This is a genomic window from Roseovarius sp., from assembly GCF_048262375.1.
GTDB lineage: Bacteria > Pseudomonadota > Alphaproteobacteria > Rhodobacterales > Rhodobacteraceae > Roseovarius.
Window position 1 is genome coordinate 1 of sequence record NZ_JBLXFE010000002.1, and the last position, 54,523, is coordinate 54,523.

The following is a 54,523-nucleotide window of genomic DNA, read 5'->3' on the forward strand; positions in this document are numbered from 1 at the left end:
TCTATGCACAGCGCGACGTGCTCGATATGGTCGCGTGAAATGAAGCTATAGGTCTCCGGTAAACCCGGGGCGATTCACATACCATTCGTGAAAAGTTTCTGGCCCAGCAAACCAGAAGCGCGCACCCCGGAAACGTTCCGGTACTTCGCGCAGATGGCAGCAGTATCTCGAAACGGGTTTGAAGAGGCGTTCGCCTGTTTCAGAAATCACCTAGGACAGACAACTAATTTTAGCTATCTGCTCAACCTTTTGAACGACGGTGTACTCGCCGCTGACCATCCTAGCGAAATACTGGCGGTATTGAACGCCTCAATCCCTCAAGATGTTCCTTTTTTGTATGGCGGCTTGGGTCCTTTGTTGGCCACTATCCAAGACGCCGATCCTGCCCTGTTAAATCACCCACAGTTCATTCGGCTCAACGTCCTGTCGCAGCAACACGAAAACTAGGACGTAGGAAAGCAGCCATTAGGAGCGATAGCAGCGAATGACCGATTTTCGCCGAACGTGGCGAACACTAAGCACGCGTAGCGCATGTCTGTGTCCGGTAAGTGTGGGCCATTCGTTCCAATACACTGACGCATAGAGGGCAAACTGGCATCTAACGCTCAGGCGCATTGATTGCCGATCAGGTCCCAAGCGGCGGGCAAATGATACCCATATGATACCCAAGCAATTCTGGCCAAGTAACCGGCTGCCAAAATACTGTTCGTAACTATTTGTTATTTATATGTAAAAATGGTGCCCGGGGGCGGAATCGAACCACCGACACGAGGATTTTCAATCCACTGCTCTACCCCTGAGCTACCCGGGCATGGGAGAAGGCTAGGCCTTCGGGTGGATGCCTTCTAGGCGAGCGCGGGCGGGGTGTCCAGAGGGTATCAGCAAAAATCAATGGGGTTTTTGCAGCTCTTGTTCCAGCGCATCAAGCGCCTCGTCCAGATCGGCGGGATCGGTCGAAGGCACAGCATACTCGCCCGCGAACCATTTGCCCAGATCAACATCCGCGCAGCGCCGCGAACAGAAGGGACGATAGCTGGGGTCGGTCTTTTTCTGGCAGATCGGGCAGGTCATCTGAGCAGGTCCGCCAGTGGCAGGCGGTCGCGTTTGCGCTGCAATTCGTAGTGCCCCAAGGGGGTCCAGCCAGCGAGGGCGGTTTCGGTCGCATCTTGCCGGAAGGCGGCGCGCAGGGCGGCTTCAAAGGTGCGGCGATCCTTCTTGGGCATCGGCGCGAGATCAAGGGTGATCTGCCCTCCGAGTCCCCGCAGACGCAACTGACGCGGCAAGTCACGGGCCATCGCGATATTGGCCTTGATCCCTGCCGCGAGGCTGGCATCGCCACCGGTGTTCACATCCACCGCGACAAGCGCGCGGGTGGGTTCTATGTAAAACGACCCGCCCCCGGTCAGCGGCACCAACGGATCATGCAACGCGTCGATTTGATCGAGCACGCCGGTTGCCGCAAAGGAACCGGGGTCGGTGACGACATCGGCAGGCGCCGCCCAATCGCGCCACGCGAGGCTGTGGGGACCGTCGCCTTCGGTCAGGGTCTCGGGCTCTGCGCCGGCCGCATCGGCCAGAACGGCCTCGGCCAGATCACGCATGGCGCGAATATCCTCTGCGATATCAGCGGCTTCGGCACTTTCACACGAGGAGCGCAAGATCAGGCCCATCGCAGTTTCTTCCATCTCTGCATGGGCGATTTCCAGAAGAGAATCACGCAAATCCTCATCCTTGATCGAGCGGGAGACATTGAGCCCCGGCGCGTCAGGCGTGATGATGGCGTAGCGGCTCTTGAAGAGAAGTTTGGTCGTCACGGGCAGGGCCTTGCCCGGCTCGGCATAGCCCGTGACCTGCACGAGCAGCGGCTGACCTGGGGCCAAGCCTTTGATCTGACGCAGGAAAGCGGAGCCATCGGGCGTGCGCAGGAACATGCCCCCCTGGCCTTTGACGGGCCGGTCGGCGATGGCGCGATAAATGGCGCCGGGGCGAGGCTGATCCGAGTCAATCAGGAGGTCATCCAGCCGCCCGCCCACCAGCAGGGCTGCGGCCTCGGCACCGTTCAGATGATCGAGCGCGATGGTGCGGGGGGTCATTGGATGTCCTTCCAGAGAGGGTAGCCAGCGGCGCGCAAGAGGCCCGCAGTTTCGGTCAGGGGCAGGCCGACGACGGCGGTGAAAGATCCCTGAATCCAAGGAATTAGCGCACCTGCGGGGCCCTGAATACCATACCCGCCCGCCTTGCCCTGCCAGTCGTTGGTGGCGAGATAGGCGTTGAGCTCCTCATCCGAGAGGCGCTTCATCTGCACGTTGGTCACGACGTCACGCTCCCATATCCGCGCCCCGCGCCGAACCGCCACAGCGGTGATCACGCGGTGCCGCCGCCCGGACAGGGCGAGCAGAAATTGTGCAGCCTCTCCAACGTCTTGTGGTTTACCAAGGATGCGACGGCCAAGCGCCACGGTGGTATCGGCGCAGAGCACGATTTCGCCCTCCTCCGCCGCAACAGCCCATGCCTTTTGCTGCGCCATGCGGGCACAATAGGGGCGGGGCAATTCGCCCTTGGCTGGGGTTTCGTCAATTTCCGGCGGACGGATCTCATCCGCCACAACGCCAATCTGCGCCAACAGATCGCGACGGCGCGGGCTGCCGGATCCGAGGATCAGTTTCATTCCAGCTTTGCCTCATCTTGCATCGCGGCCGCGCGCTCTCGCAGGCGCACACCCAAAGAAAATGCCGCAACATTCCACACCGCCCTTGCATGCGGATCATTCATTTCCTGAGCTAATTCATGCACATAAGAGACCGCCTCTTTGGAGGCTGCCCGAAATGCCTGAACATACTCGGGGCTGCGCGCCAAGCTTACTTGAAGCGATAGTTGATCCGACCCTTGGTCAGATCGTAAGGTGTCATTTCCACCTGAACTTTGTCGCCCGCGAGAACGCGGATGCGGTTCTTGCGCATTTTTCCTGCCGTATGTGCGATGATCTCATGGCCGTTTTCAAGCTCGACCCTGAATGTCGCGTTGGGCAGGAGTTCCTTGACGACACCGGGAAATTCGAGCGTGTCTTCCTTGGCCATGGTCTCTCCTTGCTGTAGCATTCCACCAAATTGCGGAACGCGCTAGTAAATGCGCCTGTTTTGCGCGGTTTTCAAGGGTCTATTCATCGCAGGCGTTCAGATGTGACCGTTTCATCGCGTCCCAGTTGGTCGTCCCAGTGACGGCGGTTGAGCACAACGCCGTCCGCGCGGACATGCGCGACACGCTCCAGATCGACCTCTGCATAGGTCCAGCCGGGGCGGTTGAGGGTGCCTTCGGCGAGGACGCCCGTGGCGGGAAATCCTGTATCTGGGGGGCCAAAGACACCCCCCATACCACAATTGGTATCCACTGCCGGGGACCACTCTGCACTGCCGACAATTGAGGCCATCACGGTCACGCATTGCATCTCAAGCGCGCGGGCCATAGCGCCGATGCGAACGCGCGAGTAGCCGGTCAAAGCCTCTGTGCAGGAGGGCACGAGGATCAGGTCGGCATCAGCCAAAGCCTTGCCCAGCAAAGGAAATTCGCTGTCGTAACAGATCAGGACACCGATTTTGCCAAGGCTTGTATCAAAAAGGCGCAGCGGTCCACCGGCGGCGACGTGCCATTCCTCACGCTCAAACCGGGTCATGATCTGCTTGTCCTGCGCGGCCCGTGCCCCGGTGGGGGTAAAGAGCATGGCGCGGTTGACCGGACGCGCCCCAAGATCCGGGTCGAACACCGGGGCGGATGCGCCCAGAATGTGCAAACCATGCTTGGTCGCAAGCTCGGCGTGAAGGTCGTAAGCATCTGACATTACGCTAGAAACCGCGTGCAAAGAGCGCTCGAGATCCCCCGCTGCGTCAGACCCTGCGAGCATCGCCAGTTCCATCGCGCCGTATTCGGGAAAGACCGCAAGATCAGCCCCCTGCCCCGCCGCATCAGCCACCCAATCAGTGAGTTTGCGACGGTAGTCGTCCCACGAACCAAGGGCATCGAGCGGATAGGCGGCGGTGGCAATTTTCATGGGCGGCGCTCCGGGTTGAGGTCTGTGTAAGGTTTGTAAGGTCATTGCGGTGATTTTGTAAGGTCCGGGATCAGGCCGCGCGCCCGGTGCAACGATTTATTAATCCCCGCCTGACAGGGTGCCTCATCGGTCAGGATATGAGGCGGGCGATGTATGACGAGATGGCGATTCACCGGGTTCGGATCGAACTGCGCCATGTGGTGGATCATCTGGCAACGGGCGGGTCGCGGGTAATGGTACTGCGCAACGGGGTGCCGGTAGCCGGGATCGTGGCGGTGAGCGATCTGCTGGGTCTGGAAAAGGCGGACCAAGGGCGAATGGAGTATCACGAACATATGTCACAGGCAAAGCTGCGGGAGATGCAATGGCTGAAGTCAGGATTGGATGCCGCGCGACAGGAGGTCAAGGCGCGGATTGACCGGCACGGTACCAGGCGATGAGGCTGGCGCGCTCGGCCGGTTCCATCCATGTAAGATTTGCGGGAGGCATCGCATGCGTAAGCCCAGCCTGCAGGTAGAGCGCGCGGGCCTGACGGGCAAGGTCTGCCGGGGTCTCGAGAATCACGCCCTTGGGGGCATGCGACAGGCCCGGCCAGACCGGTGTAGCGGCGTGGCACATGGAACAGCGCAGGGCGACGATCTCTTGCACAATGTGAAAACCGGGAACCTCTGTCAGCCGGGTCTGAGCCACCGACAGGCCGGGCGCCGGGGTTTTGGCGGCGGCACCGGAACTGTCCTCGACGGCAGGGGACAAGGCACCAAGCGAAGAGAGCCAGATGATGGTGGCAAAGATCAGGGCGGTGGCCCCCCAAGTCCACCATGGTGGCCCGCGACGCGCATGCAGCGTGTTAAAGAAATGCCGGATGGTAACGCCCATCAGAAACACCAGCGCTGCGATGATCCAGTTGTAGGTCGTGGCAAAGGCCAGAGGGTAATGGGTCGACAGCATCAGGAAGACGACCGGCAAGGTGAGGTAATTGTTGTGGGTCGAACGCAGCTTGGCGATCTGGCCATATCTCGCCTCGGGGGTGCGCCCGGCGCGCAGATCCGCCACCACGATGCGTTGATTGGGCATGATGATGAGAAACACATTGGCCGTCATGATCGTGGCAGTGAAGGCCCCCAGATGCAGCATCATCGCGCGCCCGGTAAAGACCTGCGTATAGGCCCAGCCCATGGCGATCAGCATCCCCCACAGCAGCAGCATGAGCAAGGTCGGGCGCGCCGCAAGTCCGGATTTGCAGAGCCGGTCGTAAACCAGCCAGCCGATGGCCAGCGAGCCCGCAGATACAGCGATCCCCTGGATCAGGCTGAGGGGGCTGTCAGGGGCGAGCAGGTAAAGCTCGGCGGAGACCCAGTAAACCAGCATGAGCAGGGCAGCCCCGGACAGCCATGTGGCGTAACTCTCCCATTTGAACCAGGTGAGATGTGCAGGCATTTGCGCAGGCGCCACAAGATATTTGCGGATATGGTAAAAGCCACCGCCATGTACCTGCCATTCCTCGCCATGCGCGCCCTCGGGCAGGTCTGGCGCGCGGCGCAGGCCAAGATCAAGCGCGATGAAATAGAAGGACGTGCCGATCCACGCCATGGCGGTGATGACATGCAGCCAGCGGGCGGCAAAGCCTGCCCATTCGAGAAGGATCGCCGGGTCCGGCATCTGCGCGCGCTCCTTGAGATCAAAGGGGATCCGCGGACCAGTCTAGCGAATGCACCGGCCCTGTCCATGGGCGGACGCGTTCTGGGGGCTTGCCCGCCAGTTTTTGCAAATGTAGTCTCCAAGGAATGCGACTTTGCAAAATGGGTGGGCTCGAACCATGGCGACGCAAAAACTCTATGCCGGGGCCAAGCTGCGCGAGACGCGACAAAGGCTGGGTCTGACGCAAAAGGATTTCGCGGGCAAGCTGGGCGTGTCGCTGCCCTATCTCAACCAGATGGAGAACAACAACCGCCCCTTGAGCACGACGGTGGTTCTGGCGCTGGCGCAGGAATTCGGGTTCGATGTCACGGAACTGAGCACGGGCGATGCCGAACGGATGGTCAGCGACATGCGCGAGGCGCTGGCCGATCCAGTCTTTGGCGACGATCCGCCGCCGCTCGCCGATTTGCGGCTAACGGCATCGAATGCGCCAGCGCTGGCGCGGGCCTTTCTGGAGTTGCACAGCGCCTATCGTCAGACCCACGAACGGCTGGCCTCGCTGGACGAGGCTCTGGGGCGCGCGGATGCGCGCAGCCAGTCGAGCCCCTGGGATGAGGTCCGCGATTTCTTTCATTATTGCGACAATTATATAGATGCGGTGGATCACGCCGCCGAAAGCTTTGCCGAAGCCGGGGGCCGGCAGGGAATTTCCGAGGTGGCGGCCGCGCGGCTTGTGGCCTTGGGAATAAAGGTGGTCGAGGCGGATACGGCCAAGTTGCGCCATTACGACCGCGACGCCGGGGTATTGACGCTCTCGTCGCGTGCCGCCCCCGAATCCCGGCGCTTCCAACTCTTGCTGCAACTGGCCCTGATGACACAGGATCAACTGTTGGAGGCGACGCTGGATTTTGCCCGGTTTCAGTCCGAGGCGGCACGTTCCATCGCCAAGATCGGATTGGCAAATTATTTCGCCGGAGCAGCCTTGATGCCTTATGGCCGGTTTCTGGCCGCGGCACAGGAGGTGCGGCATGATCTGGAGATTCTGGCCAACCGGTTTGGCGCGTCGATCGAGCAGGTCTGTCACCGCCTCTCGACGCTGCAACGGCCCGGGGCCAAAGGCATACCGTTCTTTTTCGTGCGGGTCGATCAGGCGGGCACGATCACCAAGCGTCATTCGGCGACACGATTGCAATTCGCGCGGTTCGGTGGGGCCTGCCCGCTGTGGAATGTGCATCGCGCCTTTGAGACGCCGGGGCGGTTTTTGCGGCAATTGGCCGAGACCCCCGACGGCGTGCGTTACATCAGTCTGGCGCGCGACGTGAGCAAGCCAGGCGGTAGTTTCGGTGCGCCGGTGCGGCGGTTCGCGATAAGCCTTGGCTGCGAGGTGAAACATGCGGGTGATCTGGTCTATGCGGATGATCTGGATGTGAGCCATGCGCGGGCGTTCGAGCCGATCGGGATTTCCTGCCGGATTTGCGAACGCGCGGATTGTCATCAACGCTCGGTCCCGCCACTGGAACGGCGTTTGCAGGTGACACCGGACGAGCGTGGCGTGCTGCCCTATCGGGTGGGGTAGAGGCAACGCACAAGGCGATGGGCCAGACGGGGAGATTGGTCCGGCGCGGCGGTGCGTTCGTAGCATTCCGAAAGTCAGACACCGGTCATTCGCGCAATTTAGCCCGGAGCCTGCGCCTCAGCCGACGGAAGCCTGAAGGTCGAAGATCGGCAAGAGGACCGCCAGCACGATCACCAGCACAAGCGCACCGACGATCATCATCAAGAGCGGGTCGATCAGCGCCGAGACCCGCTTGCGTTCATTGGTGAGCCAGGTTTCCACCAGCACCGCCGCGCGTTCGGTCATGCGGCCAAGGCGGGCGGATTTTTCGCCTGCGTCAATGAGTTGGCGGCAGACGGGGGGAATGAGGCTCATCCGGGTGAGCCCCTGACTGAGGCTCTCGCCGGACCGCACGGCATCGGCCAGATCGAGCGCTTCGGCGCGAAAACGGCGGATCACCAGCACGTCGCTGGCAGAGGTAACCGCATCGACAACCGTCTGGCGGCTGGAAATCACCAGCGCCAGCGTGCGCAGATATTGTGCCGCCGCCGAGAGGCGCAGGAGGCGGCCGATAACCGGCAGCGAGAGGGCAATGCCATGCCAGCGGTCGCGCACGGACGGCACGCGCAGAGCAAAGACAAGGCCGGTGATGCTGGCGGCGATGCCGATGGCGAGGGCAATCCAATGCGCCTGAATCCAGTCGCTGATCGCCATGACGACCTGCGTGAGGGGTGGCAGTTCGCGGCCCGAGACCGCAAACATCGCGGCAATCTCGGGGGCGACGTTGACCATCAGGATGCCGCAGACCAAGAGCGACACGGCGGCGACAAAAGCCGGGTAAATCAAGGCAGTGGCCAGTTGCGCCCGGTCGGCGCCGACGGTTTCGAGATATTCGGCCAACCCTTCGAACACCGCCGCCACATCACCCGAAGTTTCACCCGCGCGCACCGCCGCGATATAGAAACGGGGAAACCCCGCATTGGCCTTGTCGAGCGAGACCGAAAGAGGCTGGCCGTCCAGCAGCGCCGCTTTGGCCTCGGCGGCGGCGGCCTCGATCACGGGCGAGGTGCCAGAGGCGCGGATGGTTTCGAGCGCCATTTCGGCGGAGAGGTCCGAGGACAAGAGCACCGCCATTTGGCGGGTAAAGACCGCGCGCATATCGGCATTGAGCCGGGTGCGGCGCCCGCGCGCAAGGGTGAGACCGCCCCCCTGACGCTTGGCGGTGATATCCTCGGCAAAGAGCCCCTGCCCGCGCAGGATGTCGGCGGCCTGTGCCTCGCTCTCGGCCACGAGGGTACCGCGCTTGCGCTGACCCTCGGCGTTGAACGCGGTATAGGCAAAGGCCCTCACAGCGCGTCGCCCACCACGCGCAGCGCCTCGGCGAGGCTGGTTTTTGCGGCGGTCACCTGATGCAAGGATTGGCCAAAGAGGGTTTGATCGGGGGCGAGCGCCACGCGCTTCATCTCCATCTCGGACTGGCCTTTGTCGATGGCTGCGCGCAGGGTCTCGGACACTTCGAGGATTTCGAACACGCCGACGCGGCCCGCATAACCGGTGCCGTTGCAGGTGGGACAGCCGACGGGATGGTGGATCACATCGGGGATCGTCATGCCGGCGGCGCGGAAATGCGCGGCCTCGTCCGGCGTAGGCGGTGCGGCGCGACGGCAGGTGGTGCAAAGCTGGCGAAGCAGGCGTTGCGCGATGACACCGCGCAGCGTGGCGGCGATGAGAAAATCGTCAAGCCCCAGATCGCGCAGGCGCACCACCGCACCGACAGAGCCATTGGCATGCAGCGAGGAAAACACCAGATGCCCGGTGAGTGACGCCTGAGCGGCGACGCTGGCGGTTTCCTGATCGCGGATCTCGCCCACGAGGATGATGTCGGGGTCCTGACGCAGCGCCGCGCGCAGACCGGCGGCAAAGGTCATACCGATTTCAGCGTTGATCTGGCTCTGGCTGATGCCGGGGAGGTCGTATTCAATGGGGTCTTCGGCGGTCAGGATATTGCGGATCTCGTCATTGGCGAGTTGCAGCAGTGAATAGAGCGTGGTGGTCTTGCCCGAGCCTGTGGGCCCGGTGGCGAGGATGATGCCATTGGGCCGCGCCGCCATGCGTTCCAGCACCTCGATCTGATCGGCGCGCAGGCCAAGCTGGTCAAGCGGCATGAGACCGGCGGAGCGATCAAGCACCCGCATCACCACCCGTTCGCCGTAATTTCCCGGCAGGGTCGAAACCCGCACATCAATGGCGCGACCGCCCAAGCGCAGCGAGATATGCCCATCCTGCGGCAGCCGGGTTTCGGAAATATCCAATCCTGCCATGACCTTGAGGCGCGACACCACGCGCCGCACCGGCAGATCCTGACGGTCGAGCACCGATTGCAACATGCCGTCCACCCGCATGCGGGCGCGCAACCCGGTTTCATGCGGCTCGACATGCAGGTCAGAGGCCCCGGCACGCACGGCGCGGCGCAAAAGCTGGTTGACGAGCTGGATTACCGGCGCTTCTTCGCCGTCTTCGAGCAGGTCGCGCGGGCCGCGCCCGCCGCCCGCCCCCTCTTCAAGATCGAAGGCAAGATCGTCTGTTCCCGCCTCGGAACTGCTGCCATCCTGATAGAGCACCGCCAGCCGGGCCTGAAACGCCTCTGCCGAGAGCGGCTCTGTCAAAAGCGGCTGGCCTGCGCGGCGGCGCGCCTCGCGCAGACCGAGCGCGGTGGCACCGGGACCGATCAGGAGCCGGTCCCCCTCGACCAGGATCTGTTGATCACGGGCAAGGGTGAAGGGCAGCAGCGGCGCAGTCATGATCTATCTGTCCGCGAATGTGAGGGCCGAAGGAAGGGGCGGAAAGCGCCGGGTCTGGGCCGCGCTGTCGATGAAATCAGCATCGAACGGCTGGTTAAGATTTGCCCCGTCGAAGGGGAAGCTGGAATCCGGCACACGCGGATAGGTGCCATCATCGACCGGGGCGATATAATCGGCCGCGCGCTTGGCCTCGCGCGCCAGACGCCGGGACAATTCGCGCGCCTCTTCGTCGCTGGACAGGATGCGCGGGCGCAGCATGACAAGCAGGATACGTTGATTTTCATTGGTGGAGCGCCCCTTGAACAACCGCCCGAAAAGCGGCAGTTCGCTCAGGCCCGGCACACGCTGATTGACCGAGCCGGAGCCATTTTCCAAAAGCCCGCCCAACATGATCACATGGCCGTCGCGCACCAGCACATTGGTTGACAATTCACGCTTGGACGTGATCTCGCCACCCGCCGCAGAGGCGGCTTGGGTGAGGTTGGACACCTCTTGGCTGATTTCCAGTCGCACCGTCTTGTCGCGGGTGATCTGTGGTGTGACGGTCAGCGTCAGGCCGACATCCTGACGCTGGATGGTCTGAAAGGGTTGGTTCGGCACGGCGCTATCACCCACGGTTGAAAAGCTGCCGGTCACGAAGGGCACGTTCTGTGCGACGATGATTTCAGCCTCACGGTTGTTGAGGGTGAGGATCGACGGGGTCGAGAGCAGTTTGGTCGAGCTTTTGGAGGCGAGCGCCGCGAGAAACCCGCCGATGCCGTTTTTGTCGAAGGCCGCAATAGAGCCGCCGGTGCCGCCGCCGGTGGGCGCATTGCCCGCCAAAACCGTGCTGACAAGGCTGGTGAGGGTGGGACGCCCCTGAAGCGCGAATTCGACACCGCCCACGGTCGCCCCGTCAATCACGCCACCAAACTGAAAGGAGAGATCGGAAAAACTCTCGACCGACAGCTCAAAGATCACCGCCTCGATCAAAACCTGATCGGGACGTTGATCAAGGCCCCGCACAGCGCCGGTGATGGAGTCGATCCGGTCTGTGGGGGCGGTGATGATAAGCGCGTTCTGTTGCTCTTCGGCGACGATTGTGATGCCACCGGGGACGGCGGTGGGCGCAGCCCCCTCAGCCGGGGCAGCGGGAGCGCCAAAGCTCTGACGGATAACATCGGCGAGATCGCCAGCATTGGCGTAATTGAGATGCACGACCTCTGTCGAGATGCTGCGCTGTGGTTTGTCGAGTTCGGCCACCACATCGCGCACACGATCACGGAATTCCGGAGTGCCTGAAACGATCAGCGCATTCGAGCGCGGGTCCGCAGAGAGGCTGGAGCCTTGCGGGGTGATGGCGAGCGCGGTGATCACGCTGAGCATCTCGGCGGCCTTGCCATTGCGCAGGGGGATGGTCTCGATGGAGTTGCGGCTGGGCGTGTCGAGCCGGTCAACCAGCTGAACGATGCGCTGAAAATTCTCGCGCCGGTCCGACAGGATCATCAGGCCGGATTCAGGCACGGTCGAAAGCACCGCCTCAGCCGGCAAAAGCGGGCGAATGACCTCTGCGATTTCGTCGACCGAGCTGTTGCGGACCGGAAAGACGCGGGTTTCATAATTGCCACCCAGCCGCGCGCGGGCGTCACCGGGCGCCAATTCGCGCGCAATATCTATGGGTACGATCCGATCGGTTTCCTCACCCTCTACAATGGTCAGGCGGTTGAGTTCGAGCACGTTGAGAAAAATCTCGTAAATGGCGGAGGGCGTGACCTGATTGGGGGCGACCACCGTCACACTGCCCTGAACCCGCTCATCCAGGATAAAGTTGCGCCCGGTCGATTGCGCGACGATCTGAACGAAATCGCGCAGGCTGGCGTCGCGCAGATCAAGCGAAACCTGGGCAAAAGACAGGCTAGGCAGGGCCAGCCACAACAGCACCAGAAGAGCAAAACGTTTAAAAAATTTCATGTTTATAATTCAGGACCATCATTGGGTGATATCTCCTGCCTCTTCATGACTGCCTCGGGCCATGCGCCGCTCTGACTGCCGGCTTGGGCCTATCTGGAAAGCCTACCCGATTTGATGCACCGTTTCCATTGGAAAGACAGGTTGACGCAGGAATGTCCCAAAGCGTGTTTTTTTAGGCCGAATGTGGATTTTTCATGGCTCGGGCGCGGGCGGGCATGATAGGTTTCCCTCAAAAGGGCAGGAGCATACAAAAACATGCCGATTTCAAATAAGCCATTGCTTTGTCTGATAGTTCTCATGGCGCTTGCCGCTTGTGAACCGGGCACGATCAGCAAGGGCGCGGATTTTCAACGCAATTACAGCGTGGCGCGCAAGGCATTGGAGCAGGGAAATTACGACAGTGCCATTCGCAGCTATGCCGTTCTGATCCAGAATGCCGGGCCGCTGGAGCCACGGTTGCGGCTGGAATACGCGCATGCGCTGTTGCGGGCGGGGCGCTATGATGAGGCCGCACAGATCGCAAACGGTTTGGCCGCAGGCACAACAGGCAGCGGCCGGGCGGCGGCGCTTGCGGTGAGTGGCACGGCGCAGCATGAAAGCGCGCTGGCAGATCTCAGCGCGGGGCGCACCGGGGCCAGCACCTTGGCCAAACTGCGCGCGGCCGATGCCGCGCTCAAGGAGATGCTGTCGATTGATGCAGGCCTCGATCCGCTGGGCGCGATGGCGAGCCGTCGTGCCGATATCGCGCGCGATCTCAAGCGCTTGGGCGCCGGTGGTTAGAACAGCGGCCAGCCTGCGGCAAGGTCAAGTTCGCGGGTGATCTGCCAGCCCTTGTCTATGGCCGTGCCGGACTGATCCAGGGCGCGCAGCCAATCCTCTGGCAGCGCCCCCACGGGATCAATACGCAGGTCAAGTTGCGCCATGGCATCGCCAAACCGCCCCGAAAGCGTGCCGCTGGCGCGGATTACATCGCCGTTGAGCGAAAACGGCGCACGCCAATTGCCTGCGTCAGAGGTCAAAACCACCTCGGCGTGGCCGATCTCGACACCGGCCAGCCGCGCCCCGGACCAGTCAAGCACGGCATTGAGGCGTTGCAACCTGCCCTGTGGCAGGGTCAGATCGGCGCTAATCCCCTTGGCCAGAACCAAACCGCCCAGTGGCCAGCCGTCGATCAGAACGGGCCAGTCCGCCAGCAGTATTTCCAGACCGGCGGCGCGCAGTTCAGCATGGTCAAGGGCCAGCGGCAGGCCAAGTTCCCCCTGCCCCGTCAGTCCCGGACCAGACAGCCCGATGGACCAGAGCGCGCCGGGCGACGCCAGCCTGTCAAAGCGCCATGTCAGATCAGCCGCGACCGGCCAAGGCACGGGTTGCAGCCCGCGCGTCTGACCGCGCCAGAGCGAGGATTGATCCTCGGCCCCGGCGAGGGCGGCGGGCACAAATCCCGGTGCAAGTGCACGCAAATGAGCCAGACGCCCCTCGCTCAGCATCGCGAAGACGAGGCCAAGCAAGAGCCCGGCGAAGATCAGCGCCGACCGCCTCATTGCACCGGCACCAGACGCAGGTCGGCGGCCACCACATCGGTACGCGCGCCACGCTCAAAGGTGAAGCCGGCCAGATCGTAACCCCAGATATCGTTCTGAGCGGTCAACCATTCGGCTAATTGGGTAAAGCGCACCGCGTCAAAGCGGAGGGTGATGCCGCCGTCGGCCGCATTGGCCAATTCGCTGGCCGCCTGACGCAGGCCTGCGTCGCGCAAACTGGCCTCGATGCCGCTGATGCCGACGGGGCTGGTTGCGCGCGCAAACTGGGGCGCGCGGGCCTTATCGCGGGTCAGCGTTGCGTATTCCACCGCCCGGTCCGCGACCCAAAGCTCTGTGGCGCGGGCCTCGGCCACTGCGGCGCGGGCATTATCGCGGGTTTCAGCCAGCGGCAAGGCGATGCCATAGACTGCGCCGATTGGCAGCGCGATCAGGACCAAAAGCGCGACGAGCCAACGCTCGCGGGGGCTGAGGCCCAACAAAAAGCTGGTAAGCCGATCCATGAGGGCGCTCATCGCTCGGCTCCTGTCTGGGTCACGGCCATGGCAAGTACGGCCTCAACGCCTGCGTTTTCGCGGGTAATGGATTGGGCGACGCGCGCCTGTGTTCCGGCAGTGCGCAGGTCCGCCACAAGCGCATCGAGTGCCGCGAAATCGGTGATCTGCAGGTCTATGACCAGCCCCGCACCGGGCTGATAGCTGACGCGGGTTATGGTGGTCTCGTGATTGCCCAGAACCGCCCCGGCGCGGCGCAGCACGTCGAGGGGGCGGGCCTCGGTTTCCACCTTGGAGCTGGCGGTGCTGGCGCGGTCCATGGTTTGCGCCACCTGACTGCGAATATCGAGAATGGGGCCGGTGGGGATCATCACCTGTCGCAGAATGCGTTCGGAATTCTGGCGATACGCAAGGCCTTGGGCATTGAGAGCGCGGGTTTCGATCATGGCCGCAACAATCCAGCCCGTGAGGCCCAGCAAGGCAAGGACAAAGGGCAGGCGCAGGCGACTGAGCGTGCGGCGCATCTCGGCGCGCTCTGCGCCGGGGTCTCGGGCGAGATCGAGCGTGAGTTCGTTATGGGCAAAACGAGAGGGCGCGGTGAGGCCATGGGCGCTCAATTCAGCGGGATCGGTGCAGACTGGCAGGTTTTGCGCCGCCAGAAAGTTGTCGATGTCTGGCAAGGCTGGACCTTGGCGCAGGACCGCGCGCGGCACTGTCAGACGCGCCGCCGCTTGTAGCAGGGCGAGCGCCAGATCGGGTTCGGCGGCAAAGCCGTCCTCGGGGCCAAGGCGGGCCTTGACCATGCTCTCGGTCGTCTCGATCACCCAGAGATCCGGAGCGGCGGGCAAGGTGAGGTAATCCGGCAGCACCGCACGACAGAGCGGGGCGGCCGCCCCGAGCGCACGCAGCCATTCGCGCCGGGTGTCCGCATCCGTGATCAACAATCGCGTCCAGAGTTCAGGCGCAACGCCAAGCCGGGCGGGGCGGATATCAAGCCCTGCCTCGGTCCCGCCATAGGCATCGCGCAACTGGCGGCGGGCCACGCGGTCACGGGCCTGCCCCTTGAGCGCGGAGGGCAGATCAAGCGGCACAAGGGGTGCCGCAGACCCGGGCACCGCCGCCACAAAGGGACCGCGCGGCGGCGGTGCCCCGCCGGTCAGGTCAAAGACTGGCAAAGGCGAGGATTGGCCCCGCGATTTCCGGGTAAGGGTCAGGGTCATGGGGTAACCGTCCGGCGGTGTCTGATGGTGACGGCCCCGGTGAGGGCCGAGCGTTCAACGGTGAGGATGCGGCTTTGGACGCGGCCGTCAAGCACTACGTCGAACCGCGCTTCGAACCAGTCGGTTGCAGTGACAAAGCCGCCATCGGGGGCCAGCGCCTGCGTGATCACACGCGGATGCAGCAAGTGTTCGGCACGCAGTTCAAAATCGCTGGTGTCAACAAAGGGGACACGGCCCCGATCCGCCAGCAGTTGCGCCACGCCCGCCGGGTTGGTGGCGGGCAGCATCGCGCCCAGAACCTCGGGCGAGGCAGTGTTGACATTGAGGCCGCTCCCGGCGGGCAAGGCCGCGACAAACGGCAACAGGCGGGCGTAGCTCTCGGCGGTCATGCCATTCACAAGGCGCAATTCCTCGATCCGGTCGAGCGGCGCACCAGACGGGCGCAGCGGCAGCGGGCGGCTGGAATATTCAGCGACAAGCGCCGGACCGCGCGCCTGAACAAATCCCGCGATATCGCGCCCAAGGGTCAGGGGCAGGCCAAGGGTGGCCAAGAGCCGGTCAAAGGATTGCACCGCATTGAGATCAGAGGGGTCGCTCAGGCTGTTGATGTTGTAGCGGCCCTGCAGGTCAGAGATGGTGCCGATCATCTGAGCGCGGTCGATATCGGCCTGAAACCCGGCCAGCGACCAGCCTTCGAGCAGGTGGTCGATATTCTGATCGCGTTCCCAATCGGCACGCAACACCGGGTCAATCAGCCATTCAGCAGCATCGAGATGCAGCGCCGCCTGTTGGCTGATTTGCAGGTGTTCGACGCGGGTGCGGCTGGTTTCGGCGCGCAGCATGAGACCGGTGGCAATGGCGGAAATCGCCGCCACCAGAATGAGTGCGTTCAAGAGGGCGATGCCACGATCCGCTTGGCCGGGGTGGGTCATGGGTAGGCCACCACGATACGCAGAGGGCCGTAAGTGATTGATTCTATTTCCACCGATATCGCCTTGGGCAGCGCCGGGCGGAGCGCGAGATCGGGCTGGCCCCAATCGGCAACCCAGCCTTCTTCGAGCCCGGCATAGGCGCGCAGGCGCAGGCCTGCGACCTGCTCGAACACGGTGGTTTCCGGGGCAAGGGCCTGATCCGAGGCGGGGCGCAGCACGGGCCAGATTTGCCGGGTCAGGCGATCCGCCTCGCGGTCATGCCGCCAGATCACCCGCGCCTGCCCCGCCGCCTGCACCTCGGGCAGCACGCCACGCCCTGCGGTGGTCAGGGCAAAACGGCCCTCTGGCCCGGTGAGATCAAGCAAGGCAGGATCGGGGTCCAGCGCATCTGGTGGCCAGAAGGGCATGGCAGCGGCGGATTTGAGATCCTCGCGCAGAAGGGTAAGGCCACGCGCGAGCGCGGCGGCCCGTTCATCCGCCTCTGTCAGCCGGTCGCGGGCGCGCATCATGCCGCTGAGCGCTTGCAGCCCCATGACAGCCACGAGGGCAAAGATTGCCAACACCGCCACCAGTTCCAGCAGCGTAAGGCCCCGGTCTGATGCCGGGCGGGTCATTGCACCACCTCGGTTCTGGCAATGACGACAAGGCGCGCACCGGGCTGATCCGGGGCGCGGGCGAGGATTGTGGCCTCGGTGAATCCGGCACGGGTGATCCCCTCGGTAATCTCAAGCTGCCAGGTATAGGGGCCAAAGGTGACGCTGCGCGGCAAGGTCGTGGCGGCGCGCGCGCCCAAGAGGCGGTACTCCTCGGCCCGGTTCAAAGCAACCTCGAGCGCCATGACGCGCGCCGCCTCCCCGCCCAGAGCACGGCGCGCCTGATCGGCGCTGCGCAGGGCCGCAATGGTGCCGATGGACAGCACGAAAACCGCGATCACCAGTTCCAAGAGGGTCACGCCCCGCGTTCCATGATCGCGGTCGCGGTTCATGTCTTCTCGCAGTCAAGACCGAGGAGGCCCGCAGACCGGCAGCGGCTGAGGGTTTCGTTGCCGATAAAGGTGACCTCAAAGGGGGTGACCTGACCGTCAGGGAGAAAGGTGATGTCGGGGCGCGGCGCGCGCGGCAATTCGCGTGGCAGGATCGGGCCATCCGGCCCTTCAAACCGCGCCTCACCACGAAATTTCTGTTCTCTGCCAATTGGTTGCCAGCCATCCTCGGGGGCACCTGGGGCCGGGGGCAGCAGCACTTGCCAGCCCTCGGGGACCAAGAACATCCCCTGCGGGGCGGCACCCAGAATGGCCGCGTCGCGCAGGCGGTCATAGGCGGCGGCAAAGCGGATCACATCGCCCTCTCCGCGGCTACGATCGGTGATTGAAAACGTGGCCGTGACCGACAGCACCGCAATCACTGCCACCACCACGACCATTTCCAGCAGGCTAAACCCGTCGTCGTCAAAAGAGGCGGTTATTCGCCCCATGACCCGATATCCGCATCCGCGCCGCTCCCGCCAGAGACGCCATCAGCCCCCAAAGTGAAGATGTCAAACTCGTCATGCACGCCCGGTTGCAGGTATTGGTATTCGTTGCCCCATGGATCCTGCGGCAGGCGGTCGATATAGCCGTTGGCGGCGTAATTCTGCGGCACGGGAGCAGCGGTTGGTGCCTCGACCAAGGCGCGCAGCCCCTGCTCGGTAGAGGGATAACGGAAATTGTCGAGTTTGTAGAGTTTGACCGCACCCGACAGCACGGCGAGATCGGATTGCACGCGCGCGACGCGGGCCTGATCGGGCCGGTCGATGATCCGAGGCATGATGACCAGCGCCAAAATCGACATGATGACCACCACGACCATCAGTTCGAGCAACGAAAAGCCGGCATCGGCAGACGCACGGGACGGGCGGCGTGACACATTGATTTGCATGGTAAAATCTGTCCGTAAATGCGTATAGAGTAGGAATTATATCATAGAGTACGCGCAGCGGTCTTACAATCGCTGCCGTGCCCCCTGCCCGGTTTTTCCCGCATTGGAGAGCACATGCCCGGAACCGTCCCACTGGCCTTTTTCCTGATCCTGAGCGGGGCGGCGGTCGGGTCGTTTCTGGCCGCTTGGGCGGACCGATTGCCGCGCGGGGAGAGCATCGTCGGGCCGCGCTCTTGTTGCCGGTCCTGCGGCGGGCAGATTGGCTGGCGCGACTTGGTGCCGGTGCTGTCTTGGCTCTGGTTGGGCGGACGCTGCCGGGGGTGCGGCGCGGCCATCCCCAAGCGTTTGTTCTACGCCGAGGTGGCGGGCATGGCGTTGGCGATTCTCGCCGTCTGGGTCGCGCAGTCGCCCGCGCATATGGTGTTGGGGGCCGTCTGGCTCTGGGTCTTGATGGGGTTAGTATTATGTGATCTGGCAGCGTTTCGCCTGCCGGATGGATTGACCGGGTTGCTGTTTCTGACCGGCTTGGGCCTTGCATGGGAAGACCCGGTGCGAGATTTGCCGGGCGCAGTGGTGGGGGCTATAGCCGGGGCCGGGGCATTCTGGACGCTGCGGATCTGTTATCGGACCCTGCGCGGGCGCGAGGGGCTGGGATTGGGCGATGTCAAGCTTATGGCCGGGATCGGGGCCGGTCTGGGCGCGATGGCGCTGCCGGTTGTCACATTGGTTGCGGCCATGCTGGCGATAGGCGTGGCCGGGATCATGGCGCTGCGGCGCAGGACGCGGCCCGAAGGCGATCTGGCGATTGCCTTTGGCGCTTATCTGGCGGCGGCGGCGGCTCTGGTCTGGATCTGGCCGCTGCTTTGAAAAGGCACGGACGACAGGTTGCCCTGCCGTCCGCTACGTACCACAGGCCCATTACTCAAAACCTAGGGTACGATCCAATCACTGACCACGCGATAGCCAACGCGCTCTTCGGGGGCCAGTTCAGCAATGTATGCCCCCTTGGAGGCAAAGCGTTGACCCGGTCCAAGACCCAATTCCGGGTGCGTGCCGGGATTCAGTTCGTTTTCCGCCTCATGTTCGATAATCTCTAGCACATAATCGCGGTAGAAATCATTAATTGCGTGCATCAGGCCGAACTGAATCATGGTCAGTGCATAGTAGGTCTGCAACTGGATGCGCGGATGAGTTACCTCAAGCCGACGCGTGTGCATCCAGCCGCGAATGCGGTATTTGCGCGGGTGATAGTGGTCGGGCTTGTCATACGGCCAGACCAGACGGGCCTGTTGGACAAGCGCCGGAGAGAAGGCCGCGAGCGCCGGTTCCTTGGCCGCAGACGGCAGGAAAAATTGCGCATTGGCCGGTGGATTTGCGGCCAGAACGGCAACGGCCTCGTCCACATCCTGTGGCCAGATCACCAGCGTGGCGTCTGGATCCTGCGCCGCGAGGGCCGTGCGCAGCCCCTCAGCCCCGTCATAGGACAGGCTTTCGATGTCAGTGTCGGGCAGGACCATTCCCATCGTCTTGACAAAGGCCTCTGCCGGACGGGTGCCTTGGGGTCCGGTGCCATGCAACTGCACGACACGGGTCGGTGCTATGTCCTGATCGCCAAGGTAAATCGCCAGCGCCTCGGCCTCAAGCGGCAGGCCACGGTTGAAGAACACCGAGTAGCCATAGCGCCCTTCGCCGGGGGTGGGCAATTCGGTATTGGGAAAGATGCACGGCAGGCGTTTGGCATCGCAAAAGGCGCCAATCTCGTCCCATGGCCCCTCAACCAGACCGCTGACCGTGGCGAACACCGGCTGTTCGGCATATTTCGCCTCGAGTTGGGCGCGCCACGTTTCGGGGGCACCTTCGAGCCGCCAAACATGCAGGTTCCAGTAGCGGTAAGCGGAGACGAAATTGGAGCGATAATTGGGCGAGAATGTCGGATTTCGCGTGTCGCCCTCGGTGTCCTTGTTCATCCACTCGAAAAAGAGTTCGAGCGTCCGCACCATTGCATCTGCCGCTGCCGGGTCGGCGCCCGGGTCAATAATGGTGGCAAAATGAATCTCGCGATCGGTTACACCGGGGTCGATGTCAACCGAGAGGGTCTTGAGGAAGGCGGAAAGATTGGCCACATCCTGCGGGGTCATATCATAGCGCGGCATGATCGGGTCAAACACATGCCCGCCTGCGTCCACACCATCCTTGAGCGCGCGCGCCAGCAATTCATCATCATAGGCCGGGCGCATGCGGGGCGCACGTACACGCGCCCAAAAGCCGGCAGGCTGCACCTCTTGGTAGAGGTCCTTGAACATGCGGTTGCGGTTGGGGGTCTTTTTGTCAAAGATCACCGAACCGATGATCGGTGGCACATAATTGCCGCCCTCTGAGGTGCCAAAACCGCTGGGGCGGTGGCAATTTACGCAAGAGAACTGCGCGCCCGAGATTTTCACATCACCCTGCGTAATGCCAGTGATCGGTTGGCCATCGGCGCCGATCCCCTCCCAATAAAGTTTGCGGCCCAGCTCTGCATCGCCCGCCTGTCCGGCACCGGCCAAGAGGGGCACGGCGACAAGAGCCAATGCAAGGCCAAGGCGGTACAGAGTGGCGCGGAGCAGATCAGTGGCCATCAATTCACCTCTGGGTGAAGCAGTTTGTTGTATTCCTCAGCCAGTTCCTCGGAGCCGAGGAGACCTTCAAGGCGGAGCCAGCGTGCGTCCTTGCTGGCGCGCAGGAAGGTGAGCGGGCGGTGATACATCTTGTTGTCGCCCTTGTAGATCGCATCAAAGGCGCGCACGACGGTAAAGATGTCGTCAAATTGTCCGGTCAGCAAAACCCAGTTGTCACGCGCGGCGTGCAGCTCTGCATAATCGCGCAGGCGCGTGGGCGTATCATATTCCGGGTCGATCGAGATCGACACCATGAGGTAATTTTCGTCGATCGCGACGAGATCCTCTTGGGTCTGGCCAAAGGTTGCGCTCATCACCGGGCAGATCGTGGCGCAACTGGTAAAGATGAAATTGAGCAGGACAGGGCCGTCAAAGGCCATCAGGTCGGCAAAATTTACCTTTTGGGCATTCTGATTGCGCAGGGTGACGTCAGGCATCTGATAGTCCTGAAGGCTGCGCTTGTACTGGAAGCCATCCGGGCTCATCGCGATTCCAAGGGTATTTTCATCGTCCATGCCAAGATGAGTGGGCATGCGGTGCTCTGCTGTGGCGTGGTCGCCATGGCCAACTGTGGCGTCGTGGCCTGTGTTGTGATCGCCATGGCCCGCCGAATGGTCGTCAGTTTTGACTGCGCCGTGATCATGGCTGTGCTCTGCGGTCTTATCATGATCGGAATGATCGGCGCTGACAGGGGCCGCGAACGTCAACAACGCCAGACTGAGGGCACAGGCAGGCGCGGCGCGAAATACAGCTTTGATCTCGTTCATTCCAAGTCTCCGTCGAGAAAGTAATGTCTCAAAATGAGAGAGGCATCGGCGGGAAAGATACCGCCGATGCCAGGGTTCATTGCAATCGCTTAGTGGACAGACCACACGGCGGTATCGTGGTGCAACGCATCGAACTGATACATGCGCAACCGGCGAGACGGCTCGTAGCTGAATTCCACTTCGAGATGGTGTTCACCGATACCATCGATGTTCACATAGTCATTCATCTCTTGCTGCATGCCACCCCAAGCGAACTCAAAATTGCTCGGGACGACACCGTTGCCATTGGCGACTTGCCATGCGCGGTCGCTGACCGGCGAACGGGGCGCATCATCCGGACGGGTTGCCGGCGGCACGGGGATCGGACCACCGCCTGCGACGTGGATCCAGAAGTAGTTGCGGCCAAAGGTGAACATTGGACCAGCACCCCCGAGTGGCAGCGTGTTGTGGAACGTATTTTCCCAGCCACGCAGACCACCGAAGTCCACCAGAACATAGGCGTGCACATAATAGTCGCCATTCAGGAGTTGAATGTTGACCTTGTCGCCACGCGTGTCCCAGAAGCCCTCACCCATCCGCACCTCGGCATCGCCATCATGACCCTTGAGCTGGCCATAAATGGTGTTGTTGAGGAACAGAACCGTAACGTCGGCATCCTCGGCCATTTCATAGCCGGTGGGAAGTCTGCCACGGTTTCTCCAGTCGTCAAAGGCCTGACGGATCAGGTGCATCTGCGCCTGAATGATCGAACCGTTGAGACCGCCGCCAAAGTGGCGGTTGGTGCGGTTGATCGTCATGCCACCCATTTCACGGAACATCTGCCACATGCGCTTGGCCGGGGCGGTGTCACCGATCATGCCGATAGCAGCAAGTTTGGCCTCTTCGCTTGCGCGCGGATTTTCACCAAACACGCCACTCTCCGCCGAGTTACGCAGCGCGCCGTTGCGCAGCGGAACCCGCATGTTTTCCGTAACCTGAACCCGAGGCGGGTGCTGACGCCAGCCCCAATGGTAGCTGAGGTTCCAGAAGCGTGCCGGGGGCATCTTCATGTTGAGGGTGTATTCAAGCCCTTCCTGCATCGGGAAGAAGGTCTGGTCCATGCCGATGTTGGGCACACGCGGGAAGGCCGTGCCGCCAGCGGTCATGTCAGGCCCACCAAGATCGGTGAAGTCGAACTCGGTCCAGTCGTCAAAGAACATCGCATAGGGCGCAAAGTCTTCGTGACCACGGTTGAGGATCTTGACCACGTAATGGATGGTCCATTCCTCGTCCGTCACCGCAATCGGATCGATATAGGCGGCGTCCGACTCGATATGGCTGTCATACCAGATCTGGTTGACCGTCACCGATTTGGTCTCGGGATCGACGGCTTTGGTCTTGAGCCCGCCAAGATAATGCAGGATCGGAAAACCTTCGTATTCCCGCTCGCTGAAACGCCCCTTCAGCTCGTTGCCCTCAATGATATCGACGGCCCGCCGCGCCAGAGTACGCATTTCGGATGGGTCTACACGGCGCGGATAGCTGTAGCAGTGCTCTGTCCCGCGGAAGTTGCGGCAGATCTCTTGCGGTTCCGAGATAGCCTCGAGCCGGTCCATGATCCAGTCAAGGTCATCGGTCGGTGAGGTTTTGTCGATTGCCCGGATGACGGGATCGTCATGCAGGTTGTAGGGGTTTTCCGGTGTCGAGGGCAGAGTGTTGGGGATCTCATTTCCCCGACACGTCTTGGCGTTCTCATAGATGGTCGGCAGCATGTTGGGCGGGTTGGTCCCAAAGCTGTCACCTTCCGGGAAAACCGAATAGCCATTCGCTGTCAACAGGGTGGTCGAGTTGCCAACGGTTGTACGCGTTTCAAACGGCACGCGCGGCTGCTGTCCCCCCTCGGCGTGACCGAGTTTGCAGAACATGTTGAGGTCGAAGGGTGTTTGGGCCCAAGCGGGCGCCCCCCCAACCATGGCCGAGGCAGGCAATGCCATCACCGCAGCCAATCTTATGGATTTACGAAACATTTTCATTGTCTCCGATTCAAAATACCGTTCTGGCGCCCCGGTTGCCCGGGGCCCGGGATCAGACTTCGCGGTTATGGTTGCGCGGATCTTTCAGATCGAACACACGTGGCCCGGCCCGGCGCAGCTTTTCGCCAACTTTCGGCGCGGGCTGCGGCATGACCCATGTGACACGCTGCGCGGCATCGTCTGCGCGGATGTCCCAAGGGAAGGACCCCCAGAGGCCGGCGCTGCCATTGCCGTAGAACACCACGTCCACCTTGCGGTTACCGGGCAGGGTCGAGTGACTCATGCGGTACATCCGGAAGGCAAGGTCGGCGCAATGCTGCGGCGTACCAGTCAGGAAATGCCATCCCTTGGGCGCGCCCAATTCCGCGGCATAGGCCTGCATGCGTGCAGGTGTATCATGCTCGGGATCGCGCGAGATCGAGTACACGAACACGTCGCGCCCAACCTTATCACCCAGTTCTGCCACCACGTCAGCCATGCGGCGGGTAATCGGGAAATGCCCTTCGTCTTTAAGGCTCATGAAGTGCATCATGACGACCTTGTTCTCGATGAAGCCCTCGTAAAAGGACATCCCGAGGCCGTCTTGGTTGACCATCATCACATTGGGGAACGAGTCGTTCACCGCAGAGTCGATGACCCCACCGCTGTTGACCGGATTGCAGAGCACCGGCATTTCGTTGGGGTGCAAGTTGGCATTCGCATCACGAAGTTTTGCGAGTGCGGCCTTGCGGGCCTCATCAGCACGCTCCTTGGAGTTACCCGGCGTGGTATAGAACCCGGCGGTCATCCCAGCAGCCGCCGCAACCGGAAGACCGGCCATGAATTGACGTCTGTTTGTCATGTCTTTTCCTCTCATTTTTCAGAGAATTCCTAGAAGGATTCCGCTCAGTCGCCCTGACCCGGCTCCACGATATCCCAGCGCATCATCATTGCGTGGTCTTCGTGAACGACGTTGTGGCAGTGCATCACATGCTTGCCAAAGAAGTCGCGCCAACGGCTAAAGAAGGTTACCTCATCGCCCGGCCCGAGCGAGACCACGTCCTTGCGGGAACGCTCTACCGCACTTGGCGGACGACCGTTGACCTCAAGTATCTGGAACTCTTCGAAGTGGGTATGAACCGGGTGTGCCCAAGCGTTGCCCTCGTTGCGGAAGGTCCAGATCTCGGCAGAACCCTGCTCGATCTTGGCATCCACGCGGTTGGGATCCATCAGGCGACCGTTCACTGTCCACAGGCCGTTGTCGTAGTCAAACACGAACAGACGCTTGCGGCGGACTTCGGACATGCGGATTTCCGGAAGTTTGCGCAGGGTGGCAGGAACGCGCGACGGATCGGGCTTTTTCCGACCTGTGCAGCGGAATTCCATGACCGGCATCATATTCTCGCCTTCCAGCGTATAGCCGGTTGGGCCCGCACCATCGCCACGGATTTCCAGATTGTTCCAGACCTGAACCTTGTCACCGTCCTTGTACTTCGAGAAGTCGATGATGACGTCGAAGCGATTGGCGATCCAGAGGTCAAGCTTGGGTTCTACAATCGGGGCCTCAAGCAAGTTTCCGTCATTGGACAGGACGATGAAGTCATCGAAATAGGGATCGCCGCGGCCCGGTTTGGGAACGACCTTGAGCACCAGACGATACAGACGCGACGGACCGCCGTTGAGGAAGCGGAAGCGATACTTGCGGCGCTTCACGTCCAGATAGGGCTGAATGATCCGGTTGACCGTGATCTTGTCGCCCGTCATGCCCTGCGTGGTGTATTGCAGGCGGTTGGAGTCGAACGTATCCGGCGTCCCTTGCGAGTTGCCGACCTCGACCGGCTCGGAGCGCGGTTCGGGACGCGGCGTCGTGCCATCGGGCGAGAAGAAATCCCAGATCACCTGACCATTCGGCTGGAACATGACATCATGCAGGATCAGCGGAATGTCATACTGACCTGACGGCAAGCGGAACGCGTTGGGATTGCGATCCCGCTCGTTGTTCGAATCCCGCTCATCAAAGATCAGGTAAAAGCCCGAGAAGCCCGCATAAACGTTGGTCGCGGTGAAATCGAGGCGGTGATCATGATACCACAGGGTATTCATGATTTCAGTGTTGTCGAAATCCCAACCATCCGGCGAACCCGCCGGGAAGTTCGCATAGTGATGATCCCAGAATTCGCCGGGATTGAAGAAATCCTGCGGGATACCGTCCGATTCAGAGGCAGTATGGCCATTGTGCAGGTGGATCGTCGGTGACGGCAGCGCAAAGGTCACATTGCCCGACCCAACGGTTGGCAAAAGGTTATTGCGGCGCAGGAAGACCGGCTCGCCATAATAGGCGTGATAGGTCTCGCCCGGCGTGATGCCGTTAAAGCCCCAGTGCCAAGACCCCACATCGGGATCACCAGCGCGGCCCACAACATCGGGAGTTCCATCGCCATAGGGGGGCTGCCAGTGATACTTCCACCGGAATTCGGTCATCACTTCTTCGTAATGCTTTTGCGGCGGGAAATCATCAAAACGCTGATGCCGCTCGGGCTCGATCGGCGGATCATAGGTGTTGGGGTCAACCGGCTGGGCCACTGGCATAATGTTCAGCGGAGCTGTGAACGGCTCGACATCCGGACTTGATTGCGTGACGATACTTGGCTGAAAAGTGTCCGGGAAAACGAGGCCGGTTTGCGGCAATCCGTTTTCGGCACTATCCGGCCATTGTATGATCTCGACCGCCCCAGACTGCGATGCCACGGCTGTAGCGCCCGCAGCCCCTAGGCCGAGCTTTAGTGCGTCTCTTCGTTTCATGCTTTGTCCTCCAGCAGAAAAAGCTTGCGAAAATTACCTGCGCCACGCTCCAGACATGACGCGATCAGCCCCGCGCCAGACATGGCGCGAGAAAAGAGGGCTAAAGGCCCCAAAGGCAAAGCAACCGGTCGGGTTGCCGAATGTCAGGATCGAGCGAACTCGATAAGCTTGGGATGACAGGCCGGAAGGGTGAGTAATGTGTGGCCCGCGCGGATCAGTGATCCGCAGATTTGATAAAATAGCTTAGAGCAATTGCTCCCTGTTACGCACACAAAGACGTGCGCTATTTACGTTGATTTGGTCGTCGATAGCGCCAAAATGACGCGCCTGACTTCCTCCACTTCAACATAAAAATTTGCATGGAACAACGGTAACATTTTCGTGAGTCGAGCGTAATGTTACTTCGTGAGGCCAAATACCCCAGAAACCGCATTTAATAAATTGATTTTATTGATATTTTTTATTCTCGGCAAACAGCCGTGACTGAAACAAAGACCGCTTAAGTTACAGAGATATGTAGTGAATTTAAGATTTAAAGTGCGCCTGAGAAAAAATTCGCTCAGCCGCGCCCGGTGATCCGAACGGAAATGGTGCGCCGCTGCCCGCCGCGCATGATCTCGACAGCGAATTCATCGGTCTCTGAAAGGATCTGCCCGGCATTGACCAGTGTTTCGGGATCGGAAACAGAATAGCCATTTACCCGCAGCACAAGATCGCCTCGGCGCAAGCCGATAAGGTCGTAAACCTGCCCCTCACGCACCCAGAGAATTTCGGGGACCACCTCGCCTGTGCTACCGTTGGCGGGCACCATCCGCACGCTGCCCGCACGCCCCAGAACGCGACGCATGTCTCTCCCGGCGAATGTGCTGTCCGGAATTTCGGCCTCATCGGCCTGCACTGAGCCATTGCTCATCATCCGCGCCATCATCTCGTCCGGGGTTTCTTCGAAAGCGATGAGCATCCGCTCGGTCGCGCGTTCGATCCAGACGCCATCCGGGGCGATCTCGAGCACGGTTTCGCCACCGATCAGCCGGTCGCCCGCCCGGATCAGCCGATCCCCATCGGAAGCCGTGAGAATGGCCCAGCCGTTCTCGCCCCCCGCGACCAGCCCAACCAGACGATATTTCTCGAGCTTCTTCGTGGCGACCGGCGCCTTGGGCGGGTCCGGCACATAGGGGTCGAACACCGTCGGCCAATCCTCGGGCATGGGAGGCTCTGCCGCATTCTCGACGGCGGCGAGGGCTGCGGTGATCTGCACGGGTTTGGGATGCTCTGCGCCCTGCCCCAACAGGGTCAGCCCGATCTGTCCAGCCCCAAAGCCACAGACAACAGACGTAACCAATGTGAGAAGACCCAATCCACGCATTTGCTCAGCCCCGACGAACTGGGTTGCGTGCGCAGGTCATGACAGGGGCGGAACGGCGCGACATCGAGTTTCAATCCTGACAGAGTTCCGGGCGGATCATATAAAGCACTTGGTTGAACAGCGCGATGATAGCCGCAGCAGCAAAGGCCGACAACGGTTTATGCGTCGTGGTTTATGCGTGGCGACGGTCTGACATGACTGGCACTGTCAGCGGCAGCGCCCAATCGACAGGATCGGTACATTCCGCAGCCGGGCGCGCCAGCAGGATCTGGGCATGGAAATGACCTGTGGTCTCTACCCCGTCAGTAACATGTCCGACCGCCTGTGCATTGGCGATTGCACGGGCCTGTTCGGCGGGCCCTTCAAAGCGGCGATGCACAAACGGGGGGATTGGCAGGTTCTGGATCACGAGACCATGCGCACGCAGCACCTCTGCCGCTTCGGGACGTTCATTGCCACGGATCGGTGAGGTCATCACCCAAGGCTTGACCGGGCCACACGCGGCCAACATCCGATCCAGCGCATGTGGCATGAGCTGCGCCACGGACCCGCATTCGACGATCATGTCGCAGCGTGCCAGTTCCGCGCCAAGGGCCTCTGAGGGTGCAGAGCGTTCGAGATCCTCAGTAAAGCCCGTTTGAAAGAGGCCAACGTCACGCCCGTAGGCGATCGCATTGGGCATCACGTCAATTCCCGTGACATGAAGCGGTGGCTGAGACCGGCGCACCCCCGCCAACCAGTCACGATCCAGCGCGATCACCTCTGCGGGGGTCGCCGTATCAAACTCTGGCGCGCGGTAGCGGGCAAAGACCTGTTCAAGGCTGAGATCATGCGCCATGAGCGCCGAGACAATGCCATAGCTGCTCGCGAAATCAACAATCCGCGCCGCGCTGAGCCCGCGCAAGCGCATCATCTCGGCCAGCCCCGCCCGAAAGGCAGCAACCGCATGATGCTGATTGCGATAGCCAAGCCGATCCATCATGTGAAAGTAGGCCCGGCAATCGGGCTGATCATAGGTGTCATCAAAGATCGTGACAAAGCCGGGTTCGGTTGCGTCAGAAGAGGTGGTCATGAATGGATCACTTTGTAATCTGGAGCCGGACCAAGGCCGGCAGTGCGCGCAAAGTCGCCGCGCGGGTCACATATTACAACCAAAATAACGCAAAGTTTCACAGGTGACCACGCAAGCGTGACGCAAACCGCGCGGTTGAAACAATATTTCGCGCCCCTCCGGGGAACGTGACCAACCGTGCGCCGGAGTGGGTTGCGCATGGACACCATGAGGCGCAGTTTGACGTAAACGCCCCGTTTCAGGTCAGGAGACCGCCATGAGTCATGTCAGCACACAGAGCATTCCCGACGCCTCGAAGGTCATGCTGGGCGCAACACTCGCTTGGGTGGCGGTACTGATATACGCCTCATCGAATTCGCTGGTGTCGCTATTGGCCGACATCGGCGCGCAAAATCGGGTGATGGGCCGCAATGTCATCACCTATTGCAATCTGCTGTTTGTCGGGTCGCTGATGTCCATGGTGCCAATGGTCCTGATGTTCTGGCGGGACTGGACATGGGAGAACCTGCACGCGCTCAAGCGCAAGCATTGGGTAATCCTGACGTTCTCGGCGTTCTTTTCCTCGGCACTGACACCGGGGTTGTTCTTTTACGCGCTGGAGCACACCACTGTGACCAATGTGGTGCTGATGGGCCGGATCGAGCCGCCGCTGTTTTTGCTGGCGGCGTGGCTCTTCCTGCGCGAGGAGTTCGAGCCGTGGTCGTTTGTCGCCGGTCTGGTGGCGCTCAGCGGGGCGGTGGTGATGATCCTGATGAACAATCAGGGCACTGAGTTCATGCTTGGCAAGGGAGAGATTGGCGCGCTCTTGGCGACGCTGTCCTATATCGCCTCGACCCTGATCGCACGGACCGGGCTGCGCGGGATCCCGATGGGGATATTTTCCATTTACCGTACCGCAGTGGGCACGGTGTTTTATTTCTTCCTCGCCATCTACCTGTTTGGCCCGAACCATTTCGAGGATGTGTTTCACCCGGTAGTTTGGCAATGGGTCTGGATTTATGCGCTGATCGTGGTGATCGGTGGACAGTTCGCGTGGGCGCTCGGGCTGAAATATGCACGTTCAGGCGATGTGTCGCTGGCCACGTCGTTTTCGCCATTGGCGGCGATCCTGATCGCCATGGTGATGTTGGGAGAAGACCCCGGACCGGGGCTGATCCCCGGCGGCGCGATCATTCTGCTGGCGGTTGGCATCGGCCAATATGGTCGGCTGCGTCGCCGTCACCGCGAAGATTGCGTCATGCGGCAGCAGGCGCAGGACCGTGCGCTCGAGCATGAGGGCGAGGTGAATTTCAAAGGGGCATGAGCGCAGGATATGGACAACCGCCCCCTCTCGCTCAGTGTCATCCCTCAGGACAGGTTTTCTGCCCCGTCAGAAATTGCCCGCAGAGGGATGGCGCTGTTTTACAATCGACCCAAAGGTCGGGCGCAGAGCATCGGGCAATGAGTCATAGTTCTGGAAAATCTCGCCCGCCAGACCGGGCAGCGCCACAGGCGCACCGGTCAAGACCGCAAGCGCCTCTTGTTTCAGGGCCAAGCCATCGGTGACCTCAGGCAGAATGTCTGGCGAAAATCCGGTGATCTCTCGCCCGGCGTCATGGACAGGCATCAGCCAAAGAGCGCCCGGCAGATGTTCCAGCGCGGCGTCGTAGAGGGCAACCGCCTCAGACAGCGCATCCCCCCCCCCGGCGCGTGGATACGGAGCCAGCACACACAGGCCGGACGCATTGGCATGTGCGGAAAAATCACGGGCGGCCCCAAGTGCGCAAACCCGGGCAGTGGGATAGGCCAACAGCATCTCTTGCAACAGGCAGGATGCCGGGCTGGTGATATCCTCAAGATAGATCGTCGCACGCACCCCAGCCGAAAGACGGTGGACGACGGAGGCGATCGCATGGTGGATCACCTGCGCGCCATCCTGTGCCAGAATGACCATCTCCTGGGTGAGCCGCCGGTTCTGTCGGCTGAGGAAAAAGGCAAAAATCTGTTCGGCCATGCCGTTGTAATGCGCGACATTGCGGGTGTCGTGGACGATACGCCCGATATCCACCTCGGCCACAGAATAGCCCGCCGCATGTACCCGCAACATAACATCCAGATCGACGGCGTAATCGCCGGTGAGCTGATCATGCGCGATCACCGATCTGTCAAACACATAAAGCCCCGAGTTGGGCGCACGCAGATGCGACAGGCCGGGGAACATTTGCCGTAGGGCTGGCATGACCAACAGGCGGGTCATGGGCATATTGTCGGCGGGGTCATGCCACGCGCCTTTGACCAGCCCCACACCGGGGGCGCGGGCCGCAGGCATGCGGGCAAAAAGTTCAGTATCGAACTTATCCAGATCAGCATCGACCTTCATCACCCAGTCATACCGCGCGGCGGATATCCCTGCACGCACCGCATATCCCATGCCGGTTCGCGTCTCTGAGATAACGGTCGCCCCGGCCAATCGTGCCTGGTCGGCAGTGGCATCGGTCGAGCCGTTATCAATCACCACGACCTCGCCGACATGCGCCATGTCACGCAGGATCGACACGACGCGCGCGATGGTCTGCGCCTCGTTTCGGGCTGGGACAATGACACTGACCGGACTGCTCATTCGTACTCCTCGGGCGGCAAAACGCCATCTGGCTCAGGTACAAATCTAGTATGCGGAGAGTCACATAACAACACATGATGGTTTCACGAGAGTAAAATCTCTTGTGAAAGCAGATTGCCTAGTTTTTGTTGTATCCGGCTAAAAAGCCAGCGTCGACTGAATAGCACGCGCCCAGCCGGCGGTTTTGACCGTGCGCAATTCTGTGGACATCTGCGGCAGGAACTGTCGCTCCAACGCCCAAGACGCCGCAAATTCCGCCTGATCGGGGTAGAGACCAATGCGCATACCAGCCAGCCAGGCCGCGCCAAGCGCGGTGGTTTCGAGCACCTGAGGACGGTCAACCGGCGCGTTGATGATGTCCGAAAGGAACTGCATCGCCCAATCTGATGCACTCATCCCGCCATCCACTCTGAGAACCGCATCCGCCCCGTGCCCGGCCCAATCATCGCGCATCGCCTGAAGCAGGTCTCGGGTCTGAAAGCCAACGCTTTCAAGGGCCGCGCGGGCCAGTTCAGCAGGCCCTGTGCTGCGCGTCAGACCAAAGATCGCGCCACGACAATCGGGGCGCCAATAGGGCGCACCGAGCCCGGTAAAGGCGGGCACCATCACGACATCCTGATTGGGATCGGCCTGTTCGGCCAAGGGTTGGGTTTCGCTTGCGTGGCGGATCATCTTGAGACCGTCGCGCAGCCATTGCACCACAGCCCCCGCCACAAAAATCGACCCTTCAAGCGCATAGGTGGGCGTACCATTCAGTTGATAGGCGATCGTGGTCAGCAGCCGGTTTTGCGAGACAACTGGCGTGTCGCCCGTATTGAGCAAGGCAAAGCACCCGGTGCCGTAGGTGGATTTGAGCATGCCCGGTTTGAAACAGGCCTGCCCCACTGTGGCTGCCTGTTGATCGCCTGCAACGCCGCGAATGGGGATTTCGCGGCCAAAGAGGTCAGCGCGCGTATGGCCGTAATCGTCGGCGCTGTCGCGCACTTCGGGCAACATCTGCATGGGGATTTCGAGCAGATCACAGATTGTCTTGCTCCAGCGCCCCTTGCGGATGTCATAGAGCAGGGTGCGGGCCGCATTGGTGGCATCGGTTGCATGCACCCGCCCGCCGGTGAGTTTCCAGATAAGATAGCTGTCAACGGTCCCAAAGAGCAAGTCACCCGCCTCGGCGCGGGCGCGCGCGCCCTCAACATGATCGAGAATCCAGCGAAGTTTCGTACCCGAGAAATAGGGATCGAGCAAAAGCCCGGTGCGCGCACTGACCACCGGTTCATGGCCTGCTTCGCGCAAGTCAGTGCAATAGTCAGACGTGCGCCGGTCCTGCCAGACGATGGCGCGGTGAATGGCCTGTCCGGTGTGGCGGTCCCAGACCACGGTTGTCTCGCGTTGATTGGTGATGCCGATGGCGGCGATGGCGGCCCCTGTGACGCCAGCCTTTTCGATCACCGCACGGCAGGTGGCCGCCGTTGTGGACCAAAGGTCATTCGCGTCATGCTCGACCCAGCCAGATTGTGGAAAATGCTGGGCGAATTCTTCTTGCGCGACGGCCGTGATCCGCATGCCTGCGTCAAACAAGATCGCGCGGCTCGACGTTGTGCCTTGGTCAATGGCGAGGATATGGGGCATGGCTCGGGTCCGTTTGTTAAAGCGGTCATCCTCGGGTCTGACCCGAGGATCTCTTGGCCAGAAGATCATCCGGTCCAGCCGGATGATGACCTACGAAGGTGACCACCGGGGCGCGCAGGACGCGCCCCGGTGCCTGTCATTACTGCCAGGACTTGATCAGCTCGTCATAGGCGATGGTGACGGGCTCTTCGTCCTCGTTCTCAAGCTTGGCCTTGGGCGCACCGGGCTGGCTCAGCCAATGCTCGGGGTCCATTTCCTCGTTGAGTTTGGGTCCGATGTCACCTTGGACGCCTGCACGTTCCAGACGCTCCAACACCCGTTCCTGATCAGCGCAGAGCGCATCAAGCGCCTCTTGCGGGGTTTTGGCCCCTGACATGGCGTCGCCGATATTCTGCCACCAAAGCTGGGCCAGTTTCGGGTAATCCGGAACGTTGGTGCCGGTGGGTGACCACTGCACCCGCGCGGGCGAGCGGTAGAATTCCACCAGACCGCCAAGTTTCGGCGCGCGTTCGGTGAAGCTGTCGTGTTGGATCGTCGACTCGCGGATGAAGGTGAGGCCGGTGTGGGCCTTTTTCACGTCCACAGTTTTCGAGGTCACGAACTGCGCATAGAGCCAAGCGGCCTTGGCGCGGTCGACCGGCGTGGATTTCATCAGCGTCCAGCTGCCTGCATCCTGATAGCCGACTTTCATGCCGTCTTCCCAATAGACACCGTGCGGCGAGGGGGCCATGCGCCACTTGGGCGTGCCGTCCTCGTTCATCACCGGCAGGTCGGGTTTCACCGACGCGGCGGTAAAGGCCGTGTACCAGAACATCTGTTGTGCGACGTTGCCCTGGGCCGGGATCGGACCCGCCTCAGAGAAGGTCATGCCAGCCGCCGAGGGAGGCGAATATTTTTGCAGCCACTCGATTGCCTTGGTCACGGCATAGACCGCAGCCGGGCCATTGGTTGCGCCGCCACGGGCCACGCAGGAGCCAACCGGCTGCGAATTTTCATTCACGCGGATGCCCCATTCATCGACCGGCAGGCCGTTGGGTTCCCCCTTGTCGCCCATACCGGCCATGGACATCCATGCGTCGGTATAGCGCCAGCCAAGGCTGGGGTCTTTCTTGCCGTAGTCCATGTTGCCAAAGACTTCACCTTCGACACCGAGATGGCTGAGGTCGCGACCGGTGAAGAATTCAGCGATGTCCTCATAGGCCGACCAGTTGACCGGGACGCCAAGATCATAGCCATATTTCGCTTTAAAATCCGCCTTGTTCTTGTCGTCGTTGAACCAGTCGTAACGGAACCAGTAGAGGTTGGCGAATTGCTGGGTCGGCAGCTGGTAAATCTTGCCATCGGGGCCGGTGGTGAACGACAGGCCGACAAAATCGTCAATGTCGAGCGTGGGGCTGGTCACATCCGCGCCCTCGCCTGCCATCCAGTCGGTCAGGTTGCGCACCTGCTGATAGCGCCAGTGGGTGCCGATAAGGTCTGAGTCGTTGACATAGCCGTCATAGATATTCTCGCCGGACTGCATCTGGGTTTGCAGCTTTTCGACCACGTCGCCTTCGCCGATCAGGTCATGCGTGACCTTGATGCCAGTGATGGCGGTAAAGGCGGGGGCCAGCACCTTGGATTCGTAGCTGTGGGTGTCGATGGTTTCCGACACGACCTTGATATCCATCCCGGCAAAAGGTTGGGCCGCATCAACAAACCACTGCATTTCGGCCTCTTGATCCGCGCGGCTGAGCGTCGACAGATCACCGATCTCGGCATCGAGGAAGGCCTTTGCCGCCTCCATATCCGCGAAGGCGGGCGAGGCCATCAGGCCCAGCGACACCAGCGCGGTGGTTGTTTTCATTCGCAAGTTCATGGTTTCCCTCCCTATGAGAACTCTTGACGTGATTGGTCCCGGTCTAGACCCAGCGAAACACCGCCGCGGCATAGATCAGGCAGAGGATCAGCGCATAAGGCTGGTTTGCGCCGACAAACCCGAGCCAGGCCAGATTGAGAAAGGCCGAGCCCAGAAGCGTGATGAAAAGCCGATCGCCGCGCGTGGTCTCGATCCGGAGAATACCGACGCGGGGCGTTTCGGGAAATTTGAGCGCCAGCACCGTGAAGGTGATCAGCAGGCAGGCGATCACTGCGAAGAAGATCGCGGTGGGAAGTGTCCAAGCCATCCAGTCCATGTTTGTCCCTCCCCCTCAGACGCGGCCCAGGGCAAAGCCCTTGGCGATGTAGTTGCGCACGAAATAGATCACGAGTGCCCCCGGCACGATGGTCAGCACCCCGGCGGCGGCCAATACGCCCCAATCCAGACCAGAGGCCGATACGGTGCGGGTCATGGTGGCGGCAATCGGCTTGGCATCGACGCTGGTCAACGTGCGCGACAAGAGCAGTTCCACCCATGAGAACATGAAGCAGAAGAACGCAGCCACGCCCACGCCCGAGGCGATCAGCGGCATGAAAATCTTGATGAAGAACCGCCCAAAGGAATAGCCGTCGATATAGGCGGTCTCGTCGATCTCTTTGGGGACACCGCGCATGAACCCCTCAAGAATCCAGACCGCCAGCGGCACGTTGAAGAGGCAATGCGCCAGCGCCACGGCGATATGCGTATCGAATAGCCCCACGCTTGAATAAAGCTGAAAGAACGGCAGGGCAAAGACCGCAGGCGGGGCCATGCGGTTGGTCAGCAGCCAGAAGAACAAATGCTTGTCGCCCAGAAAATGATACCGCGAAAACGCGTAGGCGGCGGGCAGGGCCACAGCAATCGACAGGACCGTATTCATCACCACATAGATCAGCGAATTGACATAGCCCATATACCAGCTGGCATCGGTGAGGATGGTGGCATAATTCGCCAGCGTCGGATTTTGCGGCCAGAGCGAGAAGATACCAAGGATTTCGTCATTGGTCTTGAAGCTCATGTTGATGAGCCAATAGATCGGCAGCAGCAGGAACACGAGGTAAAGCACCATCACCACATTGACGCGCGGCAGGCTGAGGGTGCGGGCGGCATTGCCAGAGGCTGTGAGATCGGCCATCACTTGCCCTCCCGTTTATCAAGATTGACCATGACGGTGTAGAACACCCACGAGATCAGCAGGATCACGAGGAAATACATGATCGAGAAGGCGGCGGCGGGGCCGAGGTCGAACTGTCCCAGTGCCATTTTCACGAGGTCGATGGAGAGGAAGGTTGTCGCATTGCCCGGACCACCCCCCGTGACCACGAAAGGCTCGGTATAGATCATGAAACTGTCCATGAAGCGCAGGAGAATGGCGATCATCAAAACCCCCATCATCTTGGGCAACTCAATGTAACGGAACACGGCCCAGCGGCTGGCCTGATCAATCTTGGCCGCCTGATAATAGGCATCGGGGATGGATTGCAGCCCGGCATAGGCCAAAAGCGCCACCAGCGAGGTCCAGTGCCAGACATCCATCACGATGACGGTGATCCATGCGGCGGTGATGTCCTGCGTGTAGTTGTAGGAAATACCCAGCGCCTCAAGCGTATGGCCCAGAAGACCGATATCAACGCGGCCAAAGATCTGCCAGATGGTGCCCACCACGTTCCACGGAATGAGCAGCGGCAGCGACATCAGCACAAGGCAGAGCGAGGCCCAAAAGCCGCTCTTGGGCATGTTGAGCGCCACAAAGATGCCCAAAGGAATTTCGATGGCAAGGATGATCGCCGAAAACGCCGCCTGTCGCGCCAGCGCGTCCCACATCCGTTCGGAGCTGAGCATTTCCTCGAACCACTCAAGCCCCGCCCAGAAGAACTGATTGTTGCCGAAGGTGTCCTGCACCGAATAGTTGACCACGGTCATCAGCGGGATCACGGCGGAGAAGGCCACCAGAATGAGGACGGGCAGGACGAGGAACCATGCCTTTTGGTTGACGGTCTTGTCCATCATGCGGCCTCTTGCGCTTGGGATTTGGGGGGGACGCGCCAGTCGTCGGAATAAACGTTGACCGCCGCAGGATCAAAGCTGAGCCGCGTCATGTCGGGCGAAATCGCCGTGCCTTCGGCGGCAATGGCATTAACCTGAACCCCGGCGACCTCGCCGCGGATGATTTTGTGCCGCCCCACATCCTCGATCCGGGTGACGGTCACGGGCAGCCCTTCGGAGCCCGCTGTCAGGCGCACGAATTCGGGCCGCACGCCGATTTGCACCCGACCGGTGGGGCGGGCATAGTCGGCACCAAGCGGGATCTCGACACCCTGAACCACGGCCTTGGTGCCTGTCACTTGCGCGTCGAGCAGGTTCATACCCGGCGAGCCGATGAAATAGCCCACGAATGTATGCTCTGGCCGCTCAAAGAGTTCCTGCGGCGTGCCCATCTGTACGACGCGGCCGTCATGCATCACCACCACCTTATCGGCAAAGGTCAGCGCCTCGGTCTGATCGTGGGTCACATAGATCATTGTATGGCCGAACTCGTGATGCAGCGCCTTGAGCTGGGTCCTGAGTTCCCATTTCATATGCGGGTCGATCACCGTCAGCGGCTCATCAAAGAGAAGCGCGTTGACATCCTCGCGCACCATGCCGCGCCCAAGGCTGATCTTTTGCTTGGCATCCGCCGTCAGCCCGCGCGCCTTGCGGCCCAGCTCTGCCTCCATGCCGATCATGCGGGCGATGGTCTGCACCCGCTCGGCGATATAGGCGGGCTGCGCCCCGCGATTGCGCAGCGGAAAGGCAAGATTGTCGCGCACCGTCATGGTGTCATAGACCACCGGAAACTGGAACACCTGCGCGATATTGCGCGCGGCGGTGGCCTGACCAGTGACATCGTGATCGTTAAAGAGGATGCGGCCCTGCGAGGGATGCAAAAGGCCCGAAATGATGTTGAGCAGCGTGGATTTACCACAGCCCGACGCGCCCAAGAGCGCGTAAGCCTCGCCATCACCCCAGACGTGATTGAGTTCTTTGAGCGCGAAATCGGCCTCGGAGGTCGGGCGGGGCAGGTAACTATGTGCCAGATTATCAAGTGTGATCTTTGCCATTGCTTTTCCCTCAGGCCGCCTGCGCATAGGGCGCGGGGGCAACCAGCGCACCATCCGCCCCGAACACATAGACATGCGCCGGATCAAGATAGACCCGCAGCGCCGCCCCCAGTTTCAGATCGCGCACCCCGTGGACAAGGCCCACCCACCGCTCTCCGTGATGATCGAGATGCACAAAGGTTTCGGACCCGGTGATCTCGGTCACGTTGAGGCGCGTATCAAAGGTCAGCGCCCCGGTAATTTGGGGGTCAAGCTCCAGATGGTTGGGGCGGAATCCCGCCGTATAGGTACCGTCGGCGAGACCCGCCATGCTGCCCAGCGCCGCTGCGGATTGCCCGTCGCCAAAGAGGATGCGGTCGCCGGATTTGGTCACGAACAGAAAATTCATTGGCGGATCGCTGAAAACACGCGCGGTGGTGGCATCGCGCGGCTGGCGGTACACCTGCGGTGTGGGGCCGAATTGCGTCACGCGTCCCTCCCAGAGGGTTGCGGTGTTGCCGCCCAACAAGAGCGCCTCTTCCGGTTCGGTCGTGGCGTAGACAAAGATGCTGCCTGCCGCCTCGAAAATCTTTGGAATTTCCGCGCGCAACTCCTCGCGCAGTTTGTAATCGAGATTGGCCAACGGCTCATCCAGCAGCACAAGCCCCGCCTCTTTGACCAGCGCCCGCGCCAGCGCGCAGCGCTGTTGCTGACCGCCCGACAGTTCCAGCGGCTTGCGCGAGAGCATCGGGGACAATTGCATCAGATCGGCGGTTCTCTTGACCGCCGCATCAATCTCGGCACTCGATTTACCCATCAGGCGCAGCGGTGAGGCGATGTTGTCATAGACGGTCATCGACGGGTAGTTGATAAACTGCTGATAGACCATCGCCACGCGGCGATCCTGCACGCGCATGCCGGTCACGTCCTGCCCGTTCCACAGAATACGGCCCGTCGCAGGTGCATCCAGCCCCGCCATCAGCCGCATGAGCGAGGTTTTCCCCGAGAGCGTCGGCCCCAGAAGCACGTTCATCGTGCCGGCCTCGAGCGTCAGATCGGTCGGGTGAATATGCACCTGTCCGTTCACGCGTTTCGATACCCCCTCCAGTGTCAGCGCCATGCGATCGTTTCCTCCCTCATCCCTCAACAGCCACGGCGGTGGCCCCATTCAGCCCCCGTTCCTGCTGCATCCAATTGTCCAGCGCCGCAATCTGCGCCTCGGTCATTTTCAGCCCCAGACGGGTGCGCCGCCAGACCACATCCGCCGCAACACGGGCGTATTCGTGATCCATCTGCCAGCGCACCTCGGCGGCGGTCAGGGTCGCCCCGAAATCGGGGCCAAGATCGGCGGGCTCTCGCGCCTCGCCCAGAATATCCAGCGCCTCCGTGCCATAGGCGCGCACCAGACGCCGCGCCCAAGCCACCGTGAGAAACGGATAGGCCCGGTGCAGACTCTCGGTCAGCCGGTCAAACCCGTCAACGGGGAAATCGCCCCCCGGCAGCGCAACGCCCGCCGTCCAGTTTGCCCCCGCCTTTGGAAAGAACGGGCGCAGCTTGGCCAGGGCTGCCTCGGCCAGTTTGCGGTAAGTGGTGATCTTGCCGCCAAAGATGTTCAAGAGCGGTGCACCCGGTCCCTCGGCCAGCGTCAGCACATAGTCGCGGGTGGCGGCGGTCGCGGATTTCGCGCCATCGTCATAGAGCGGGCGCACACCAGAGTAGGTCCAGACGATATCGGCCTTGGTCACGGGCGTCTTGAAATATTCACTGGCAAAGCGGCAGAGGTAGTCTGCCTCTTCCGGGGTGCATTCCGGGCGTGTATCCGCCTGCCCATGTTCGGCATCGGTGGTGCCAATCAGGGTAAACTCGCCCTCATAGGGGATGGCAAAGATGATCCGCCCATCGGTGCCCTGAAAGAAATAGCATTTGTCATGATCAAACAGGCGGCGCGTCACGATATGGCTGCCACGCACCAGCCGCACGCCCTCGGTGGAGTTGAGCCGCAGGGTGCTCGAGATCACATCCTTGACCCAAGGCCCGGCAGCATTGACCAGCGCCCGTGCCTGCACCACCTCGACCGTGCCGGTTTCCTGATCCCTGAGCGACACATGCCACAGATCGCCCACCCGTTCAGCCGATTGTACCCGGGTGCGCACCCGAATGCGCGCGCCACGCGCCGCCGCATCGCGGGCATTGAGCACGACAAGACGACTGTCCTCGATCCAACAGTCGGAATATTCATAGGCGCGGGTGAATTTATCCTTGAGCGGGGCCCCTTCGGGCACGTTGCGCAGATCGAGCGTCGCAGTGGCGGGCAGGATTTTTCGCCCCCCGAGGTGATCATAGAGAAATAGCCCCAACCGGATCAGCCACGCTGGCCGGCGGCCTTTCATCCACGGCATGACCAGATTGAGAATGCGCGAAGTGGGCGTTTCGCCCTCGAACCGCATGTCGCGGTGATAGGGCAGCACAAAGCGCATCGGCCAGCTGATATGCGGCATGGCGCGGAGCAGCGTCTCGCGTTCGATCAGCGCCTCGCGCACCAACCGGATTTCGAAATATTCAAGATAGCGCAAGCCGCCATGAAACAGCTTGGTCGAGGCGCTGGAGGTGGCCCAGGCCAGATCGTTCATCTCGGCAAGTTCAACGCGCAGCCCACGGCCCGCCGCATCGCGCGCGATGCCACAGCCGTTGATGCCGCCGCCGATGACGAACAGATCGATCACTGTGCTCTCGCGGTCCTGCGACACGCGCCCCTCCCTCAGCAAGATGAGCGCAAACGAACCACTTTTTCCATCCTCAGGTCAAGAATGAATGTTCGTTTTCTTTCTTTTTATATTACCCTTCTTGATTTCACTGATGAATTTTTCACGTGCCGCACAGCAATGACCGCGTCAGATTGCGTATCGCGCCGAATACCGCGGCAACCGGACAATTCAGGCCATGATTCGAAGCCGTTGCTGCGTTGCGGCGAAAGCCGTGCTTGCAAGCCGGGCCAAAACGAACATAATCGAACCTGCAAACGATCAAGGTTCGCTGATGTCTCAGAGTTTTCGTCAACCCGACATTCTTGAAATCGCCCGCGCCGAGGGCAAAGTCACGGTCGAAGATCTGGCCGAACGCTTTGACGTCACGGTTCAGACCATCCGCCGCGACCTGACGGAACTGGCCAACGCGGGCAAGCTGGAGCGGGTGCACGGCGGGGCGATCCTGCCTTCGGGCGTATCCAACATACTCTATGAGGAACGCCGCCGCCTGAACGAACCCGCCAAAGCCGCAATTGGCCGCGCCTGTGCCGCCGCGATCCCGCATGATGCCTCGGTATTTCTGGATATCGGCACCACGTCCGAGGCGGTGGCGCGCGAATTGATGGATCACCGTAACCTGATGGTTGTCACCAATAACATCAACGTGGCGCAGATCCTCTTGGCCAACAAGGATTGCGAAATTGTCGTTGCGGGGGGCGCGCTCAGGCGGTCTGACAATGGGTTGGTGGGCAATTTGACGGCGCGCACCATTGAAAATTTCAAATTTGATTACACAGTACTGGGCTGTTCCGCGTTGGATGAGGATGGCGACATGCTCGATTTCGACATTCAGGAAGTGGTGGTGGGCCAGACCCTGCTCAATCGCTCACGCGAGGTATTTCTGGTCGCGGATCATTCCAAATTCCAGCGCAGCGCACCGGTGCGGATCGGATCATTGCGCGATGTCGATCAGGTCTTTACCGACCATCCCCTGCCCGCGCCGCTGACCGAGAAATGCGTCGGATGGGGTACGCGGGTGCAGGTGGCGGGAACAACGGGCAAGCGTCAATCCACCTGAAACACCTTATCCCGGCTGGTGTGACCGCGCAGCAGGGTGAGACGCGATTTTGGCACCCCCAATGCCTTGGCCAGTAGTTTTTGGACGGCGGCATTGGCCTTGCCATCCTCGGGAACGGTGGTGACATAGACCCGGAGCGCGCCCTCGTCTTGCACGATACGATTGCGCGCGGCCTTGGGGGTCACGCGCAGGGCAATGGTAGTGCCAGACTGAGCCAGAGTGCGAAGATCGGGGATATCCATGGCACGGGCATACCCGGAAGGCCGCGCCGCTCCAAGAGGATTTGCAGCATAGGGGACTTGACCCCGGGCGCGTGCTTGCCGACATGTGTGGTGCCCCGCATAAGAAAGAGACCGATGCCCCAACCCAATCCCGCCGCCCTTGAGTTCCTTCAGATCCGCCGGTCTCGTCCGGCCAAGACACTGACCCTGCCCGTGCCCGACCGGGCGACCCTGCGGCCCCTGCTGGTTGCCGCCGCCCGCGTGCCCGATCACGGCAAGCTAGAGCCGTGGCGGATGATCGTGCTGGAGCGCGCAGCACTTCTGCGGCTGGCGGAGCTTGTGCCGCAGGCCGGTTCGCGTCTGGGCAAAACGCCCGAGGACATCGCCAAGGCGCAGACGCAATTCGCGGACGCACATCTCGCGGTGGCCGTGATCGAAAGCCCGAAACCCTCTGACAAGATCCCCAAGATCGAACAGACCTATTCAGCAGGCTGCGTCTGTCTGAGCCTGCTCAACGCCGCGCTTGCCGCCGGGTGGGGGGCCAATTGGCTGAGCGGCTGGCCCAGCCATGACCGGGATTTTGCCCAAGGCGCACTCGGGCTGGCTGAGCCTGAGCGTATCGCCGGGTTCATCCATATCGGCACCGAGGGCGCCGCCCCGCCCGAGCGTCCGCGCCCCGATATAGATGCCGTCACCACATGGGTTTCGGAATGATTTTCACCAGCTTCCTCAAAGCTATAGGTCAAATCGGCGATCCACGTTTCCGCAAGGTGCTGTTCTTGGGTGTGGGCCTGACGCTGATGCTGTTGATTGCGGCCTATGCCGGTGTGCTCTGGCTCATTCAGATGACAGTGGGGGAGAGCACGACCCTGCCGCTCATTGGTGAGGTCACATGGGTTGGCGATCTCTTGGGGGCCGGATCATTCCTGTTGATGATCGTTCTATCGGTGTTTTTGATGGTGCCTGTCGCCTCGGCCATTACTTCGATGTTTCTCGATGAGGTGGCACAGGCGGTGGAGGATACGCATTATCCTGACCTGCCCCCGGCCAGCATCGTGCCCTTGGGCGAGGCGTTGCGCGACACTATCAACTTTCTTGGGGTGATCCTTGGCGCGAATATTCTGGCGCTCGTGCTCTACGCGATTTTCACGCCTTTTGCGCTCTTTATCTTCTGGGCGCTGAATGGCTATTTGCTGGGCATGGAGTATTTTCAGCTCGCCGCCATGCGGCGCATCGGGCGCGCCGGGGCCAAGGCGCTACGCCGCAAGCATCGCCTGACGATCTGGGCCGCCGGGGTGCTGATGGCGATGCCGCTCTCGGTGCCGTTGGTGAATCTGCTTATCCCAATCCTGGGGGCTGCGACGTTCACCCATATCTTTCACGCTACTCAGACGCGGCGGGCGGAGCCATCCGGTTGAACATGTCGAGATCACGCACACTGATCACCCCGGAAATGATGGTGCCCCCAATAAGGATCCAGAGCACCACGGCGATGCCAGTGGTGATCCACGCCTTTTTCTTGAGGTGATGATGCTCGGGTGATCCGGCATGGGTGCCGGGCACGATCTGGCCCAGATCCCCCTGAGTCTGAATACGGATCGGCAGCACAACAAAGAACGTCATGAACCAGATCACGGCAAAGAGCACGATGCCAGAGGTGATCCCCATCAGACCTGCTCCAGTTCCACGAGACAGCCATTGAAATCCTTGGGGTGCAGGAACAGCACCGGCTTGCCATGCGCTCCGATCTTGGGCTCGCCGCTGCCCAGAACCCGCGCACCGGTGGATTTCAGGTGATCGCGAGCGGCAATGATGTCTTCGACCTCATAGCAGATATGATGAATCCCGCCCGAGGGGTTCTTGTCCAGAAATCCCTGGATTGGGCTGTTTTCACCCAAGGGATAGAGCAGTTCTATCTTGGTATTGGGCAGTTCGATGAAGATCACAGTGACGCCGTGATCCGGCTCGTCCTGCGGCGCGCCGACCGAAGCGCCGAGCGCATGGCGATACTGGTCGGCGGCGGCGCTCAGGTCCGGCACGGCGATGGCGACATGATTGAGACGTCCGATCATGGGGCAATCCTTTTGCATGAATTCACCCTGTTATGGGGATGATCGCGGGAACTGACAAGCGACAGGGGGACGCAACCCGCTTATTAACCTTGCGTTCACCACAACCGGGCCATGCTGCGTTTCGTATCTTCACAAAGGATCAGCCCGATGACCGATCTTGACATCCCCGCGCCACAGCGCGCGCCCAACACCCAACGCCCGCTTTTGGGCATGACCGTGCTGGCGGTCGAGGATAGCCGCTATGCCTCTGAGGCGTTGCGCCTGATGTGCCTGCGCAGCGGAGCGCGGATCCGGCGCGCCGATTGCCTGCGCTCTGCGCGGCGGCATTTGCAGGTTTACAGACCTTCGGCGGTGATCATCGACCTTGGCCTGCCCGATGGGCGCGGCGAAGAGTTGATTGCCGAACTTGATCGCGCCATTCCCCGGGTCGGCGTGATTCTCGCGACCAGCGGCGAGGCGGGGGCAGAGCTGCGCGCACGCAACGCCGGGGCCGATGGCCTGCTGCTCAAGCCGGTTGCAAGCCTCGGGGTGTTTCAACAAGAGGTGCTGCGGCATGTCCCCGCCGACCGCCGACCGATCGGGCCCTATGTGGTGCAGGATGAGCAGATTCATCCCGATCCATTGGCCTATCGCGACGATCTGGAGCATGTGCAAAACCTGCTCAGCCCAGATCACTCGCCCGACGTTCTGACCTACGCCGCGCAGTTTCTTGCAGGCGTGGCGCGGGCGGCGCAGGACAGCGTTCTGTCCGAGGCGGCGATGGGGTTGATCGGGCATGGCCCCGAGGCGGGCATCGCGCGGGTCAATAGGTTGATCGCGGCGCGGCTGGCGTCACAGGCGGCGATATAGCGGGCGCGGCACTGCTTTGCTTTGCCGCGCCCCGCCGCTAAATAGCATGGCATGTGCGCCCTGCCCGCCCCTCTTGCAACGTGGTTTTCTGCCCGAGACTGGCAGATGCACCCGCACCAATCGGACATGCTGACGCGCGCCGACGATCCCGCAACCCTGCTGATTGCCCCCACGGGCGGGGGTAAGACGCTGGCAGGATTTCTGCCAACGCTGGCCGATCTGGCCACGCGCGATCATGCCGGGCTGCACACACTCTATATCTCGCCCTTGAAGGCGCTGGCCGCCGATATCCGGCGCAACCTGACCACACCTGTCACGGAAATGCGCCTGCCCATCCGCATTGAGGACCGCACCGGCGACACCTCGTCCCATACCAAGCGCCGCCAACGTGCCGATCCGCCGCACATCCTGCTGACCACACCCGAGAGCCTCGCGCTGCTTACCTCTTACGAGGATGCGCCGCGCGTTTTCGCAGGGCTGAAACGGGTGGTGATCGACGAGGTGCACGCCTTGGCCGAGAGCAAGCGTGGCGATCAGCTTATGCTGGCGCTGACCCGGCTTCAGGCACTCTGCCCCGACCTGCGGCGCGTAGGCCTGTCGGCCACGGTCGAAGACCCGCCTGCCCTTGCGCGCTATATGGCGCACGGGTCGTCCGCTTGTGCGATCCTCATGGCCGATCCGGGGCCAGAGCCCGACATCGCCATGCTTGAGACCGCAGAACCGCCACCATGGGCCGGAGGCGGGGCCGCCCATGCGATCCCCGCTGTGCTGGAGCAGATCAAGCAGCACCGAACCACGCTCATTTTTCACAACACCCGCGCGCAGGCCGAGATTTTCTTTCACAACCTCTGGCTTGCCAATGACGACGCCCTGCCCATTGGCATCCATCACGGCAGCCTCGACCGCGCGCAGCGCGAGCGGGTCGAGGCGGCGATGGTGCGCGGCGAGCTGCGTGCCGTGGTCTGCACCGGCAGCCTCGATCTGGGGCTTGATTGGGGCGATGTTGATCTGGTTATTCAGGTGGGCGCGCCCAAGAACGTCAAGCGCCTTGTGCAACGGATCGGGCGGGCCAATCACCGCTACAATGCACCCTCCAAGGCGCTGCTGGTGCCAGCCAACCGCTTTGAGGTGGTGGAATGCCGCGCCGCACTTGAGGCCGTGCACGCCCGCGATCTGGACGGAGAGACGCGGGGACCGGGGCCGCGCGACGTGCTCTGCCAGCATATCCTGATCCGCGCCTGCGCGGGCCCCTTTGACGCAGAGGCCCTCTTTGCCGAAGTCGTTGGCGCGGGGGCCTATGCCGGTCTCAGACGGGCCGAGTTCGACGCCTGTCTCGATTTCTGCGCCACCGGCGGCTATGCGCTCAGAGCCTATGATCGATGGCAGCGCCTGCAACGGCGGGGCGACGGGCTCTGGCAGTTGCGCGACCCAAGAGCGGCGCGGCTGATCCGGATGAATATCGGCACCATTCAGGATACCGATACGCTCAAGGTGCGAATGCGCCGGGCGCGCGGCGGCAAACCGCTGGGTGAGATCGAAGAGGGTTTTGCCGCCACGCTGACCCCCGGCGATACATTTCTGATCGGCGGACAGATCGTGCGCTTTGAATCCTTGCGCGACATGGTGGTTGAGGTCAGCCGCGACCCCGGTCGCAAGCCCAAAATCGCAACCTATATGGGCACCAAATTCGCCACCTCGACCGAGCTCTCTGAACGTATCCTGCGGATGCTGGCCGCATCCGACTGGCCCGAATTGCCGGGTCCGGTGCGCGACTGGCTGCATCTGCAACGGCAGGTATCGCAGATGCCCGAAGCCGACAGCCTGCTGGTCGAAAGCTTTGCCCATGAGGGGCGCGAACATCTGTGCATTTACGGCTTTGCCGGGCGCAACGCGATGCAGACCCTTGGCCTGTTGGTGACCAAGCGGATGGAGGAAACCGGCCTTGCGCCACTGGGGTTCGTGGCCACGGATTATGCCACGCTGATCTGGGGGCTGGAGCCGGTGACCGATGCCGCGCCGCTCTTTGCACCCGATGCGTTGCGCGCAGGGCTTGAAAGCTGGCTCATGTCCAACGCGGTGATGAAACGCACCTTTCGCGCCTCGGCCACGATTTCCGGGCTCATTCAACGCAACAGCCCCGGCGCACGCAAGAGCGGGCGACAGGCCACACTCTCTTCGGACATTCTTTACGACACGCTGGTGAAATACGATCCCGGTCACCTGCTCCTCGACATCACTCGACAAGAAGCAATGCGCGGTTTGGTGGATTTTGGCCGGATCGACGAGATGCTGGCGCGTAACGCCGGGCGGATTACCTTGCGGCGTCTGCCCCGCGTCAGCCCACTTGCGGCCCCTCTGTTTCTGGAGGTGGGGCGGATGCCGGTTGAGGGGGCAGCCCAAGAGCGGCTCTTGGCCGAAGAAAGCGCGCGTCTTTTGGCGGCGGCGGGCCTTGCCCCTATGCGCGGAATAGCGCGGACAGACGGTTAAGCCCGCCCTTGCCATTTCGCGCGTCAAAGGCCACCAATGCGACATGGATGGATATGGTTTCACCCTTGCCGGCGCGACGTTGACGGCCCTTCCCTCGGGTGCGCTTTATTGGGAGGCGCGCAATCTGTTGTGTGTTTCCGACATGCATCTGGGCAAGGCGCTGCGGCGGGCCCGGCTGGGTGAGCCGCCTTTGCCCCCCTACGAGACACGCGACACCCTCACGCGATTGGAAAGCGATCTGCGCCGGACCGGGGCCGCGACGGTCATCTGCCTTGGTGACAGCTTCGACGACAGCGCCGCAGCAACCGCCCTCCCCGATGCTGAAAAGCTCTGGATTGCCAAATTGCAGGCCGGACGCCGCTGGATCTGGATCGAGGGCAATCACGATCCCGGCCCGGTCGATTTGGGGGGCGCGCATATGGCCGAACTGCCAGTGCCGCCGCTGTGCTTTCGCCATATCGCGCGGGCCGGACAGAGCGGCGAAATCTCGGGGCATTACCATCCCAAAGTGCGACTCGCGCTCAAGGGTCACAGCCTGAGCCGACCGGCCTTTCTGATCGACAGCGATCGGGTGATCCTGCCCGCCTTTGGCACCTATACCGGCGGGCTGTGGTCGGATGATCCCATCCTCACTGGTTTGATGCGTGCAGAGGCGCTTGGGGTACTCACTGGGGCGATAACGCATGCCGTGCCGATGCCGCGCGGGGTGCGCGCCCCTCAACAATCCTGAGCAGATGTTTCGAAATGATCGCTCAACCCGGAATTTTCTAGATTTGAGCGGTATTTTCGGCTGACCGGGATACGGCCCCCGTTCTTGAGCACGACGAACATCTTGCCACCGCTTTCACGTTCGATCCCCGCGATGGCGGCAAAGGCAACCCAATGCGACCTGTGCGTGCAGAGCCCCTTGACCGGTTCCATTTCAGCGATCGCATCCGTTAATCGCAAACGCAGAATTTCGACACCTGCACTGGTCGCCACCTCAACGGAATGGTTTTTTGCGGACAGGCAATAAATTTCCGTAGACGGCGGACAGGACAGGCGCCGGTGAAGCCGGGTTCGCTCCTCTGCCTCGGGTTCGGGTGCTGTCCAGTATCCGACCGGCCCCTCTGCCCCGATTTGACGCCGCACGACGAAAACACCACCAGTGATGAGCGCCGTGTGCAGGGTAATCCTGCCTAAGCTGAGCATCTCATGGCCCAGAACCGGGTCCATCCAGCCGCGCAAAACCCAGATCATAGGCCCGAGCAAGACCCCGACGAACAGACTCGCCCCAAGATCGAACAGGATCGGGTGGCGCGTCCCGAAAACCGCCCGCATCACCGCGCGTGCGGAAAATCCGATCACAAACCCGCCCGAGATAACCGCAGCCCAATAGGCCGAGCGTATCGGTACACTCATGGTATCATAGCTGCCAAACGGTCCCGCCAGCACCGCCACACCCAACACGGCGGCCCACACACAGAACGTAACACGCAAACGCAAGATGGAAAACGTTTCCACGAAATGCATTCGCAGGTCAGACCAGTTCAACTTTCCACCCTTGTCCGTTCCCATTTCATATGCGTTTATCAGCCCAACCAATCCAGTCCAACCTTACATCGCTGGCCTAAATCACTTTACTGTCAACACGTCGCGACATCATAAACAATGGGAAAGCCTTGAGAAATGTCCCCTGACATCGAACAGAAAATTCGCCAGAGCTTTGCCGCGCAGGCAATGATGACCACGCTCGGGGCGCGTCTCGTTGGGCTGTCCTCTGGACGGGTAGAGATCGAAGCGCCTATTCTGCCCGGTAGCCTTCAACAACACGGATTCGGGCATGCGGGGCTGACCTTTGCCATTGGCGACAGCGCGGCGGGCTATGCCGCGCTCAGCATGATGCCCGGGGATGCCGAGGTGCTGACCACCGAAATGAAGATCAACCTTCTGGCCCCGGCGCAGGGCGAGCGCCTGATCGCACGCGGTCGCGTGATCAAGCCGGGGCGACGTCTGGTGATCGTTCAGGCAGATGTGCACGCAATCAGTGAAGGGGTGGAAACCCATATCGCTCTGCTGACAGGGACAATGATTCCGGTCTGACAGGCCAAGCGGCGACGAGGCCGCAATCAAGCTGTCTGTTCTGGTGTCAGCGTGAAACTGGCGCGCAGCTTGGGGCCCGGAGCGTAGTAATCATCAAGGCCCTGCCGAACCTCTGGGTCCAACACAGCCCAGTCAATCCAATCGAGATCGAATCCGCAATCATAAGCGACCATCGCAACCGCCCCCTGCCCGGGTATGAGCGCAGGCCGCACACGCCCCGCCAGAGCGTCCCGCGTGCGTTCGATCCAAAGAATCGGGTCCTCGGAGACCACAAAGCAGCCGTCCACCACGACAAGGCGTGGCTCAAGATCCCGGATCAGACCAAAGAGATCATGCAGATCCGTAATTCCCTGAAGTACATCAAAGAGGATGATCACATCGTACTGACGGCCAACCGCCACCTCTGAGCGAATTTCCTCCATCGGATCGGCACGACGCAGATCGATACGCTCACGCAGACCGATATCAGGCAGGCGCCCAAAGCGCTCGACCAGATTGGCGTCGGTCTCAATCCCGACCACTTGCAACGCACCGGCCGCAGCCAGCGCATAACACCATGCACCATCCTCGGCCCCGACCAACATCACGGTCGAATCGGCAATAGCGTGACGATAGGCGTCAACCAGCATCGCATGTCTCGCCTGTGCCCGGTTAAAGGTGCCCGTGCGATCGTCACCCATGCCTCTGCCAGCCCCAAATCCCATGATCGTCATCACATACCCCTCACCCGTATCGCCGTTGACCTTGTAACCTGACAAAAGATACTGAACCCTTAAGCTCTTACGTTTTTCAGCGCCGCAGGCCACATGACGACACCCCTGACACCCGCCCTTTTGCTTCAGGCCTATGCCTCCGGCGTTTTTCCGATGTCAGAACATCGCGACGACCCAGAGGTGTTTTGGGTCGATCCGCATCAAAGGGGCATTCTGCCGCTCGACGGTTTTCACATCTCTCGCTCGTTGGCACGCCGGATGCGTCAGGCCCGGTATCAGGCGACGCTCAACCGCGATTTCGAAGCGGTTTTGCGGGGCTGCGCCGATCGCACCGAGACATGGATCAGCCCGCCGATTCATCGCTCCTACATGGCGCTACACCAACGGGGCTACGGGCATTCTCTGGAAATCTGGCAAGAGAATCAGCTTGTAGGCGGGGTCTATGGTGTGGCCCTTGGGGCCGCGTTCTTTGGCGAGAGCATGTTTTCGCGGCGCACCGATGCCTCAAAGCTGGCATTGGCCCATCTCACCCACCACCTTGCGCGATGCGGCTTTACCCTGTTCGACACGCAATTCATTACGCCGCATCTGGGCAGTCTTGGCGCGCGGGAAATTCCGCGTGCGCAGTATCGCGCGCTCTTGCATGAGGCGATGGAGAATGAGGCCGATATCACCAATCCGCCTTTTGATCCCGACCCACGTCAGATCTTGCAGCGCAATACCCAGATATCATAGCGCGGGTGTTCCAGCGCATTGAGCGCCGGTGACGAGGCCAGCATCCAGCCAGAAAATATCACCGCGCCGCTGCCCTGATCGGTAATCGTCAGATAAGCATAGGCATCGCCCGCCGGGTTGCCCTCGGGATAGCGGCATTGACCAAGCTCGACGTCAAGCGATCCGAACGCACCCGATGCACCGCTGGTCAACTCCAAGTCGCGCGCGAGACCGTTGATCTTGTCGAGACCGCGCAGGATTGCGCCTTCGGCGACCGAAGCAGCCTCTTGCGCCGTCCCCATACCAGCCCCAAGGCAGAGTATGAGGCTAAGCCAGAGGGCTCTCATTTCGCGGCATCCCCTTCGCCGCCCGAAACGAACTTCATCAGCAAGGATACAAGGCTGACCGATCCTTGGGTGAATTCGATTTCGGCCCCCGGTTCGACATAGAACGGCGATCCGCCGGGCAAGATTTCAACGTAATTGCCCCCCAACAACCCTTCAGAGGAAATCGCGATGGCGCTGTCATCCGGCACGTTGATGCCCTCTTGCACGGTAAAGATTGTGCTGGCGCGATAGGTGCCCGGATCGAGATTTATCTGCGTGACCCGCCCCACTTTGACGCCGGCAAGGCGCACGTCGGTGCCCACACTCACACCATCGGCGCTGCGGAAACTGGCGCTCAACTGGTATTCACCTGCGCCACGCCCAGTCATTCCGGTGGTTTTGCCCGCATAGACCAGAAATCCGATGGCCACGGCCAAAACAACACCGCCAACCAAAACCTCGGTTTTACTCTCAGACATGTACTTGCCCTTACTCCGGTGACCACGCCTCGTAGTCGCGCCGCTCTGTCGGTGCCACGCGGCGGATAGACCCCGCCGGTGCATAGGCCAACGACGTGCCTGTCAGATTCTCGCTATGCGGCTTTTCCCAAGGCTTGTGCGCCAGAGGCTTATCGGTCGGCGGCTCTTTATAGGTGTGATGCAGCCAGCCGTGCCAATCCGGATCGACTCTGCTCGCTTCAGCTTCGCCGTTGAAGATCACCCAGCGGCGTTTGTCGTCTCGAGTGCGGTAAAACGCATTGCCCTGCGCATCCTCGCCCACCTGAACGCCCTTGCGCCAAGTGTAAAACTGGGTGTTGAGCGTCTGCCCGTTCCACCAGGTAACGGCGCGCAGCAAGGTGTTGAGAATGCCCATTCGACCCTCCGACATAATCCAACCCCGATATGGCGGATTTGCGCGCGAAGGTCCAGTGCCCGCGATGCCTTATCCAGATCACGACGTGATATGCGATGGGTCAGGTTACCCCAAAAAAAGCCCGCAACACAGGTTGCGGGCCTTGGGCTGTGCCGCAGCCGAGGTTTACCCCGCGCTGGCACCCTCTTTTTTGCCTTTGCTCTCGGCATAGATGATCAACGGCGCCGCGTCGGAATTCACCGCCTCTTCATTGACCAGCACTTCTTCGACATGATCCATGCTGGGCAATTCGAACATCGTATCAAGCAAGATATCTTCAAGGATCGAGCGCAGTCCGCGTGCGCCGGTCTTGCGGGCGATGGCCCGCTTGGCGATGGCCTTGAGGGCGTCGTCGGTAAAGCTGAGTTGCGCACCCTCCAGCTCGAACAGGCGCTGATACTGTTTGACAAGCGCGTTCTTGGGCTGTGTCAGGATAGTGACAAGCGCATCTTCGTCCAGATCCTCTAGCGTCGCGATCACCGGCAGCCGGCCAACGAATTCCGGAATCAGACCGAATTTCAACAGATCCTCAGGCTCCAGATCGGTAAAGATCTCACCGACACCGCGCGCATCATTGTCACGCACATCGGCCCCAAAGCCCATGGCACTGCCTTTGCCGCGCTGTGCAATGATCTTATCAAGACCGGCAAAGGCGCCACCGCAGATAAAGAGAATATTGGTCGTGTCCACCTGCAGGAATTCCTGCTGCGGATGTTTGCGCCCGCCCTGTGGCGGCACGGCGGCAACCGTGCCTTCCATCAGTTTCAGCAGCGCTTGCTGCACGCCCTCGCCCGATACGTCACGGGTGATCGAGGGGTTTTCGGACTTGCGGGTGATCTTGTCGACCTCGTCGATATAAACAATGCCACGCTGCGCGCGCTCGACGTTGTATTCGCTCGATTGCAACAATTTGAGAATGATGTTTTCCACGTCTTCACCGACATAGCCCGCTTCGGTCAGCGTGGTGGCATCCGCCATGGTAAAGGGCACATCGAGAATTCGCGCCAAGGTCTGCGCCAGCAACGTCTTACCGCAGCCCGTAGGCCCGATCAGCAGGATGTTCGATTTGCTGAGCTCGATATCGCTCTTGCCGGAATTATTCAGCCGTTTGTAGTGGTTGTGCACCGCCACCGACAAAACCTTTTTCGCACGCGCCTGGCCGATCACATAATCGTCCAGCACCTTGCAGATATCGCGCGGCGCGGGGATACCCTCGCTCGACTTGAGACCGGCGGTCTTGGTCTCTTCGCGAATAATGTCCATGCACAGTTCGACGCATTCATCACAGATGAACACGGTCGGACCGGCGATCAGCTTGCGCACCTCATGCTGGCTCTTGCCGCAAAAGCTGCAATAGAGCGTGTTCTTGCTGTCGCCGCCTGAGTTATTCGCCATTCCGTACCTTTCGGGCCCTGCGCCGTCTGCCGTCTGCGCCCCCGTGCGGGGCCTCGTCTGTGATCTGTGCTACCCGTCAGCTTAAGTCAGGCTGTATGGCACCACAATCCGAAAATATCCGGCCCGCCTTGGGGCCGCATCACGTTTATTTCTCGGGCGCGTCACCCTTGTCACGGTTGGCCACGATCTCGTCGATCAAACCCCAGGCCTTGGCCTCTTCGGGCGACATGAAATTGTCGCGTTCAAGCGCCTCTTCGACCTTTTTCAGGGTCTGGCCGGTGTGCCGTACATAAATCTCGTTCAACCGATCCTTGAGCTTTTGTGTCTCACGCGCATGGATCATGATATCAGTCGCCTGCCCCTGATACCCGCCCGAGGGCTGGTGCACCATGACCCGGCTGTTGGGCAGCGAGAACCGCATACCCGGCTCGCCCGCTGTCAGCAACAGGCTGCCCATGCTGGCCGCCTGACCCACGACCAGCGTGCTGACCTTTGGCTTGATATACTGCATCGTATCATAGATCGACAGGCCCGAGGTCACGACCCCGCCAGGGCTGTTGATATACATGCTGATTTCCTTGGACGGATTTTCAGCCTCAAGATGCAAAAGCTGTGCCACAATCAGGCTCGACATGCCGTCATGCACCGGGCCGCTCAGGAAAATGATCCGTTCCTTGAGCAGGCGCGAGAAGATGTCATAGGCACGCTCGCCCCGGCTGGTCTGTTCGACCACCATCGGCACGAGGGTGTTCATGTAAATGTCCATAGGGTCTTTCATCGTCGCCCGCCTGTCTTGTGCCCGACCGATGCTGTCAGGCTTTGTCAATCACTCTGACCATAAACGGCCAGTTCCTAAAGGAGTCTTAGTGTTGCGCCCAAGGGGCTGCAAGGGCATCGCTCGAAAATGTAGCCGCCCCTGCGCCACGATGGCGCTTTGCATGCCACATCTGCTCACTTTTTCGCGCGTTTGGCCTACCAGCTTTT

Annotated in this window: 57 protein-coding genes and 1 tRNA gene; 14 read left to right on the forward strand and 44 right to left on the reverse strand. The window is 61.2% G+C overall.

Annotated elements, in window-relative coordinates:
* The first annotated feature begins 87 nt into the window (after positions 1–87).
* On the forward strand, positions 88–447 hold the full coding sequence (locus ACN0SW_RS02515) for a hypothetical protein (protein ID WP_417726324.1): 360 nt from the start codon (positions 88–90) through the stop codon (positions 445–447).
* 289 nt (positions 448–736) lie between these two features.
* On the opposite strand, the gene ACN0SW_RS02520 is transcribed toward ACN0SW_RS02515, so the two are convergent.
* The 6 genes from ACN0SW_RS02520 to ACN0SW_RS02545 form a co-directional block, all read right to left on the reverse strand.
* A tRNA-Phe gene (locus tag ACN0SW_RS02520) sits at positions 737–811 on the reverse strand.
* 77 nt (positions 812–888) lie between these two features.
* The gene (locus ACN0SW_RS02525; RefSeq protein ID WP_417726325.1) at positions 889–1,071 is read right to left on the reverse strand and encodes a DNA gyrase inhibitor YacG; all 183 of its coding nucleotides are present in this window, start codon (positions 1,069–1,071) and stop codon (positions 889–891) included.
* Positions 1,068–2,093: a ribonuclease E/G gene (locus ACN0SW_RS02530; RefSeq protein WP_417726326.1), complete on the reverse strand. Its 1,026-nt coding sequence runs from the start codon at positions 2,091–2,093 to the stop codon at positions 1,068–1,070. The genes ACN0SW_RS02525 and ACN0SW_RS02530 overlap by 4 nt, the downstream gene beginning before the upstream one ends.
* Positions 2,090–2,668, reverse strand: coding sequence for a Maf family protein (locus tag ACN0SW_RS02535; RefSeq protein ID WP_417726327.1), 579 nt, complete (start codon positions 2,666–2,668; stop codon positions 2,090–2,092). The genes ACN0SW_RS02530 and ACN0SW_RS02535 overlap by 4 nt, the downstream gene beginning before the upstream one ends.
* Before the next feature lie 190 nt (positions 2,669–2,858).
* Positions 2,859–3,077, reverse strand: a complete 219-nt coding sequence (gene infA / locus ACN0SW_RS02540) for a translation initiation factor IF-1 (RefSeq protein WP_005978431.1) — start codon at positions 3,075–3,077, stop codon at positions 2,859–2,861.
* 83 nt (positions 3,078–3,160) lie between these two features.
* Entirely contained in the window at positions 3,161–4,045 is an 885-nt protein-coding gene (locus ACN0SW_RS02545; protein ID WP_417726328.1) for a carbon-nitrogen hydrolase family protein, read from the reverse strand.
* Between the two features lie 149 nt (positions 4,046–4,194).
* On the opposite strand from ACN0SW_RS02545, the gene ACN0SW_RS02550 reads away from it, so the two are divergent.
* Positions 4,195–4,485: a hypothetical protein gene (locus ACN0SW_RS02550; RefSeq protein WP_417726329.1), complete on the forward strand. Its 291-nt coding sequence runs from the start codon at positions 4,195–4,197 to the stop codon at positions 4,483–4,485.
* Here the strand turns inward: ACN0SW_RS02550 and ACN0SW_RS02555 are convergent.
* Positions 4,448–5,704, reverse strand: a complete 1,257-nt coding sequence (locus tag ACN0SW_RS02555; RefSeq protein ID WP_417726330.1) for a urate hydroxylase PuuD — start codon at positions 5,702–5,704, stop codon at positions 4,448–4,450. The genes ACN0SW_RS02550 and ACN0SW_RS02555 overlap by 38 nt on opposite strands.
* Before the next feature lie 157 nt (positions 5,705–5,861).
* Between ACN0SW_RS02555 and ACN0SW_RS02560 the strand changes: the two genes are divergently transcribed.
* Complete coding sequence (locus ACN0SW_RS02560; RefSeq protein ID WP_417726331.1) at positions 5,862–7,259, forward strand: helix-turn-helix domain-containing protein; 1,398 nt, start codon at positions 5,862–5,864, stop codon at positions 7,257–7,259.
* A gap of 117 nt (positions 7,260–7,376) precedes the next feature.
* Here ACN0SW_RS02560 and ACN0SW_RS02565 read toward each other — a convergent pair whose 3' ends face one another.
* The 3 genes from ACN0SW_RS02565 to gspD are packed head-to-tail and all read right to left on the reverse strand — an operon-like array spanning position 7,377 to position 11,989.
* A complete protein-coding gene (locus tag ACN0SW_RS02565; RefSeq protein ID WP_417726332.1) occupies positions 7,377–8,588 on the reverse strand; it encodes a type II secretion system F family protein in 1,212 nt (403 codons plus the stop codon).
* Positions 8,585–10,039: a GspE/PulE family protein gene (locus ACN0SW_RS02570; RefSeq protein ID WP_417726333.1), complete on the reverse strand. Its 1,455-nt coding sequence runs from the start codon at positions 10,037–10,039 to the stop codon at positions 8,585–8,587. Before ACN0SW_RS02570 ends, ACN0SW_RS02565 begins: the two co-directional genes overlap by 4 nt.
* Positions 10,040–10,042: 3 nt before the next feature.
* Positions 10,043–11,989: a type II secretion system secretin GspD gene (gspD, locus tag ACN0SW_RS02575; protein WP_417726334.1), complete on the reverse strand. Its 1,947-nt coding sequence runs from the start codon at positions 11,987–11,989 to the stop codon at positions 10,043–10,045.
* A gap of 255 nt (positions 11,990–12,244) precedes the next feature.
* On the opposite strand from gspD, the gene ACN0SW_RS02580 reads away from it, so the two are divergent.
* Complete coding sequence (locus ACN0SW_RS02580) at positions 12,245–12,769, forward strand: tetratricopeptide repeat protein (protein ID WP_417726335.1); 525 nt, start codon at positions 12,245–12,247, stop codon at positions 12,767–12,769.
* Here the strand turns inward: ACN0SW_RS02580 and ACN0SW_RS02585 are convergent.
* From ACN0SW_RS02585 to gspG, 8 genes are read right to left on the reverse strand one after another with little or no spacing between them, the layout of a single operon-like run.
* Positions 12,766–13,530: a hypothetical protein gene (locus ACN0SW_RS02585; protein WP_417726336.1), complete on the reverse strand. Its 765-nt coding sequence runs from the start codon at positions 13,528–13,530 to the stop codon at positions 12,766–12,768. The two genes, ACN0SW_RS02580 and ACN0SW_RS02585, sit on opposite strands and share 4 nt — an antisense overlap.
* Entirely contained in the window at positions 13,527–14,042 is a 516-nt protein-coding gene (gspM, locus tag ACN0SW_RS02590; protein WP_417726337.1) for a type II secretion system protein GspM, read from the reverse strand. Before gspM ends, ACN0SW_RS02585 begins: the two co-directional genes overlap by 4 nt.
* Positions 14,039–15,241: a type II secretion system protein GspL gene (gene gspL, locus ACN0SW_RS02595; RefSeq protein WP_417726338.1), complete on the reverse strand. Its 1,203-nt coding sequence runs from the start codon at positions 15,239–15,241 to the stop codon at positions 14,039–14,041. Before gspL ends, gspM begins: the two co-directional genes overlap by 4 nt.
* A complete protein-coding gene (gene gspK / locus ACN0SW_RS02600; RefSeq protein WP_417726339.1) occupies positions 15,238–16,173 on the reverse strand; it encodes a type II secretion system minor pseudopilin GspK in 936 nt (311 codons plus the stop codon). The genes gspL and gspK overlap by 4 nt, the downstream gene beginning before the upstream one ends.
* Positions 16,170–16,787, reverse strand: a complete 618-nt coding sequence (locus ACN0SW_RS02605; protein WP_417726340.1) for a type II secretion system protein GspJ — start codon at positions 16,785–16,787, stop codon at positions 16,170–16,172. Before ACN0SW_RS02605 ends, gspK begins: the two co-directional genes overlap by 4 nt.
* Positions 16,784–17,158, reverse strand: coding sequence for a type IV pilus modification PilV family protein (locus tag ACN0SW_RS02610; protein WP_417726341.1), 375 nt, complete (start codon positions 17,156–17,158; stop codon positions 16,784–16,786). Before ACN0SW_RS02610 ends, ACN0SW_RS02605 begins: the two co-directional genes overlap by 4 nt.
* Positions 17,155–17,646, reverse strand: a complete 492-nt coding sequence (locus ACN0SW_RS02615) for a GspH/FimT family pseudopilin (RefSeq protein WP_417726342.1) — start codon at positions 17,644–17,646, stop codon at positions 17,155–17,157. Before ACN0SW_RS02615 ends, ACN0SW_RS02610 begins: the two co-directional genes overlap by 4 nt.
* Entirely contained in the window at positions 17,634–18,089 is a 456-nt protein-coding gene (gene gspG, locus ACN0SW_RS02620; RefSeq protein WP_417726343.1) for a type II secretion system major pseudopilin GspG, read from the reverse strand. Before gspG ends, ACN0SW_RS02615 begins: the two co-directional genes overlap by 13 nt.
* Positions 18,090–18,203: 114 nt before the next feature.
* Here gspG and ACN0SW_RS02625 point away from each other — a divergent pair, with 114 nt between their 5' ends.
* Positions 18,204–18,956: a prepilin peptidase gene (locus ACN0SW_RS02625; RefSeq protein WP_417726344.1), complete on the forward strand. Its 753-nt coding sequence runs from the start codon at positions 18,204–18,206 to the stop codon at positions 18,954–18,956.
* A gap of 62 nt (positions 18,957–19,018) precedes the next feature.
* Here ACN0SW_RS02625 and ACN0SW_RS02630 read toward each other — a convergent pair whose 3' ends face one another.
* The 7 genes from ACN0SW_RS02630 to ACN0SW_RS02660 all read right to left on the reverse strand — a co-directional run bounded on the left by ACN0SW_RS02630 (position 19,019) and on the right by ACN0SW_RS02660 (position 28,744).
* Positions 19,019–20,707 carry a c-type cytochrome gene (locus ACN0SW_RS02630; protein ID WP_417726345.1) on the reverse strand — a complete coding sequence of 563 codons (1,689 nt, stop codon included), beginning with the start codon at positions 20,705–20,707 and terminating at the stop codon, positions 19,019–19,021.
* On the reverse strand, positions 20,707–21,513 hold the full coding sequence (locus ACN0SW_RS02635; protein WP_417726346.1) for an SCO family protein: 807 nt from the start codon (positions 21,511–21,513) through the stop codon (positions 20,707–20,709). The genes ACN0SW_RS02630 and ACN0SW_RS02635 overlap by 1 nt, the downstream gene beginning before the upstream one ends.
* Before the next feature lie 89 nt (positions 21,514–21,602).
* Positions 21,603–23,519: a hypothetical protein gene (locus ACN0SW_RS02640; protein WP_417726347.1), complete on the reverse strand. Its 1,917-nt coding sequence runs from the start codon at positions 23,517–23,519 to the stop codon at positions 21,603–21,605.
* A 58-nt stretch (positions 23,520–23,577) separates the two neighbouring features.
* Positions 23,578–24,366 carry an SCO family protein gene (locus tag ACN0SW_RS02645; RefSeq protein WP_417726348.1) on the reverse strand — a complete coding sequence of 263 codons (789 nt, stop codon included), beginning with the start codon at positions 24,364–24,366 and terminating at the stop codon, positions 23,578–23,580.
* A gap of 44 nt (positions 24,367–24,410) precedes the next feature.
* Positions 24,411–26,306: a multicopper oxidase domain-containing protein gene (locus ACN0SW_RS02650; protein ID WP_417726349.1), complete on the reverse strand. Its 1,896-nt coding sequence runs from the start codon at positions 26,304–26,306 to the stop codon at positions 24,411–24,413.
* Between the two features lie 559 nt (positions 26,307–26,865).
* Positions 26,866–27,672, reverse strand: a complete 807-nt coding sequence (locus ACN0SW_RS02655) for a hypothetical protein (RefSeq protein ID WP_417726350.1) — start codon at positions 27,670–27,672, stop codon at positions 26,866–26,868.
* 172 nt (positions 27,673–27,844) lie between these two features.
* A complete protein-coding gene (locus ACN0SW_RS02660; RefSeq protein ID WP_417726351.1) occupies positions 27,845–28,744 on the reverse strand; it encodes a hypothetical protein in 900 nt (299 codons plus the stop codon).
* A 256-nt stretch (positions 28,745–29,000) separates the two neighbouring features.
* Here ACN0SW_RS02660 and ACN0SW_RS02665 point away from each other — a divergent pair, with 256 nt between their 5' ends.
* The gene (locus tag ACN0SW_RS02665; RefSeq protein ID WP_417726352.1) at positions 29,001–30,047 is read left to right on the forward strand and encodes a DMT family transporter; all 1,047 of its coding nucleotides are present in this window, start codon (positions 29,001–29,003) and stop codon (positions 30,045–30,047) included.
* 66 nt (positions 30,048–30,113) lie between these two features.
* Here ACN0SW_RS02665 and ACN0SW_RS02670 read toward each other — a convergent pair whose 3' ends face one another.
* The 9 genes from ACN0SW_RS02670 to glpD form a co-directional block, all read right to left on the reverse strand.
* Positions 30,114–31,343: a glycosyltransferase gene (locus ACN0SW_RS02670; RefSeq protein WP_417726353.1), complete on the reverse strand. Its 1,230-nt coding sequence runs from the start codon at positions 31,341–31,343 to the stop codon at positions 30,114–30,116.
* A gap of 138 nt (positions 31,344–31,481) precedes the next feature.
* On the reverse strand, positions 31,482–32,969 hold the full coding sequence (glpK, locus tag ACN0SW_RS02675; protein ID WP_417726354.1) for a glycerol kinase GlpK: 1,488 nt from the start codon (positions 32,967–32,969) through the stop codon (positions 31,482–31,484).
* A gap of 139 nt (positions 32,970–33,108) precedes the next feature.
* Complete coding sequence (locus ACN0SW_RS02680; RefSeq protein WP_417726355.1) at positions 33,109–34,827, reverse strand: ABC transporter substrate-binding protein; 1,719 nt, start codon at positions 34,825–34,827, stop codon at positions 33,109–33,111.
* A 43-nt stretch (positions 34,828–34,870) separates the two neighbouring features.
* A complete protein-coding gene (locus ACN0SW_RS02685; protein WP_417726356.1) occupies positions 34,871–35,143 on the reverse strand; it encodes a DUF2160 domain-containing protein in 273 nt (90 codons plus the stop codon).
* A gap of 15 nt (positions 35,144–35,158) precedes the next feature.
* On the reverse strand, positions 35,159–36,001 hold the full coding sequence (locus ACN0SW_RS02690; protein WP_417726357.1) for a carbohydrate ABC transporter permease: 843 nt from the start codon (positions 35,999–36,001) through the stop codon (positions 35,159–35,161).
* Entirely contained in the window at positions 36,001–36,873 is an 873-nt protein-coding gene (locus tag ACN0SW_RS02695) for a carbohydrate ABC transporter permease (RefSeq protein ID WP_417726654.1), read from the reverse strand. The genes ACN0SW_RS02690 and ACN0SW_RS02695 overlap by 1 nt, the downstream gene beginning before the upstream one ends.
* Positions 36,873–37,967, reverse strand: a complete 1,095-nt coding sequence (locus ACN0SW_RS02700) for an ABC transporter ATP-binding protein (protein WP_417726358.1) — start codon at positions 37,965–37,967, stop codon at positions 36,873–36,875. The genes ACN0SW_RS02695 and ACN0SW_RS02700 overlap by 1 nt, the downstream gene beginning before the upstream one ends.
* A 10-nt stretch (positions 37,968–37,977) precedes the next feature.
* A complete protein-coding gene (locus ACN0SW_RS02705; RefSeq protein WP_417726359.1) occupies positions 37,978–39,066 on the reverse strand; it encodes an ABC transporter ATP-binding protein in 1,089 nt (362 codons plus the stop codon).
* A 16-nt stretch (positions 39,067–39,082) separates the two neighbouring features.
* Entirely contained in the window at positions 39,083–40,693 is a 1,611-nt protein-coding gene (glpD, locus tag ACN0SW_RS02710; RefSeq protein WP_417726360.1) for a glycerol-3-phosphate dehydrogenase, read from the reverse strand.
* Positions 40,694–40,982: 289 nt separating this feature from the next.
* Between glpD and ACN0SW_RS02715 the strand changes: the two genes are divergently transcribed.
* Positions 40,983–41,768 (forward strand): DeoR/GlpR family DNA-binding transcription regulator, encoded by a 786-nt coding sequence (locus tag ACN0SW_RS02715; RefSeq protein ID WP_417726361.1) that lies wholly within the window; start codon positions 40,983–40,985, stop codon positions 41,766–41,768.
* On the opposite strand, the gene ACN0SW_RS02720 is transcribed toward ACN0SW_RS02715, so the two are convergent.
* Complete coding sequence (locus tag ACN0SW_RS02720; protein ID WP_417726362.1) at positions 41,756–42,010, reverse strand: DUF167 domain-containing protein; 255 nt, start codon at positions 42,008–42,010, stop codon at positions 41,756–41,758. The two genes, ACN0SW_RS02715 and ACN0SW_RS02720, sit on opposite strands and share 13 nt — an antisense overlap.
* A 114-nt stretch (positions 42,011–42,124) precedes the next feature.
* On the opposite strand from ACN0SW_RS02720, the gene ACN0SW_RS02725 reads away from it, so the two are divergent.
* Complete coding sequence (locus tag ACN0SW_RS02725) at positions 42,125–42,703, forward strand: nitroreductase (protein ID WP_417726363.1); 579 nt, start codon at positions 42,125–42,127, stop codon at positions 42,701–42,703.
* The gene (locus ACN0SW_RS02730; RefSeq protein WP_417726364.1) at positions 42,700–43,407 is read left to right on the forward strand and encodes an EI24 domain-containing protein; all 708 of its coding nucleotides are present in this window, start codon (positions 42,700–42,702) and stop codon (positions 43,405–43,407) included. The genes ACN0SW_RS02725 and ACN0SW_RS02730 overlap by 4 nt, the downstream gene beginning before the upstream one ends.
* Here ACN0SW_RS02730 and ACN0SW_RS02735 read toward each other — a convergent pair.
* A complete protein-coding gene (locus tag ACN0SW_RS02735; RefSeq protein WP_417726365.1) occupies positions 43,373–43,657 on the reverse strand; it encodes a DUF1467 family protein in 285 nt (94 codons plus the stop codon). The genes ACN0SW_RS02730 and ACN0SW_RS02735 overlap by 35 nt on opposite strands.
* The gene (gene mce / locus ACN0SW_RS02740; protein ID WP_417726366.1) at positions 43,657–44,061 is read right to left on the reverse strand and encodes a methylmalonyl-CoA epimerase; all 405 of its coding nucleotides are present in this window, start codon (positions 44,059–44,061) and stop codon (positions 43,657–43,659) included. Before mce ends, ACN0SW_RS02735 begins: the two co-directional genes overlap by 1 nt.
* A gap of 147 nt (positions 44,062–44,208) precedes the next feature.
* Between mce and ACN0SW_RS02745 the strand changes: the two genes are divergently transcribed.
* Genes ACN0SW_RS02745 through pdeM form a run of 3 tightly spaced genes read left to right on the forward strand, consistent with a single transcriptional unit; the run spans position 44,209 to position 48,127 of the window.
* Positions 44,209–44,910 carry a response regulator gene (locus ACN0SW_RS02745; RefSeq protein ID WP_417726367.1) on the forward strand — a complete coding sequence of 234 codons (702 nt, stop codon included), beginning with the start codon at positions 44,209–44,211 and terminating at the stop codon, positions 44,908–44,910.
* A 51-nt stretch (positions 44,911–44,961) separates the two neighbouring features.
* Entirely contained in the window at positions 44,962–47,397 is a 2,436-nt protein-coding gene (locus ACN0SW_RS02750) for a ligase-associated DNA damage response DEXH box helicase (protein WP_417726368.1), read from the forward strand.
* Between the two features lie 43 nt (positions 47,398–47,440).
* On the forward strand, positions 47,441–48,127 hold the full coding sequence (gene pdeM / locus ACN0SW_RS02755; RefSeq protein ID WP_417726369.1) for a ligase-associated DNA damage response endonuclease PdeM: 687 nt from the start codon (positions 47,441–47,443) through the stop codon (positions 48,125–48,127).
* Here the strand turns inward: pdeM and ACN0SW_RS02760 are convergent.
* Positions 48,115–48,930 (reverse strand): LytTR family DNA-binding domain-containing protein, encoded by an 816-nt coding sequence (locus tag ACN0SW_RS02760; protein ID WP_417726370.1) that lies wholly within the window; start codon positions 48,928–48,930, stop codon positions 48,115–48,117. The two genes, pdeM and ACN0SW_RS02760, sit on opposite strands and share 13 nt — an antisense overlap.
* 135 nt (positions 48,931–49,065) lie before the next feature.
* Between ACN0SW_RS02760 and ACN0SW_RS02765 the strand changes: the two genes are divergently transcribed.
* Positions 49,066–49,479: a PaaI family thioesterase gene (locus tag ACN0SW_RS02765; RefSeq protein WP_417726371.1), complete on the forward strand. Its 414-nt coding sequence runs from the start codon at positions 49,066–49,068 to the stop codon at positions 49,477–49,479.
* Positions 49,480–49,505: 26 nt separating this feature from the next.
* Here ACN0SW_RS02765 and ACN0SW_RS02770 read toward each other — a convergent pair whose 3' ends face one another.
* Entirely contained in the window at positions 49,506–50,192 is a 687-nt protein-coding gene (locus ACN0SW_RS02770) for a class I SAM-dependent methyltransferase (RefSeq protein ID WP_417726372.1), read from the reverse strand.
* A gap of 93 nt (positions 50,193–50,285) precedes the next feature.
* Here ACN0SW_RS02770 and aat point away from each other — a divergent pair, with 93 nt between their 5' ends.
* Positions 50,286–50,927, forward strand: a complete 642-nt coding sequence (gene aat, locus ACN0SW_RS02775) for a leucyl/phenylalanyl-tRNA--protein transferase (RefSeq protein ID WP_417726373.1) — start codon at positions 50,286–50,288, stop codon at positions 50,925–50,927.
* Here aat and ACN0SW_RS02780 read toward each other — a convergent pair.
* The 5 genes from ACN0SW_RS02780 to ACN0SW_RS02800 all read right to left on the reverse strand — a co-directional run bounded on the left by ACN0SW_RS02780 (position 50,894) and on the right by ACN0SW_RS02800 (position 54,317).
* The gene (locus ACN0SW_RS02780; RefSeq protein ID WP_417726374.1) at positions 50,894–51,253 is read right to left on the reverse strand and encodes a DUF2155 domain-containing protein; all 360 of its coding nucleotides are present in this window, start codon (positions 51,251–51,253) and stop codon (positions 50,894–50,896) included. The two genes, aat and ACN0SW_RS02780, sit on opposite strands and share 34 nt — an antisense overlap.
* The gene (gene mlaD / locus ACN0SW_RS02785) at positions 51,250–51,711 is read right to left on the reverse strand and encodes an outer membrane lipid asymmetry maintenance protein MlaD (protein ID WP_417726375.1); all 462 of its coding nucleotides are present in this window, start codon (positions 51,709–51,711) and stop codon (positions 51,250–51,252) included. The genes ACN0SW_RS02780 and mlaD overlap by 4 nt, the downstream gene beginning before the upstream one ends.
* A gap of 10 nt (positions 51,712–51,721) precedes the next feature.
* Positions 51,722–52,105 (reverse strand): NADH:ubiquinone oxidoreductase subunit NDUFA12, encoded by a 384-nt coding sequence (locus ACN0SW_RS02790; RefSeq protein WP_417726376.1) that lies wholly within the window; start codon positions 52,103–52,105, stop codon positions 51,722–51,724.
* A gap of 165 nt (positions 52,106–52,270) precedes the next feature.
* Positions 52,271–53,539: an ATP-dependent Clp protease ATP-binding subunit ClpX gene (gene clpX / locus ACN0SW_RS02795; RefSeq protein WP_417726377.1), complete on the reverse strand. Its 1,269-nt coding sequence runs from the start codon at positions 53,537–53,539 to the stop codon at positions 52,271–52,273.
* A gap of 145 nt (positions 53,540–53,684) precedes the next feature.
* A complete protein-coding gene (locus ACN0SW_RS02800) occupies positions 53,685–54,317 on the reverse strand; it encodes an ATP-dependent Clp protease proteolytic subunit (RefSeq protein WP_417726378.1) in 633 nt (210 codons plus the stop codon).
* Positions 54,318–54,523 lie beyond the last annotated feature (206 nt).

Bases quoted from the DNA above. Each gene is read 5' to 3' on its own strand.
- ACN0SW_RS02525 (WP_417726325.1), bottom strand. From the start codon at position 1,071: ATGACCTGCCCGATCTGCCAGAAAAAGACCGACCCCAGCTATCGTCCC.
- ACN0SW_RS02530 (WP_417726326.1), bottom strand. From the start codon at position 2,093: ATGACCCCCCGCACCATCGCGCTCGATCATCTGAACGGTGCCGAGGCC.
- ACN0SW_RS02535 (WP_417726327.1), bottom strand. From the start codon at position 2,668: ATGAAACTGATCCTCGGATCCGGCAGCCCGCGCCGTCGCGATCTGTTG.
- infA (WP_005978431.1), bottom strand. From the start codon at position 3,077: ATGGCCAAGGAAGACACGCTCGAATTTCCCGGTGTCGTCAAGGAACTC.
- ACN0SW_RS02545 (WP_417726328.1), bottom strand. From the start codon at position 4,045: ATGAAAATTGCCACCGCCGCCTATCCGCTCGATGCCCTTGGTTCGTGG.
- ACN0SW_RS02550 (WP_417726329.1), top strand. From the start codon at position 4,195: ATGTATGACGAGATGGCGATTCACCGGGTTCGGATCGAACTGCGCCAT.
- ACN0SW_RS02555 (WP_417726330.1), bottom strand. From the start codon at position 5,704: ATGCCGGACCCGGCGATCCTTCTCGAATGGGCAGGCTTTGCCGCCCGC.
- ACN0SW_RS02560 (WP_417726331.1), top strand. From the start codon at position 5,862: ATGGCGACGCAAAAACTCTATGCCGGGGCCAAGCTGCGCGAGACGCGA.
- ACN0SW_RS02570 (WP_417726333.1), bottom strand. From the start codon at position 10,039: ATGACTGCGCCGCTGCTGCCCTTCACCCTTGCCCGTGATCAACAGATC.
- gspD (WP_417726334.1), bottom strand. From the start codon at position 11,989: ATGAAATTTTTTAAACGTTTTGCTCTTCTGGTGCTGTTGTGGCTGGCC.
- ACN0SW_RS02580 (WP_417726335.1), top strand. From the start codon at position 12,245: ATGCCGATTTCAAATAAGCCATTGCTTTGTCTGATAGTTCTCATGGCG.
- ACN0SW_RS02585 (WP_417726336.1), bottom strand. From the start codon at position 13,530: ATGAGGCGGTCGGCGCTGATCTTCGCCGGGCTCTTGCTTGGCCTCGTC.
- gspM (WP_417726337.1), bottom strand. From the start codon at position 14,042: ATGAGCGCCCTCATGGATCGGCTTACCAGCTTTTTGTTGGGCCTCAGC.
- gspL (WP_417726338.1), bottom strand. From the start codon at position 15,241: ATGACCCTGACCCTTACCCGGAAATCGCGGGGCCAATCCTCGCCTTTG.
- gspK (WP_417726339.1), bottom strand. From the start codon at position 16,173: ATGACCCACCCCGGCCAAGCGGATCGTGGCATCGCCCTCTTGAACGCA.
- ACN0SW_RS02605 (WP_417726340.1), bottom strand. From the start codon at position 16,787: ATGACCCGCCCGGCATCAGACCGGGGCCTTACGCTGCTGGAACTGGTG.
- ACN0SW_RS02610 (WP_417726341.1), bottom strand. From the start codon at position 17,158: ATGAACCGCGACCGCGATCATGGAACGCGGGGCGTGACCCTCTTGGAA.
- ACN0SW_RS02615 (WP_417726342.1), bottom strand. From the start codon at position 17,646: ATGGGGCGAATAACCGCCTCTTTTGACGACGACGGGTTTAGCCTGCTG.
- gspG (WP_417726343.1), bottom strand. From the start codon at position 18,089: ATGCAAATCAATGTGTCACGCCGCCCGTCCCGTGCGTCTGCCGATGCC.
- ACN0SW_RS02625 (WP_417726344.1), top strand. From the start codon at position 18,204: ATGCCCGGAACCGTCCCACTGGCCTTTTTCCTGATCCTGAGCGGGGCG.
- ACN0SW_RS02630 (WP_417726345.1), bottom strand. From the start codon at position 20,707: ATGGCCACTGATCTGCTCCGCGCCACTCTGTACCGCCTTGGCCTTGCA.
- ACN0SW_RS02635 (WP_417726346.1), bottom strand. From the start codon at position 21,513: ATGAACGAGATCAAAGCTGTATTTCGCGCCGCGCCTGCCTGTGCCCTC.
- ACN0SW_RS02640 (WP_417726347.1), bottom strand. From the start codon at position 23,519: ATGTTTCGTAAATCCATAAGATTGGCTGCGGTGATGGCATTGCCTGCC.
- ACN0SW_RS02645 (WP_417726348.1), bottom strand. From the start codon at position 24,366: ATGACAAACAGACGTCAATTCATGGCCGGTCTTCCGGTTGCGGCGGCT.
- ACN0SW_RS02650 (WP_417726349.1), bottom strand. From the start codon at position 26,306: ATGAAACGAAGAGACGCACTAAAGCTCGGCCTAGGGGCTGCGGGCGCT.
- ACN0SW_RS02655 (WP_417726350.1), bottom strand. From the start codon at position 27,672: ATGCGTGGATTGGGTCTTCTCACATTGGTTACGTCTGTTGTCTGTGGC.
- ACN0SW_RS02660 (WP_417726351.1), bottom strand. From the start codon at position 28,744: ATGACCACCTCTTCTGACGCAACCGAACCCGGCTTTGTCACGATCTTT.
- ACN0SW_RS02665 (WP_417726352.1), top strand. From the start codon at position 29,001: ATGAGTCATGTCAGCACACAGAGCATTCCCGACGCCTCGAAGGTCATG.
- ACN0SW_RS02670 (WP_417726353.1), bottom strand. From the start codon at position 31,343: ATGAGCAGTCCGGTCAGTGTCATTGTCCCAGCCCGAAACGAGGCGCAG.
- glpK (WP_417726354.1), bottom strand. From the start codon at position 32,969: ATGCCCCATATCCTCGCCATTGACCAAGGCACAACGTCGAGCCGCGCG.
- ACN0SW_RS02680 (WP_417726355.1), bottom strand. From the start codon at position 34,827: ATGAACTTGCGAATGAAAACAACCACCGCGCTGGTGTCGCTGGGCCTG.
- ACN0SW_RS02685 (WP_417726356.1), bottom strand. From the start codon at position 35,143: ATGGACTGGATGGCTTGGACACTTCCCACCGCGATCTTCTTCGCAGTG.
- ACN0SW_RS02690 (WP_417726357.1), bottom strand. From the start codon at position 36,001: ATGGCCGATCTCACAGCCTCTGGCAATGCCGCCCGCACCCTCAGCCTG.
- ACN0SW_RS02695 (WP_417726654.1), bottom strand. From the start codon at position 36,873: ATGGACAAGACCGTCAACCAAAAGGCATGGTTCCTCGTCCTGCCCGTC.
- ACN0SW_RS02700 (WP_417726358.1), bottom strand. From the start codon at position 37,967: ATGGCAAAGATCACACTTGATAATCTGGCACATAGTTACCTGCCCCGC.
- ACN0SW_RS02705 (WP_417726359.1), bottom strand. From the start codon at position 39,066: ATGGCGCTGACACTGGAGGGGGTATCGAAACGCGTGAACGGACAGGTG.
- ACN0SW_RS02715 (WP_417726361.1), top strand. From the start codon at position 40,983: ATGTCTCAGAGTTTTCGTCAACCCGACATTCTTGAAATCGCCCGCGCC.
- ACN0SW_RS02720 (WP_417726362.1), bottom strand. From the start codon at position 42,010: ATGGATATCCCCGATCTTCGCACTCTGGCTCAGTCTGGCACTACCATT.
- ACN0SW_RS02725 (WP_417726363.1), top strand. From the start codon at position 42,125: ATGCCCCAACCCAATCCCGCCGCCCTTGAGTTCCTTCAGATCCGCCGG.
- ACN0SW_RS02730 (WP_417726364.1), top strand. From the start codon at position 42,700: ATGATTTTCACCAGCTTCCTCAAAGCTATAGGTCAAATCGGCGATCCA.
- ACN0SW_RS02735 (WP_417726365.1), bottom strand. From the start codon at position 43,657: ATGGGGATCACCTCTGGCATCGTGCTCTTTGCCGTGATCTGGTTCATG.
- mce (WP_417726366.1), bottom strand. From the start codon at position 44,061: ATGATCGGACGTCTCAATCATGTCGCCATCGCCGTGCCGGACCTGAGC.
- ACN0SW_RS02745 (WP_417726367.1), top strand. From the start codon at position 44,209: ATGACCGATCTTGACATCCCCGCGCCACAGCGCGCGCCCAACACCCAA.
- ACN0SW_RS02750 (WP_417726368.1), top strand. From the start codon at position 44,962: ATGTGCGCCCTGCCCGCCCCTCTTGCAACGTGGTTTTCTGCCCGAGAC.
- pdeM (WP_417726369.1), top strand. From the start codon at position 47,441: ATGGATGGATATGGTTTCACCCTTGCCGGCGCGACGTTGACGGCCCTT.
- ACN0SW_RS02765 (WP_417726371.1), top strand. From the start codon at position 49,066: ATGTCCCCTGACATCGAACAGAAAATTCGCCAGAGCTTTGCCGCGCAG.
- ACN0SW_RS02770 (WP_417726372.1), bottom strand. From the start codon at position 50,192: ATGACGATCATGGGATTTGGGGCTGGCAGAGGCATGGGTGACGATCGC.
- aat (WP_417726373.1), top strand. From the start codon at position 50,286: ATGACGACACCCCTGACACCCGCCCTTTTGCTTCAGGCCTATGCCTCC.
- ACN0SW_RS02780 (WP_417726374.1), bottom strand. From the start codon at position 51,253: ATGAGAGCCCTCTGGCTTAGCCTCATACTCTGCCTTGGGGCTGGTATG.
- mlaD (WP_417726375.1), bottom strand. From the start codon at position 51,711: ATGTCTGAGAGTAAAACCGAGGTTTTGGTTGGCGGTGTTGTTTTGGCC.
- ACN0SW_RS02790 (WP_417726376.1), bottom strand. From the start codon at position 52,105: ATGGGCATTCTCAACACCTTGCTGCGCGCCGTTACCTGGTGGAACGGG.
- clpX (WP_417726377.1), bottom strand. From the start codon at position 53,539: ATGGCGAATAACTCAGGCGGCGACAGCAAGAACACGCTCTATTGCAGC.
- ACN0SW_RS02800 (WP_417726378.1), bottom strand. From the start codon at position 54,317: ATGAAAGACCCTATGGACATTTACATGAACACCCTCGTGCCGATGGTG.